This window comes from Streptomyces sp. TRM68416 (genome assembly GCF_014596915.1).
In the GTDB taxonomy this organism is placed as follows: domain Bacteria; phylum Actinomycetota; class Actinomycetes; order Streptomycetales; family Streptomycetaceae; genus Streptomyces.
In genome coordinates, this window is sequence record NZ_JACVWU010000002.1 from 341,540 (window position 1) to 398,253 (window position 56,714).

The 56,714-nt window shown below is 72.2% G+C and carries 49 protein-coding genes, 1 tRNA gene and 1 pseudogene (2 of these 51 running past the window's edge); 23 read left to right on the forward strand and 28 right to left on the reverse strand.

All coding sequences use genetic code 11. The features are described 5' to 3' along the window. Positions 1-842, reverse strand: the 5' portion of a protein-coding gene (locus tag ICC28_RS04745) for a M20/M25/M40 family metallo-hydrolase (RefSeq protein ID WP_188287101.1). The gene continues 484 nt to the left of window position 1, outside the view; only the first 842 of its 1,326 coding nucleotides appear in the window; it begins with the start codon at positions 840-842; the stop codon falls past the left edge of the window. Between the two features lie 201 nt (positions 843-1,043). On the opposite strand from ICC28_RS04745, the gene ICC28_RS04750 reads away from it, so the two are divergent. The 4 genes from ICC28_RS04750 (at position 1,044) to ICC28_RS04765 (ending at position 7,038) form a co-directional block, all read left to right on the forward strand. After that, positions 1,044-1,128 (forward strand) — tRNA-Leu (locus ICC28_RS04750). Between the two features lie 258 nt (positions 1,129-1,386). After that, positions 1,387-5,238: a Pls/PosA family non-ribosomal peptide synthetase gene (locus ICC28_RS04755; RefSeq protein WP_188287102.1), complete on the forward strand. Its 3,852-nt coding sequence runs from the start codon at positions 1,387-1,389 to the stop codon at positions 5,236-5,238. Positions 5,239-5,306: 68 nt separating this feature from the next. Further along, a complete protein-coding gene (locus tag ICC28_RS04760) occupies positions 5,307-6,650 on the forward strand; it encodes a M1 family metallopeptidase (RefSeq protein ID WP_188287103.1) in 1,344 nt (447 codons plus the stop codon). Positions 6,651-6,663: 13 nt separating this feature from the next. After that, positions 6,664-7,038 carry a YchJ family protein gene (locus ICC28_RS04765; RefSeq protein ID WP_188287104.1) on the forward strand — a complete coding sequence of 125 codons (375 nt, stop codon included), beginning with the start codon at positions 6,664-6,666 and terminating at the stop codon, positions 7,036-7,038. A gap of 28 nt (positions 7,039-7,066) precedes the next feature. On the opposite strand, the gene ICC28_RS04770 is transcribed toward ICC28_RS04765, so the two are convergent. Both ICC28_RS04770 and ICC28_RS04775 read right to left on the reverse strand, forming a co-directional pair. After that, positions 7,067-7,807: a class I SAM-dependent DNA methyltransferase gene (locus ICC28_RS04770; RefSeq protein WP_188287105.1), complete on the reverse strand. Its 741-nt coding sequence runs from the start codon at positions 7,805-7,807 to the stop codon at positions 7,067-7,069. 44 nt (positions 7,808-7,851) lie between these two features. Continuing rightward, entirely contained in the window at positions 7,852-8,553 is a 702-nt protein-coding gene (locus ICC28_RS04775; protein ID WP_188287106.1) for a FadR/GntR family transcriptional regulator, read from the reverse strand. A gap of 137 nt (positions 8,554-8,690) precedes the next feature. Here ICC28_RS04775 and ICC28_RS04780 point away from each other — a divergent pair, with 137 nt between their 5' ends. The 4 genes from ICC28_RS04780 (at position 8,691) to ICC28_RS04795 (ending at position 12,919) form a co-directional block, all read left to right on the forward strand. Beyond that, a complete protein-coding gene (locus tag ICC28_RS04780; protein ID WP_188287107.1) occupies positions 8,691-9,215 on the forward strand; it encodes a gluconokinase in 525 nt (174 codons plus the stop codon). 56 nt (positions 9,216-9,271) lie between these two features. Continuing rightward, the gene (locus ICC28_RS04785) at positions 9,272-10,669 is read left to right on the forward strand and encodes a GntP family permease (RefSeq protein ID WP_188287108.1); all 1,398 of its coding nucleotides are present in this window, start codon (positions 9,272-9,274) and stop codon (positions 10,667-10,669) included. Positions 10,670-11,258: 589 nt separating this feature from the next. Beyond that, the gene (locus tag ICC28_RS04790) at positions 11,259-11,996 is read left to right on the forward strand and encodes a hypothetical protein (protein ID WP_188287109.1); all 738 of its coding nucleotides are present in this window, start codon (positions 11,259-11,261) and stop codon (positions 11,994-11,996) included. Then, positions 11,993-12,919, forward strand: a complete 927-nt coding sequence (locus ICC28_RS04795) for a hypothetical protein (RefSeq protein WP_188287110.1) — start codon at positions 11,993-11,995, stop codon at positions 12,917-12,919. The genes ICC28_RS04790 and ICC28_RS04795 overlap by 4 nt, the downstream gene beginning before the upstream one ends. Position 12,920: 1 nt before the next feature. Here ICC28_RS04795 and ICC28_RS04800 read toward each other — a convergent pair whose 3' ends face one another. The 8 genes from ICC28_RS04800 to aztB form a co-directional block, all read right to left on the reverse strand. Continuing rightward, entirely contained in the window at positions 12,921-13,541 is a 621-nt protein-coding gene (locus ICC28_RS04800) for a cytochrome b/b6 domain-containing protein (RefSeq protein WP_188287111.1), read from the reverse strand. Next, the gene (locus ICC28_RS04805; protein WP_188287112.1) at positions 13,525-14,250 is read right to left on the reverse strand and encodes a molybdopterin-dependent oxidoreductase; all 726 of its coding nucleotides are present in this window, start codon (positions 14,248-14,250) and stop codon (positions 13,525-13,527) included. Before ICC28_RS04805 ends, ICC28_RS04800 begins: the two co-directional genes overlap by 17 nt. Before the next feature lie 98 nt (positions 14,251-14,348). After that, complete coding sequence (locus tag ICC28_RS04810; RefSeq protein WP_188287113.1) at positions 14,349-15,899, reverse strand: APC family permease; 1,551 nt, start codon at positions 15,897-15,899, stop codon at positions 14,349-14,351. A gap of 48 nt (positions 15,900-15,947) precedes the next feature. Beyond that, the gene (locus ICC28_RS04815) at positions 15,948-16,898 is read right to left on the reverse strand and encodes a hypothetical protein (protein WP_188287114.1); all 951 of its coding nucleotides are present in this window, start codon (positions 16,896-16,898) and stop codon (positions 15,948-15,950) included. Positions 16,899-17,257: 359 nt separating this feature from the next. After that, a complete protein-coding gene (gene aztD / locus ICC28_RS04820; RefSeq protein WP_188287115.1) occupies positions 17,258-18,460 on the reverse strand; it encodes a zinc metallochaperone AztD in 1,203 nt (400 codons plus the stop codon). 82 nt (positions 18,461-18,542) lie between these two features. After that, a complete protein-coding gene (gene aztC, locus ICC28_RS04825) occupies positions 18,543-19,523 on the reverse strand; it encodes a zinc ABC transporter substrate-binding protein AztC (protein WP_188287116.1) in 981 nt (326 codons plus the stop codon). After that, positions 19,520-20,752, reverse strand: a complete 1,233-nt coding sequence (locus ICC28_RS04830; RefSeq protein ID WP_188287117.1) for a hypothetical protein — start codon at positions 20,750-20,752, stop codon at positions 19,520-19,522. The genes aztC and ICC28_RS04830 overlap by 4 nt, the downstream gene beginning before the upstream one ends. 21 nt (positions 20,753-20,773) lie before the next feature. Beyond that, complete coding sequence (aztB, locus tag ICC28_RS04835) at positions 20,774-21,634, reverse strand: zinc ABC transporter permease AztB (protein ID WP_188287118.1); 861 nt, start codon at positions 21,632-21,634, stop codon at positions 20,774-20,776. A 15-nt stretch (positions 21,635-21,649) separates the two neighbouring features. Between aztB and aztA the strand changes: the two genes are divergently transcribed. The 4 genes from aztA (at position 21,650) to ICC28_RS04855 (ending at position 23,731) form a co-directional block, all read left to right on the forward strand. After that, on the forward strand, positions 21,650-22,393 hold the full coding sequence (gene aztA / locus ICC28_RS04840) for a zinc ABC transporter ATP-binding protein AztA (RefSeq protein WP_188287119.1): 744 nt from the start codon (positions 21,650-21,652) through the stop codon (positions 22,391-22,393). A gap of 78 nt (positions 22,394-22,471) precedes the next feature. Further along, a complete protein-coding gene (locus tag ICC28_RS04845; protein ID WP_188287120.1) occupies positions 22,472-22,987 on the forward strand; it encodes an NUDIX hydrolase in 516 nt (171 codons plus the stop codon). Positions 22,988-23,018: 31 nt separating this feature from the next. Next, on the forward strand, positions 23,019-23,411 hold the full coding sequence (locus tag ICC28_RS04850) for a YidH family protein (protein ID WP_188287121.1): 393 nt from the start codon (positions 23,019-23,021) through the stop codon (positions 23,409-23,411). Continuing rightward, positions 23,408-23,731: a DUF202 domain-containing protein gene (locus ICC28_RS04855; protein WP_188287122.1), complete on the forward strand. Its 324-nt coding sequence runs from the start codon at positions 23,408-23,410 to the stop codon at positions 23,729-23,731. The genes ICC28_RS04850 and ICC28_RS04855 overlap by 4 nt, the downstream gene beginning before the upstream one ends. Positions 23,732-23,860: 129 nt before the next feature. Here the strand turns inward: ICC28_RS04855 and ICC28_RS04860 are convergent, their stop codons facing one another. Continuing rightward, positions 23,861-24,808, reverse strand: a complete 948-nt coding sequence (locus ICC28_RS04860) for an NADP-dependent oxidoreductase (RefSeq protein WP_188287123.1) — start codon at positions 24,806-24,808, stop codon at positions 23,861-23,863. A gap of 112 nt (positions 24,809-24,920) precedes the next feature. On the opposite strand from ICC28_RS04860, the gene ICC28_RS04865 reads away from it, so the two are divergent. The 3 genes from ICC28_RS04865 to ICC28_RS04875 all read left to right on the forward strand — a co-directional run bounded on the left by ICC28_RS04865 (position 24,921) and on the right by ICC28_RS04875 (position 27,646). Further along, the gene (locus ICC28_RS04865; RefSeq protein ID WP_188287124.1) at positions 24,921-25,217 is read left to right on the forward strand and encodes a hypothetical protein; all 297 of its coding nucleotides are present in this window, start codon (positions 24,921-24,923) and stop codon (positions 25,215-25,217) included. 170 nt (positions 25,218-25,387) lie between these two features. Beyond that, positions 25,388-26,425, forward strand: coding sequence for a phosphotransferase family protein (locus ICC28_RS04870; RefSeq protein ID WP_188287125.1), 1,038 nt, complete (start codon positions 25,388-25,390; stop codon positions 26,423-26,425). Between the two features lie 6 nt (positions 26,426-26,431). Further along, the gene (locus tag ICC28_RS04875) at positions 26,432-27,646 is read left to right on the forward strand and encodes an acyl-CoA dehydrogenase family protein (protein ID WP_188287126.1); all 1,215 of its coding nucleotides are present in this window, start codon (positions 26,432-26,434) and stop codon (positions 27,644-27,646) included. A 54-nt stretch (positions 27,647-27,700) separates the two neighbouring features. On the opposite strand, the gene ICC28_RS04880 is transcribed toward ICC28_RS04875, so the two are convergent. Further along, a complete protein-coding gene (locus ICC28_RS04880; RefSeq protein WP_188287127.1) occupies positions 27,701-28,294 on the reverse strand; it encodes a TetR/AcrR family transcriptional regulator in 594 nt (197 codons plus the stop codon). A gap of 270 nt (positions 28,295-28,564) precedes the next feature. Then, a complete protein-coding gene (locus tag ICC28_RS04885) occupies positions 28,565-29,329 on the reverse strand; it encodes an SDR family oxidoreductase (protein WP_188287128.1) in 765 nt (254 codons plus the stop codon). A 191-nt stretch (positions 29,330-29,520) separates the two neighbouring features. Here ICC28_RS04885 and ICC28_RS04890 point away from each other — a divergent pair, with 191 nt between their 5' ends. After that, the gene (locus tag ICC28_RS04890) at positions 29,521-30,759 is read left to right on the forward strand and encodes an exo-beta-N-acetylmuramidase NamZ domain-containing protein (protein WP_188287129.1); all 1,239 of its coding nucleotides are present in this window, start codon (positions 29,521-29,523) and stop codon (positions 30,757-30,759) included. Between the two features lie 81 nt (positions 30,760-30,840). After that, on the forward strand, positions 30,841-32,163 hold the full coding sequence (locus ICC28_RS04895) for a serine-threonine protein kinase (protein ID WP_188287130.1): 1,323 nt from the start codon (positions 30,841-30,843) through the stop codon (positions 32,161-32,163). A gap of 15 nt (positions 32,164-32,178) precedes the next feature. On the opposite strand, the gene ICC28_RS04900 is transcribed toward ICC28_RS04895, so the two are convergent. Then, a complete protein-coding gene (locus ICC28_RS04900) occupies positions 32,179-34,995 on the reverse strand; it encodes a penicillin acylase family protein (RefSeq protein ID WP_188287131.1) in 2,817 nt (938 codons plus the stop codon). A 243-nt stretch (positions 34,996-35,238) separates the two neighbouring features. Here ICC28_RS04900 and ICC28_RS04905 point away from each other — a divergent pair, with 243 nt between their 5' ends. The 3 genes from ICC28_RS04905 (at position 35,239) to ICC28_RS04915 (ending at position 37,827) form a co-directional block, all read left to right on the forward strand. Beyond that, positions 35,239-35,844, forward strand: a complete 606-nt coding sequence (locus ICC28_RS04905; RefSeq protein ID WP_188287132.1) for a hypothetical protein — start codon at positions 35,239-35,241, stop codon at positions 35,842-35,844. 102 nt (positions 35,845-35,946) lie between these two features. Continuing rightward, entirely contained in the window at positions 35,947-36,669 is a 723-nt protein-coding gene (locus ICC28_RS04910; protein WP_188287133.1) for a 3-keto-5-aminohexanoate cleavage protein, read from the forward strand. 90 nt (positions 36,670-36,759) lie between these two features. Then, positions 36,760-37,827 (forward strand): RNA ligase (ATP), encoded by a 1,068-nt coding sequence (locus ICC28_RS04915; RefSeq protein ID WP_188287134.1) that lies wholly within the window; start codon positions 36,760-36,762, stop codon positions 37,825-37,827. Positions 37,828-37,996: 169 nt separating this feature from the next. Here ICC28_RS04915 and soxR read toward each other — a convergent pair whose 3' ends face one another. Beyond that, positions 37,997-38,455 (reverse strand): redox-sensitive transcriptional activator SoxR, encoded by a 459-nt coding sequence (gene soxR, locus ICC28_RS04920; protein ID WP_188287135.1) that lies wholly within the window; start codon positions 38,453-38,455, stop codon positions 37,997-37,999. Between the two features lie 100 nt (positions 38,456-38,555). On the opposite strand from soxR, the gene ICC28_RS04925 reads away from it, so the two are divergent. Then, the gene (locus ICC28_RS04925; RefSeq protein WP_188287136.1) at positions 38,556-39,017 is read left to right on the forward strand and encodes a MaoC family dehydratase; all 462 of its coding nucleotides are present in this window, start codon (positions 38,556-38,558) and stop codon (positions 39,015-39,017) included. Between the two features lie 42 nt (positions 39,018-39,059). Here the strand turns inward: ICC28_RS04925 and ICC28_RS04930 are convergent, their stop codons facing one another. The 3 genes from ICC28_RS04930 to ICC28_RS04940 all read right to left on the reverse strand — a co-directional run bounded on the left by ICC28_RS04930 (position 39,060) and on the right by ICC28_RS04940 (position 41,221). After that, complete coding sequence (locus ICC28_RS04930; RefSeq protein WP_188287137.1) at positions 39,060-39,683, reverse strand: TetR/AcrR family transcriptional regulator; 624 nt, start codon at positions 39,681-39,683, stop codon at positions 39,060-39,062. 73 nt (positions 39,684-39,756) lie between these two features. Beyond that, positions 39,757-40,008 (reverse strand): YiaA/YiaB family inner membrane protein, encoded by a 252-nt coding sequence (locus ICC28_RS04935; protein ID WP_188287138.1) that lies wholly within the window; start codon positions 40,006-40,008, stop codon positions 39,757-39,759. Between the two features lie 61 nt (positions 40,009-40,069). Beyond that, positions 40,070-41,221 (reverse strand): acyl-CoA dehydrogenase family protein, encoded by a 1,152-nt coding sequence (locus ICC28_RS04940; protein WP_188287139.1) that lies wholly within the window; start codon positions 41,219-41,221, stop codon positions 40,070-40,072. A gap of 88 nt (positions 41,222-41,309) precedes the next feature. On the opposite strand from ICC28_RS04940, the gene ICC28_RS04945 reads away from it, so the two are divergent. After that, the gene (locus ICC28_RS04945; protein WP_188287140.1) at positions 41,310-41,978 is read left to right on the forward strand and encodes a TetR/AcrR family transcriptional regulator; all 669 of its coding nucleotides are present in this window, start codon (positions 41,310-41,312) and stop codon (positions 41,976-41,978) included. A gap of 53 nt (positions 41,979-42,031) precedes the next feature. Further along, positions 42,032-42,610, forward strand: a pseudogene (locus ICC28_RS04950) (ArsR/SmtB family transcription factor); the annotation flags it as partial. A gap of 20 nt (positions 42,611-42,630) precedes the next feature. Here ICC28_RS04950 and ICC28_RS04955 read toward each other — a convergent pair. The 9 genes from ICC28_RS04955 to ICC28_RS04995 form a co-directional block, all read right to left on the reverse strand. Next, complete coding sequence (locus tag ICC28_RS04955; RefSeq protein ID WP_188287141.1) at positions 42,631-43,713, reverse strand: Zn-dependent alcohol dehydrogenase; 1,083 nt, start codon at positions 43,711-43,713, stop codon at positions 42,631-42,633. Between the two features lie 39 nt (positions 43,714-43,752). After that, positions 43,753-45,141, reverse strand: a complete 1,389-nt coding sequence (locus ICC28_RS04960) for an aldehyde dehydrogenase family protein (protein WP_188287142.1) — start codon at positions 45,139-45,141, stop codon at positions 43,753-43,755. Between the two features lie 189 nt (positions 45,142-45,330). Then, a complete protein-coding gene (locus ICC28_RS04965; RefSeq protein WP_188287143.1) occupies positions 45,331-46,677 on the reverse strand; it encodes an ABC transporter ATP-binding protein in 1,347 nt (448 codons plus the stop codon). Positions 46,678-46,850: 173 nt separating this feature from the next. Continuing rightward, the gene (locus ICC28_RS04970; RefSeq protein ID WP_188287144.1) at positions 46,851-47,612 is read right to left on the reverse strand and encodes a class F sortase; all 762 of its coding nucleotides are present in this window, start codon (positions 47,610-47,612) and stop codon (positions 46,851-46,853) included. Next, positions 47,602-48,219 (reverse strand): hypothetical protein, encoded by a 618-nt coding sequence (locus ICC28_RS04975; RefSeq protein ID WP_188287145.1) that lies wholly within the window; start codon positions 48,217-48,219, stop codon positions 47,602-47,604. Before ICC28_RS04975 ends, ICC28_RS04970 begins: the two co-directional genes overlap by 11 nt. 101 nt (positions 48,220-48,320) lie before the next feature. Then, positions 48,321-49,562 carry an MFS transporter gene (locus ICC28_RS04980; protein ID WP_188287146.1) on the reverse strand — a complete coding sequence of 414 codons (1,242 nt, stop codon included), beginning with the start codon at positions 49,560-49,562 and terminating at the stop codon, positions 48,321-48,323. A 43-nt stretch (positions 49,563-49,605) separates the two neighbouring features. Next, positions 49,606-51,069, reverse strand: a complete 1,464-nt coding sequence (locus ICC28_RS04985; RefSeq protein ID WP_411158568.1) for a CitMHS family transporter — start codon at positions 51,067-51,069, stop codon at positions 49,606-49,608. A gap of 86 nt (positions 51,070-51,155) precedes the next feature. Next, positions 51,156-53,399 carry a molybdopterin oxidoreductase family protein gene (locus tag ICC28_RS04990; RefSeq protein ID WP_188287148.1) on the reverse strand — a complete coding sequence of 748 codons (2,244 nt, stop codon included), beginning with the start codon at positions 53,397-53,399 and terminating at the stop codon, positions 51,156-51,158. 69 nt (positions 53,400-53,468) lie between these two features. Next, positions 53,469-56,714: the 3' portion of a caspase family protein gene (locus ICC28_RS04995; RefSeq protein ID WP_188287149.1), read on the reverse strand. Its footprint extends 2,127 nt past the window's final position; 3,246 of the gene's 5,373 nt are visible here — the last part of the coding sequence; the start codon falls outside the window, past its right edge — the gene reads right to left on this strand; the stop codon is at positions 53,469-53,471.

Consider the following 56,714-nt stretch of genomic DNA (forward strand, 5'->3'; position numbering starts at 1 on the left):
CCGCCCAGCTTGGCGAGGGTCTCGTCCATGTTCTCCGGGTCGAGCTCGGTGCCGAGGGCGTCGGAGAGTTCGTCGAGGAAGGACCGTACGGTCTTCGTCACCCGCACCGGCCAGGTGTGCCGGCCGAGCCGGCCGACGGCCTCGCACAGCTCGGTGATGGCGTTGTCGGTGTTGGTCATCGAGCCGTGGCCGGCGGTGCCGTCCACGGTGAGCCGCATCCAGTGCATGCCCTTCTGCGCGGTCTCCACCAGGTACAGCCGCAGGTTCTCGTTGACGGTGAAGGAGAACCCGCCGACCTCGCCGATCGCCTCGGTGACGCCCTCGAAAAGGTCCGGGTGCTTGTCGACGAGGTACCGGGCGCCGTACGTGCCGCCCGCCTCCTCGTCGGCAAGGAAGGCGAGGACGATGTCGCGCGGCGGCCTGCGTCCGCTGCGCAGCCGGTCGCGGACGACCGCGAGGGTCATCGCGTCCATGTCCTTCATGTCGACCGCGCCGCGCCCCCACACGCACCCGTCGGCGATCTCACCGGAGAAGGGGTGGTGGGTCCAGTCGGCGGCGTTCGCCGGTACGACGTCGGTGTGGCCGTGGATGAGGAGCGCGGGCCGCGTGGGGTCCTCGCCCGCGATCCGGGCCACCGTGGAGGCCCTGCCCTTGTGCGACTCGATGATCCGCGGTTCGAGCCCCACCTCGGCGAGCTTCTCGGCCACGTACTCGGCGGCCTTGCGCTCCCCCGGCCCCGAGTGGTCCCCGTAGTTGCTGGTGTCGATCTGGATCAGCTCGCGGCAGAGGTCCACGACCTCGTCCTCGCCGGTGACGTTCCTGGCCGTGTCCGTCCCGCTCACGCTGGTTCCTCCCGCTGTCACTGCTGGTGGGTCCCCCTCATCCTCCTCCCCCGGCCGGTCCCGGCCCAAGACCGGGACCGGCCGGTCACGTGCCGTTCACACGGGGACCGGGGGGTGATCGACCACCCTCGAAAGCCTGGTAATGTTTTCCATGTCGCCGCGAGGGAAGCCGCACGGAAACCCCCGCACGACAGACACCTTGTCCGGGTGGCGGAATGGCAGACGCGCTAGCTTGAGGTGCTAGTGCCCTTTATCGGGCGTGGGGGTTCAAGTCCCCCCTCGGACACATCGATCGGCGAGGGCCGTGACCGCGAGGTCACGGCCCTCGCCGTTGTGTGGGCTATGTCTCTCCGGTCCGAGGAGCAGCAGGTCAGCCGCGCCCCAGGAGTCTCCGAACGGCCCTCACGGGTGGCGAGGCCCGGGGGGCGAACCTAGCGTCGTACTAAAATTTCCGGCTTGTTACGGAGCTGGAGCCGGACAACCCCAGGCAGACCTGCGGGCCCGCCAGCACCCCGGGCTTCCGGGATCGAGACGCGAGGACCCGATGGCAGCCACACACGAGAGCAGTGCTCTCGGTCTGCTCGACGAAGAGATCCGCGAGCGGTTCGGCGACACGGCACGTTTCTCCGGAGGTCAGGCGGCCTCTCCGCGCACGCTCGTCGATGTCTTCGACGCCTCCGTGCGCTCGTATCCGGACGAGTTCGCCCTGGACGACGGGACGACCCGGCTGACCTACCGGGCGCTGGCCGCCGAGGTGGAGCGGCTGCGGCGGCGGCTGGACGGCGCGGGGGTGGGGCTCGGCGACCGGGTGGGGGTGCGGGTGCCGTCCGGCACCAACGACCTCTACGTGGCGATCCTGGCCGTGCTCGCGGCCGGTGCCGCCTACGTTCCCGTCGACGCCGAGGACCCCGACGAGCGGGCCGAGCTGGTGTTCGGGGAGGCGGAGGTGCGGGCCGTGGTCGGGGCCGGGCACGAGATCGCCGTATACGGCGACCGCGGTGCTCCCGCCGCCCGCCCCGGTGTCGGGAACGACGCCTGGATCATCTTCACCTCCGGTTCGACGGGAAAGCCGAAGGGTGTCGCCGTCACGCACGGGAGCGCTGCCGCGTTCGTGGACGCCGAGGCCGCGCTGTTCCTCACCGAGGACCCGGTCGGGCCCGGCGACCGGGTCATGGCGGGGCTGTCCGTCGCGTTCGACGCGTCCTGCGAGGAGATGTGGCTGGCCTGGCGGTACGGGGCCTGTCTGGTGCCGGTGCCCCGCTCCCAGGTGCGCAGCGGGGCCGACCTGGGGCCCTGGCTGGTGGAGCAGGAGATCAGCGTCGTGTCGACCGTGCCCACGCTGGCCGCGCTGTGGGAGCCGGAGGCGCTGGCCGACGTACGGCTGCTGATCTTCGGCGGGGAGGCGTGCCCGCCGGAGCTGGCGCAGCGGCTGGTGACCGAGGGGCGGGAGGTGTGGAACACGTACGGGCCCACCGAGGCGACCGTCGTGGCCTGCGCGTCGCTGATGTCGGGCGAGGAGCCGATCCGGATCGGGCTGCCGCTGAACGGCTGGGAGCTGGCGGTCGTCGACGAGGCCGGGGAACCGGTCGCGATGGGTGCCAGCGGGCAGTTGGTGATCGGCGGGGTGGGGCTCGCCCGCTACCTGGACGCGGAGAAGGACGCGGAGAAGTACGCGCCGCTCGCCTCGCTGGGCTGGGAGCGGGCGTACCGCAGCGGTGACCTGGTGCGGGCCGAGCCGGAGGGGCTGGTCTTCCTCGGGCGGGCCGACGAGCAGATCAAGCTCGGCGGGCGGCGGATCGAGCTGGGCGAGGTGGACGCGGCGCTCCAGGCGCTGCCCGGCGTCGCCGGGGCCGCGGCGGCCGTACGGACCGCCCGCAGCGGCAACCAGCTCCTCGTCGGCTATGTCGTCACCCAGGACGGCTGGGACCACGCGGTGGCCGTGGAGAAGCTGCGCGCCGAGCTGCCCGCCGCACTGGTACCGCTGCTCGCGCCGGTCGCGGAGCTGCCGACGCGAACCAGCGGCAAGGTGGACCGCAATGCCCTGCCGTGGCCGCTGGAGAACCTGGAAACCCCCGCCGCCGAGCAGTTGTACGGCACGGAGGCCTGGCTCGCCGAGCAGTGGGCCGAGGTGCTGGGCATCCCGGTCGGCAGCGCGCGGGACGACTTCTTCGCGATCGGCGGGAGCAGCCTGGCCGCCGCGCAGCTGACGACCCGGCTGCGCACCCGCTACCCGAGCGCGGCCGTCCTCGACATCTACCAGCAGCCGACCCTGCGGAAGCTGGCCCGGCGTCTTGAGGAGTCGGCGCAGGACGACGGCGCCCGGCGGACCGTGGCGCCCGTGCCCAGACGGGCGCAGGCGGTCCAGCTCCTCGTTCTCGTGCCGTTGTTCACGCTGCTCGGGCTGCGCTGGATGGTGCCGCTGGCGGCCGTCGGGAACCTCCTGCCCGGGTACGCCTGGCTGCCGACCGCTCCTTGGTGGGCGCTCGCGGCCGGGGCGCTGCTGCTCTTCAGCCCGCCGGGGCGGCTCGCGCTCGCGGCGGGCGGGGCGCGGCTGCTGCTGCGGGGCCTGCGGCCGGGGCGGTACGCCCGGGGCGGCGGCGTGCACCTGCGACTGTGGACGGCGGAGCGGCTGGCCGAGTTCAGCGGGGCGACCTCGCTGACCGGGTCGTGGCTGGAGCGGTACGCGCGGGCGCTGGGCGCCAAGGTCGGTCCGGACGTGGACCTGCACTCGCTGCCGCCGGTGACCGGCATGCTCAAGCTGGGCCGGGGCGCCGCCGTGGAGTCCGAGGTGGATCTGTCGGGGTACTGGCTGGACGGCGACCGGCTGGAGATCGGCGCGGTGAAGGTGGGCGCGCACGCGGTCGTCGGGACGCGCAGCATGCTCTTCCCCGGTGCCCGGGTCGGCAAGCGGGCCGAGGTGGCGCCGGGTTCGGCGGTCACCGGCCAGGTGCCCACCGGTCAGCGCTGGGCGGGCGCGCCCGCGGTGAAGCTGGGCAGGGCCAAGCGGAACTGGCCCAAGGAGCGGCCGCCGCGCGGGGCGTACTGGCGGGGCATGTACGGCGTGAGCGGGCTGGCGCTGAGCGCGCTGCCGGTGCTCGCGGGCGGGGCGGCGCTGCTGGTGGCGTACCCGTTCGTCGACGCGGACGCTCCGCTGCGGGGTGCCGTGCTGGCGGTGGTGCCGGCGACGCTCGCCTTCGGGCTGGCGTACGCGCTGCTGATCCTGGCCGGGGTGCGGCTGCTCAGCCTGGGGCTGCGCGAGGGGACGTATCCCACGCACAGCAGGTCCGGCTGGCAGGCGTGGACCGTGACGCAGTTGATGGACCGCTCGCGGGAGGTGCTGTTCCCGCTGTATGCGGGGCTGGTCACGCCGGTGTGGCTGCGGCTGCTCGGGATGCGGGTCGGGCGGGGCGCGGAGGTGTCGACGGTGCTGGCCCTGCCGAGCCTGACGACGGTCGGCGAGGGCGCGTTCCTGGCCGACGACACGCTGACGGCGCCGTACGAGCTCGGGGGCGGCTGGGTGCGGATCGGCAGGGCGGAGATCGGGCGGCGGGCGTTCCTCGGCAACTCGGGGATGACCGCGCCGGGGCGGTCGGTGCCGGACGGCGGGCTGGTCGGGGTGCTGTCGGCGACGCCTAAGAAGGCCAAGAAGGGCACCTCGTACCTGGGGCTGCCACCGGTGAAGCTGCCGCGCAGTGCGCGGGGCGGCGACCAGAGCCGGACCTACGATCCGCCGGCGCGGCTGCTGTGGGCGCGCGGGACGGTGGAGCTGTGCCGGATCGTCCCGGTGTTCTGTTCGGCGGCGCTGGCGGTGGTGACGGTGGCGGCGCTGTGTGCGCTGGGCGGCTGGGCCTGGCTGCTGGGCGGGGTCGTGCTGGTCGCGGCGGGCGGGCTCGCGGGGCTGGTGTCGGTCGTCGCCAAGTGGGTGCTGGTGGGGCGGCATCGCAGCGGGGAGCATCCGCTGTGGAGCGGCTTCGTGTGGCGCAACGAGCTGGCGGACACGTTCGTCGAGGTGCTGGCGGTGCCATGGCTGGCGGGCGCGGTGCCGGGTACGCCGCTGATGACGGCGTGGCTGCGGGGGCTGGGGGCACGGATCGGCCGGGGTGCGTGGGTGGAGAGCTACTGGCTGCCGGAGACGGATCTGGTGACGCTCGGCGACGCGGCGACGGTGAACCGCGGCTGTGTGCTCCAGACGCACCTCTTCCACGACCGGATCTTGCGGACGGATACTGTGGTCCTCCGTGAGGGCGCGACGCTCGGCCCTGGCGGAATCGTCCTGCCCGGCAGCACGGTCGGGGCCCGCACCACGCTGGGTCCCGCGTCGCTGGTGATGGCGGCGGAGTCCGTCCCCGACGACACGCGCTGGCTGGGCAACCCGATCGAGGCATGGCGTCGCTAGAGCGTGTTCGTACGGCGTCGGGGGACGATGGACGTCGTACGAGCTCGGCGCGAGGAGCAGACGCAGCAGTGGCCGTTCAGCAGTCCGTGGGAGCGGACCCGTATTTTCCCGACAACGGTGATCCCCGTTACCGGGTGCACCGCTACGAGCTGGCGCTGGACTACCGGCCGGGGCCGAACCGGCTGTCGGGGACGGCCCGGATCAACGCCATAGCGGGCCGGGCGCCGCTGGCGGAGTTCCAGTTGAACCTGGCGGACTTCCGGGTCGGGCGGGTGCGGGTGGAGGGGCGGCAGCCGCACTACACGCATCGCGGCGGCCGGCTGCGGATCCGGCCCGCGAAGCCGGTGCGGGCGGGGGCCGCGTTCACCGTGGAGGTGCACTGGTCGGGCAATCCGAAGCCGGTGAACAGTCCGTGGGGCGGGCTCGGCTGGGAGGAGCTGGCGGACGGGGCGCTGGTGGCGAGCCAGCCGGTCGGGGCGCCCTCGTGGTACCCGTGCAACGACCGGCCCGCCGACAAGGCGTCGTACCAGATCTCGGTCACCACGCCGTCGGCGTACGCGGTGGTGGCGGGCGGCCGGCTGCTGACCCGGACGGCGAAGGCCTCGACGACGACCTGGGTGTACGAGCAGGCGGCGCCGACGTCGAGCTATCTGGTGGGGCTGTCGATCGGCAAGTACCAGACGGTGCTGCTGGGCGATCCGGGACCGGGCGGGGTGCCGCAGCACGGGCACATCCCGGCGCAACTGCTGCCGCAGTTCTCCCGGGACTTCGCGCGTCAGCCGCGGATGATGGAGGTGTTCCAGGAGCTGTTCGGGCCGTACCCGTTCGACGGTTACGCGGTGGTGGTGACCGAGGAGGAGCTCGATGTGCCCGTCGAGGCACAGGGGTTGTCGCTGTTCGGCGCCAACCACGTGGACGGGGCGCGGGGTTCGGAGCGGCTGGTGGCGCACGAGCTGGCGCACCAGTGGTTCGGCAACAGTGTGTCGATCGCGAACTGGCGGCACATCTGGCTGAACGAGGGGTTCGCGAAGTACGCCGAGTGGCTGTGGTCGGAGCGCTCGGGCGGGCGCAGCGCGCAGCAACTCGCCGCCTCCGCGCACCGGTTGCTCGCGGGGCTGCCGCAGGACCTGCGGCTGTCCGACCCCGGCCGCAAGCTGATGTTCGACGACCGGCTGTACGAGCGCGGCGGGCTCACCGTGCACGCGGTGCGCTGCGCGATGGGCGACGAGGCGTTCTTCCGCATGCTGCGCGGCTGGGCGGGGCTGCACCGGGGCGGGGCGGTGACCACGCAGACGTTCGCGGCGCATGTCGCCCGCTTCGCGAGCGAGCCGCTGGACGAGCTGTTCGAGGCGTGGGTGCACGGCACCGCGCTGCCCCCGCTGCCGGGGCCCGAGACCCGCGCGGCCGTCTAGCAGAATGGCCGCCATGAGCACGCGTACCTGCCCCTGCGGCCTGCCCACGTCCTACGACGACTGCTGCGGCCGTTCCCACACCGGTGCCGCCGCGGCGCCGACCGCCGAGGCGCTGATGCGGTCCCGCTACAGCGCCTTCGTGCAGGGGGACGCCGGGTATCTGCTGCGGACCTGGCATCCGCGGACCCGGCCCGCGCGGCTCGACCTGGACCCCGGGATGCGCTGGACGGGCCTGGAGATCCTCGCTACGACGGACGGCTCCGCGTTCCACACCACGGGCACGGTGACGTTCCGGGCGTCGTTCCGGGGCGGTTCGCTGCACGAGCGGAGCCGGTTCGAGCGGGTGGACGGGGCGTGGGTGTACGTGGACGGGGAGTTTCTCGACTAGTCGGCGGGGGTTCCGACGGGCTTTCCGACTAGTCCGCGGGCTTCTCCCAGATTGACACGTGGCGGGTGCTCTCGTTGGTGAAGGGGGCTCCTGACCAGTCCTCCCAGCGGGCGTGGAGGCGGAGTCCGGCGAGCCGGGCCATCAGGTCGAGTTCGGCGGGCCACACGTACCGGAACGGGATCGACTCGTGCTCGGCGCGGCCGTCGACGATGGTGACGTAGTTGCTGCTCATGGCCTGGGTGGCGGGCTCGTAGGTGTCGAACGCCCATTGGGTGGGGGTGATGCGGAACGGTACCGCGGTCTGGCCCGGCGGGAGCTTGCGCAGCTCGGGTACGCCCACCTCGACGACGAAGCGGCCGCCGGGCGCCAGATGGGCGGCGGCGTTGCGGAAGCAGTCGACCTGGGCGTCCTGGGTGGTGAGGTTGTTGATGGTGTTGAACACGAGGTAGGCGACGGTGAATCGGCCGTCCACCCGGGTCGTCGCGATGTCGCCGATGGTCACGGCGATGCCGTCTCCGCCGGGTTTCGCCCGCAGTCGGGCGACCATGGCCCGGGACATGTCGATGCCGTGCACGGGGACCCCGCGGGCGGCCAGCGGCAGGGCGATCCGGCCGGTGCCGACGGCGAGTTCGAGGGCGCTGCCGTCGCCGGCGAGGTCGGCCAGGACGTCGACGGTCGCCTTGACGACGTCCGGGTGGAACATCTCGGATTCCGAGGTGTCGTAGGTGGCCGCGATCTTCTCTCCGAAGTAACCGTCTTCGTCCGGCATGCGGGGACCGTACCGTCCGCGGGTGCCTGGGTGCGCGCGATTTTTCAGGGCGCGAGGATGTCCAGCTCCTGGAGGGCGCCGACGGTGATCTCGCGGGTGAGCTGCTCGGCGCCGGCCGCGTCGCGGGCTCGGACGGCCTCGGCGAGGCGGACGTGCAGGGTGACGGCGGCGGGGTCGGGGTCCTCGAACATGACCTCGTGGTGGGTGCGTCCGGCGAGGACTTCGGCGACGACGTCACCGAGCCGGGCGAACATCTCGTTGCCCGAGGCGGTGAGGATCACCCGGTGGAAGGCGACGTCGTGGAACAGGTAGCCCTCCAGTTGGTGGCCGCGGGAGTTGGCCACCATGCCGAGGGCGCACTCGGTGAGTTCCGCGCACTGCTCCGCGGTGGCGTTCCGCGCGGCGAGGCCGGCGGCCACCGGTTCGATCGCCGAGCGCAGCACGGTGAGCGAGCGCAGTTGCTGCGGGCGGTCGGTGCCGGCCAGGCGCCAGCGGATGACCTGGGGGTCGTAGACGTTCCACTCGGACTTGGGGCGGACCGTGACGCCGACGCGGCGGCGGGACTCGACCAGGTACATCGATTCGAGGACGCGGACCGCCTCGCGCATCACCGATCGGGACACATCGAACTGCTGGGCCAGTTCGTCCGTGCGCAGAACGCTGCCAGGCGGGTACTCGCCGGCGGTGATCGCGGGGCCGAGGGTTTCCAGTACACGGCCGTGCAGCCCGCGGCCCGTTGTGCTCATGCACACAGCGTACGGGGAGCGTCACGGGAACAAAAAGTCAGACTTATTTGTCACAGAGTCTTGAATTCGTCGTACCTAATCGGTTTCAGTGGCGTCGACATCATGTGTCGACGAAGACAGCAGACAGCGAGAGCAGCATGCAGCAGCCGCAGAACCCCGTAGTCGTGGTCATGGGCGTCTCGGGCACCGGCAAGACCACCATCGGTTCTCTGCTCGCCGCCCGGCTCGGCGTCCCGTACGCCGAGGGCGACGACTTCCACCCGCCGGCCAACATCGCCAAGATGTCGGCCGGTACACCGCTCACCGACGCGGACCGGTGGCCCTGGCTCGACGCCATCGGCACCTGGGCGCACGGCCGGGCGGGGCTCGGCGGCGTGGTGAGCTGCTCGGCGCTGAAGCGGGCGTACCGGGACCGGCTGCGGGCCGCTGCCCCGGACGTCGTCTTCGTGCACCTCGCGGGCGACCGCGCGCTCATCGAGGACCGGATGTCGCACCGGCAGGGGCACTTCATGCCGGCCGCGCTGCTCGACTCCCAGTTCGCCACGCTCCAGCCGCTCCAGCCGGACGAGGCGGGCGTCACGGTCGACGTCGCCGGCAGCCCCGAGGAGATCACCGAGCGGTCCGTCGCCGCCCTGCGTGCGCTCTCCGAGCCGACCGCGTAGACCGCACAACTCCCCCGCACGCGCTCCCCCACCCCCGTACCTGCAAGGGAAACCCCGTGACCGGACTCAGTGTCGAGATGCTGGCAGCGGACCCCGTCGAGCCCATCACCTCGGCCGGTCATGCCCAGTTGGGCATCGCCGTACTGGCGGGCATCGCCGTCATCGTCCTGCTGATCACCAAGTTCAAGCTCCACGCCTTCCTGTCGCTGACCATCGGGTCCCTCGCCCTGGGCGCGTTCGCCGGGGCCCCGCTCGACAAGGCCATCGTCAGCTTCACCACCGGTCTGGGCGCCACGGTCGCCGGCGTCGGCGTGCTCATCGCCCTCGGCGCGATCCTCGGCAAGATGCTCGCCGACTCCGGCGGCGCCGACGAGATCGTCGACACGATCCTCGTCAGGGCGGGCGGACGCTCCATGCCCTGGGCGATGGTGCTGATCGCCTCCGTGATCGGCCTGCCGCTGTTCTTCGAGGTCGGCGTCGTGCTGCTGATCCCGGTCGTGCTGATGGTCGCCAAGCGGGGCAACTACTCCCTGATGCGCATCGGCATCCCGGCGCTGGCCGGTCTGTCCGTGATGCACGGGCTGGTCCCGCCGCACCCCGGGCCGCTGGTCGCGATCGACGCGGTGGACGCCAACCTCGGTGTCACGCTGGCGCTCGGCGTCCTGGTCGCCATCCCGACGGTGATCATCGCCGGTCCGCTCTTCTCGCGCTACGCCGCACGCTGGGTGGACGTCCCGGCCCCCGACCGGATGATCCCCGCGCGCACCTCGGCGGAACTGGAGAAGCGACCCGGCTTCGGCGCCACCCTCGGCACCATCCTGCTGCCGGTCGTCCTGATGCTGTCCAAGGCGCTCGTTGACATCGTTATCGACGACCCCGAGAACATCACGCAGCGCGTCTTCGACGTCATCGGCTCCCCGCTGATCGCCCTGCTCGCATCCGTTCTGGTGGGCATCTTCACGCTGCTGCGCCCCGCCGGGTTCGGCAAGGAGCGGGTCTCCGGGCTGGTGGAGAAGGGGCTCGCGCCCATCGCCGGCATCCTGCTGATCGTCGGCGCGGGCGGCGGCTTCAAGCAGACGCTGATCGACTCCGGCGTGGGCCGGATGATCCTCGACATCTCCGAGGACTGGTCGATCCCGGCGCTGCTGCTGGCCTGGCTGATCGCGGTGGCGATCCGGCTGGCGACGGGCTCGGCGACGGTGGCGACGGTCTCCGCGGCCGGTCTGGTCGCGCCGCTCGCGGCCGGCATGTCCACCGGCGAGACGGCACTGCTGGTCCTCGCCATCGGCGCCGGCTCGCTCTTCTTCAGCCATGTCAACGACGCCGGTTTCTGGCTCGTGAAGGAGTACTTCGGTCTGGACGTCGGCCAGACCATCAAGACCTGGTCGGTGATGGAGACGATCATCTCGGTGGTCGCCGGTGCCATCGTGCTGCTGTTGTCCCTGGTGATGTAGCGGCCGAACGGCACGGCTGGGCCCGCCCGTTCCTCGGCATCGAGGAGGGGGCGGGCCCAAGTGTCTTCCTCGGCGGACGGCTTGGGCCCATGATGGGGGGACTTCTCGGGGGAAGCCCTTTCGGGAGCGATGACAAGCGATGACATCGGGGGTTGTCATGGCGATCTCACTCGGGGTGCGGATTACGGGGCTGCTCGTCGCGGGGACGCTGGCCGTGGGGACGGCGGCGGCCTGCGGCGGGGGCGGGGAAGGCGACCGGTCGGGCGGGTCCGGAGGTTCCGGGGGTTCCACGAGGGTCAGCGGTGGGCTCACCGGCGGGGAGACCGGAGGGGCCGAGGAGCCGGGCGGGGTCGATATGCCGACCTGGCGGCCGGACGAGGGCGGCGACGGCGGGTCGGGGGCCGGGGCCAACTCCGGGTCAGGGGGCTCGGGCGGGTCGGTAAGCTCCGGTGGGTCCGGCGGCTCGGGCGGCTCGGGCGGCTCGGGCGGCTCCGGAGGAAACGTTTCCGGAGGCTCGAACGGGTCGGGAGGATCGAACGGTTCCGGCGGAAACGTCTCGGGCGGCAACGGGGCGAGCACGAACAAGCCCGTGGACCCGCCGTCCTGGCTGCGTCCCGGGCCGAAATCGCCCAACCTTGAGCGATCGCCCGATCCCGAGAGCGTCTACGACGAACTCGGGGCCTCCCCCGGGAAGTGCTCGGCCACGCTGGGCGTCATCAAGGCGGAGGAGGCGTCGGCCACCGAGGAGGACGACCGATTCCGGTGGCAGGTGCTGCACGGCCTGGCCGAGGCGTGCATGGCGCTCCAGGGCCAGAACGGGAGTTGGGAGGAGGCCGCCAAGTACTTCGCCGCAACGGAAGGCCGGCTCGGCAGTTGCAAGAGCGTCGCCGCCCACGCCGTACTCGGCGAGGCACTGCGGTTCCACGCGCAACACCCTTCCGCCACCGTACGGTTGCGCGGCTCGGGAGGTGACGGGACGGGGGTCTGTGCCTTCCGGATCACCGAGGTGACCGCGGGCGGGCCCGGGGAGCGGATCACCGTCTCGGTCAGCGGCGCCCACTTCAGCACCGAGGACCTGATCTCCGCCACGCTCTGCATCGACGGCAAGCGTTCCAGCGGCGGACTCGAACTCGTCTCTCGGCAGAGCGACGGCTTCTCCTTCACCGCCGAGGTCCCGACGCTGGACGCCTACCCCAAGACGGTCGACGTCGCGTTCGTATACGGCTCCACGACCACCAAGGAGAACGCCCTCACCGTCGAGGATCCCGGCGTGACGGGCTCGCCTCCCGCTGCCGAACTCTGCGACGGCACGTCGTCGTCCTCGTGAGCACCGCACCCCCGGATCCGGAGCCCGAACCCCCTGACCCTCCTGCCCCTCCTCCTGAGCCCCCTGAACCCGCGCCCGCTCCCCCGCCCCGCAACTGGCTCGAAGTCATCGGCACCGCGGGCTCGCTCCTCTCCCTCTTCACGGCCGTGCTCTTCTACTTCGGCTGGGCCAGCACCGACGCCGAGACCCGGGCGCTCGGGCTGCGGGACACCCTGTTCCGGCTGTCCACCGCCGACTACCTGCTGCGGAGCGTGGACGCCCTGTACTTTCCCGTCCTCGCACTGGCCGCCGCCACGATGGTGGCCGCGGTGCTGCACCGCAGGGTCCAGGCCGATCCGGGCCGCGCCGAGCCCGTACTGAAGATCCTGCGGCACGCCTGGCTCCCCGCGCTGCTCCTCGTGCCGCTGTACTACGTCTCCCGGAGCCTGCTCGACCTGCTCATCCCGCTGGCGGCGATCATCGGTGTGCTGCTCAGCGCCTACGCCCGCACCCGGCCCGAACCCGGCGTGACCGAGGTACCCCGGCAGCAGCAGGCCCGGATCTGGGCACCCGCCCTCCTCGTGGCCGTGGTCTCGCTGTTCTGGGCGGTGTACGCGTACGCCGTGATCATCGGCGAGGCACGGGCCGCCGAGACGACCGCCACGGTGACCGACGAGTTCCCGGCGGTCGTCGTGTTCAGCGTGGAGGACCTGCTCATCCGCGGGAACGGCAGCTGTGTGTCGGCCGTCGCCGTCGAGGGCAGCCCGTACCGCTTCCGGTACGCCGGGCTGCGGCTGTTCCATGTCTCGGGCGACCGGCTCTATGTCGTGCCCCGGTACTGGGCGCCGTGGGACGGCCAGTTGTACGTGCTGCACGAAGGGGACGCCGGGCTGCGTGTGGAGTACGTGAGCGGGGCGGGGCGCCGGGCGGCCGAGTGCGGGTGAGTCAGGGGCGCCACAGCGGGTGTTCACTGTCCGCCCACTCCCGGCTCACCGACCCCGTGCGCATGCCCCGGCGGGCCTCCGGATCGGCCAGCGCCATGCCGATGTGGCCGGCCAGGACGATGCCGAGGGTGAGGGCCAGCCAGTCGTGGACGAAAGTCGCGCCGGTGCGCCAGACCAGGGGGGTGAGGTGGGTGAACCACATCATCAGGCCGGTGCCGAGCATGACCAGGGTGGCTCCGGCGATCCAGGCCGCGTAGATCTTCTGGCCCGCGTTGAACTTGGCGGCGGGCCGGGAGCCGGGGCTCCGGTCGCGGCGCAGGGCCGCGCGCAGCCAGCGCCGGTCGTGCGGGCCGAAGCGGTTCAGCCTGCCGAGGTCGGCGCGCAGGGCGCGGGAGGCGAGGCCTGCCAGGAGCGGGACGGGCAGGGCCAGGCCCGACCACTCGTGGACGCGGACCACCAGCGCGCGGCGGCCGACGAGTTCGGCGAGCTGGGGGACGTAGAGGCAGGCCGCGGTGAGGATGCACAGGCCCATCAGGGCGGCTGTCGTGCGGTGGACCCACCGTTCGGCGCGGCTGAAGCGGTGCAGCCGGGTGGCGGGCGGGGCGTCAGCTCGTAGGCTCATCGTCGCGTCCGTTCGAGCGGCCGACCCAGGCGTCGACGTCGTAGCCGCGCTTCTCCCAGTAGCCCGGCTGCACGTCCTCGGTGACGGTGATGCCGGAGAGCCACTTGGCGGACTTGTAGAAGTACATGGGGGCGACGTAGAGGCGGACGGGGCCGCCGTGGCTGTGGCCGAGGTCCTTGTCCTGCATGCGCAGGGCGACCAGGACGTCGGCACGGCGGGCCTGGTCGAGGGTGAGGCTCTCGCTGTAGGTGCCGTCGAAGCAGGTGAAGCGCACCGCCCCGGCCGTGGGCCGCACTCCCGCGGCGTCCAGCAGCCGGGACAGCCGCACTCCCTCGAAGGGGGTGTCGGGCACACGCCAGCCGGTGACGCACTGCACGTCCCTGACCAGGCGGGTCTGCGGCAAGGCGCGCAGGTCGGCCAGGGTGTAGGTGCGGGGGCGGGCGACCAGGCCGTCGACGGTGAGGCGGTAGTTCCCGGCGTTCTTGTGCGGGACCGAGGAGGCGACGGAGTAGTAGCGGAAGCCGCCGCCGTTGGGGAGCAGGCCCGTCAGGCCGGTGGGGTCCTTGTCGGCGGCGGCGCCGAGGAATGCCTCCAGGCCGCGTTGCAGGGTGGGCGCGGCGGCCACGCCGAGGGCGCCCAGGCCGAGGGTGCCGAGGAGCACGCGGCGGCCGACGGGGGTGCCGCGGTCCTCGGGCTGTTCGGAGTTCACCCGTTCATTCGAACACCCGCGGCCCGTGGTGGGCCAGGGTCCGCGGGTGCCCGTCAGGGTTCCGTAAGCAGTTGGCGGCCCCGGCCGCCTTCTCGTCCCTATCGGTCGGTGGTCCCGGCCGCCTTCTCCAGTTGGAACGCCTCGTTGCCCAGGCCGATGCGGGCGTGTGCCTCGGGTTTGCGGGAGCGCAGGACGAGGCCCTGGAGGAGGCCCACGGCGAGGGCGAGGGCGATGATGCCGGGCAGCAGCCAGTTGAGGGCGGAGTCGGGGCCGGAGCCGACGAGGACGTCGAAGTCCTTGACGGTGTAGCCGATGATGACGAGCAGCGCGATCGTGGCGAGCCCGGCGGCGGTGAGCCGCCACATCTGGGCGCCCGCGGCCCCCCGGCGGACGAAGAAGACGACGACGGAGACCGAGGCGGTCGCCATGAGGACGGTGACGCCGAGTGCGCCGACGTTGCCCATCCAGGTGAACAGGTGCAGGACGGGTGCGGTCGGGTCGCCGGTCGGCTTGTCGTCGGCGAGCGCGAAGGCGGAGACGACGGCCAGGGCGACCACCGTCTGGAGCAGGGAGCCGGTGCCGGGGGCGCCGCTGGCACTGCTGGTGCGGCCGAAGGCGGCGGGCAGCAGGCCCTCGCGGCCCATGGCGAAGGCGTAGCGGGCGACAACGTTGTGGAAGCTGAGCATGGCGGCGAACATGCCGGTCACGAAGAGCACGTGCAGGACGTCGGTGAAGGTGTCGCCGACGAGGCCCTCGGTGAGGAAGAAGAGCATGCCGGCGCTCTGTTCCTGTGCGGTGCCCACGACGGCGTCGGGGCCGGTGGCGACGGTGTACGCCCAGCAGGTGACGGTGTAGAAGACCGCGATGCCGCCGATGGCGAGGAACATCACGCGGGGCACCAGGACGTGCGGGCGGCTGGTCTCCTCGGCGTAGACGGGGGCCTGTTCGAAGCCGAGGAAGGCCGCGACGCAGAAGCACAGGGCGGTGCCGATGCCGGCGCCGCTGAGGGTGTCCGGGTTGAAGGCGTGCAGGGACAGGCCCTCGGGGCCGGGGTCGCCGAGGGCGGCCACGTCGAAGATGACGACGAGGACGACCTCGATGAGGAGCAGGACGCCGAGCACGCGCGCGTTGAGGTCGATCTTCAGCCAGCCGAGGGCACCGACCACGAGCGCGGCCAGCAGGGCCGGTATCCACCAGGCGAGGTCGATCTCCAGGTAGGTGGCGAACAGGCCGGAGACCTCGAAGCCGAAGATGCCGTAGATGCCGACCTGGAGGGCGTTGTAGGCGACGAGGGCGACCAGAGCCGCGCCGGCTCCGGCGGTGCCGCCGAGGCCGCGGGAGATGTAGGCGTAGAAGGCGCCGGCGTTGTGCACGTGCCGGCTCATCTCGGCGTAGCCGACGCTGAACAGGGCCAGGACGAGGCCGAGGATCACGAAGAGCAGGGGCTGTCCGACGATGCCCATCACCCCGAAGGTCGTGGGCATGACACCCGCGACGACCATGAGGGGTGCGGTCGCCGCGAGCACCGACAGCAGGAGGCCGGTCGTGCCGAGCCGGTCGGCTCGCAGGGCGCGGTCCTGGCCCTTGAACGTGCTGATGCCGCCGCTGTCGGTGGTGGGACTGCTCGTTCTCGAACTGCCCGTCGTCATCAGGGGGTTGTCCTTTCGGGGGTGGTGGGCGGGAGGGCCCGCGGGGCGTTACGCCGTGCCGAGTGCGCGGTCGCGGGCGGCACGGAAGGCGGAGTACGGCTCGCGGTCGGGGTACGACCAGGGGGCGGGGGTGACGTGCTCTCCGATGCGGTGGAAGAGGGCGGCGGCCTCGGCGCCGCGACCCTCGCAGCTCTTGGCGTGGGCGAGGAAGTTCAGGTCGACCAGGCGGCGCGGGTGACCTTCGTGCTCCCACTCCAGCCACCAGTCGAAGGCGGCCTTCATCACCTGGCGGGCCCGGCGGCCGACCCAGTGGCCGGAGGCGGCCGGGTCGGCGGGCTCGTGTCCGGCGGCGGCCAGGACGCGGTAGCGCTCGGCGTGCGCGATGACGGGCAGGATGGCGAGCGGGGAGTCGGCGGGGGCGCGTTCGGCGGCGGCGGAGGCGAAGTCGTAGACCTCGTGCAGCGGGTCCGGGCCGGAGGCGGCGCTGCGCTCGGCGAGCCGGGCGACCATCAGGTGGTGGGCGTGATGGTGGTCCGCGTGGCGCCGGCGGATCTCGTCGAAGAGGGCAAGGGCCTCGCGCTCGGTGCCGGTGCCTCGGGTCAGCATGAGCAGGCCCAGCCAGGGGGTGGGGTCGGCCGGTACGGCTTCCGCCGCGGCGTGGCAGGCCTCGCGGGCGCGGTCCGGCTTCTCCTTGCCGCGTAAGGAGCGCTGGACCAGGGCGAGGGCAAGCAGGACGCGGGCGTCGGCGGAGTCGGGGTCGGCGAGCAGCCACTCGCGGGCCCAGGGTGCGCTGTGCGGCTCCGCGGCGAGCACGGTCACGCGGTGGCCTCGGCGGTCCCAGTCGTCGGCGGTACGGGCGAGCAGGGAACGGGCGTTCTGCCAGCGCCCTTGCGTCAACGCCGCGCGGGCGGCGGCGAGTTCGGCGTCGTCCAGGGCCGGGTCGAGGTTCTGGGCCGCGCGTTTGCGGCCGCGGCCGAGGGGTGGCGGGGGTGGGGACACCGCGGGAACTTCCTCACGCGCATTCTGTTGGCTCGCGGCTCGTCGGTTTGATTTCGGTTCGCCATCGAGTGATCACTCACAGCCAACCCGCCACCAGCGCTTCACGTCAAGTCCTGCCTAGGTGTTACACGCGTCAACTCCTGTTACGGGTGGGGTACTTGTGAGATGGGGGTGGGTTGATCGTGGGATGCGCGCGTGTGTGAGACCGAGCGGCGTGAGCACCAAGATCACGCGTTGGTTCGGGACGGGCTCGCCGATGCCGTACGCCTCGTCGCGCGGAGGTTCGCGGGTTCGCCGGAGGACAGCGCCTCCCTCGCCACCGCGGCAATGAGGCCGCCGTGGCGAGGGGGGTTGCGAAGTCAGTGTCCGGCGACGACGCCCGACAGCTCATTGGTGCTCTTCGGCAGGGTGGCGGAGGCGATCTTCTTGCCCGTCTCCACGTCGATGGCGTGCAGCGCCTTCTTGCCGGGCTCGGAGACGTACGCGACGTGCCCGCGGACGAACAGGGTGGGCCGGGCCTGCTGCCAGTCCAGCGGCTCCTGCCACTTGCCCACGGCGGGGATCTTCTTCTCGACCTTGCCGGTGTTCGGGTCGATGACGTGGAGGGCGCCGTCGGTGCCGAGGACCAGGCCCTCGCCGTGCGGGCCGCGGCCCAGCGAGCGGAAGGAGTAGCTGGCGCCCAGGTCGACCAGGCGCAGCTTCTTCTTCTCGGTGTCGATGAGGGAGACGCGGGTGGGCCGCTCCAGCTCGGCCTCGGGGTCGGTCTTGTAGTCGCCCAGCAGGATCGGAGAGGTGTCGCTGCCGGCCTGGTTGCCGATGCGGCCGTAGTCGTCGGGGGCGTCGATCTTGGTGAACTCGCCGTCCTTGTAGATCAGGATGCCGTCCTCGCAGCCGATGCCGATGGCCTCGTTCTCGGCGGCCGCCTCGCCGTGGACACCGGGGCAGTCCTCGTTGCGCGCGATCTCCTTGTTGTCCTTGTCCAGCACCAGCGCGCCGGTGCGCTTCTCCTCGGTGCCCAGCGTGCTCACGAGTGTGCCGTCGGCCAGTTCGATGGCGACACCGTGGTGCGGCTCGGCGGAGGTGTAGGTGCGTCCCTCCGGCTTCTTTCCGCTGCTCAGGGCGGTGGGGTCGAAGACGTTGACCTCTCCGGTGCCGTCGGTGAAGAGCACCGTCCTGCCGGCGTGACGTACGACGTGGCCGGGCTTGGCGCCCTTGTACTCGATGTCGGTGAGGGCCTGGCCGGTGGCGTCCAGGACCCGGAATCCGCTGTCGGTGGAGACGACGACGTGGTCCTTGTCGCCCGCGGGGTTGACCCGGTTGAAGCCGGGCAGGTCGATGGTCGTGGCGAGCTTCAGGCTCTTGCCGTCGAGGATGTACAGGCCGCCGTCGAAGGTGGCGACCAGCGGCTCCTTGACCGCCACCGTCGGCGTGGCGCTCGCGGTCCCCTCGGACTTGGTACCGGTGGAGGAGGAGTCCTCCGCGCCGCAGGCGGTCAGGACGGTGGAGACCGCCAGGGCGAGGGCCGTGCCGGTGAGGGCTCTGCCGCGTATCGACTTGCTCATCAGTGTGTTCCTTTCTGCACCGCGTGGTGGCGGCTTGGGGGTACGGCGGGCCGGCGCCCGGTGGGCCGGGAGGCTCGGAGGGTCAGTCGCCGGTCAGGCCGGTGACCATGGCGGTGGTGTTGGCGCGCATCATCCGCAGGTAGGTGTCGGCGCCCTCGCCCTCGGCGGTCAGGGACTCCGAGTAGAGCTCGACGACGCGCACCCCGTCGCCCATCTCCGTTCGCAGTACCTCGGCGAGGCGTTTCGGCTGGGAGGAGTCGGCGAAGACGGTGCGTACGCCCGCCCGTTCCATCGCCTCGGTGAGGGAGCGCAGGTCCGAGGAGCTGGGTGAGGCCAGCGTGGTGCCGCTGGGGATGACCGCGCCGATCACCTCGAAGCCGAAGCGGTCGGCGAGGTAGCCGAAGACATGGTGGTTGGTGACGAGGGCCCGCCGGTCCGCGGGAACACGGCCGAAGGACTTCTCCATCCAGGTGGTGAGTTCCGTGAGTTGCTTCGCGTAGCGGTCGGCGTTGGCGCGTATCGTCTCGGCCTCGACGCCGTCGACGTGCGCGACGACCTGGTCGGCTATCAGGCCGGTGACCTTGCGCACCCGGTCGGGGTCGGTCCAGAAGTGCGGGTCGGGCTGCCCCTTCTCGCCCTCGGGGCCGCCGTCGTCGGCGGTGCGGAAGGTGAGCGGGTCGGCCGCCTCACCGGCCGCGAAGGTGGCGACCCCGGACTCGCGGGCGGCGTCCACGTGGCGCAGGACGTTCTCCTCCAGGCCCAGGCCGTTGTGGACGACCAGGTCGGCCTGTTCCAGCTCGGCCGCCTGCACCGCCGACAGACCGAAGGAGTGCGGGTCGGCGTTGGGCTTCATCAGAACGGTGACGTCGGCCTGGTCGCCGACGATCTCCCGGGTGACGTCGCCGAGGATGTTGGTCGTGACAACGATGCCGGGCCGGTCGTCGCCGGTGGTGGTGCAGGCGGTGGCGGTCGCGGCTGTCACGAGGGCGAGCAGGCCCGCGATCAGGTGGCGCAGGCGCGCGATGCCCACCCGCGCGCGCCGCTTCGCCTCGATGCAGCTCATCGTCCGGTCTCCGCCATGAGGACGGGCCTGACGTCCAGGTCGAAGGAGCGCGCGATGCGCAGGTCGTCGTTGTAGTCGATCTCGAACACCCTCTTGCCCTCTGGGTCGTTGACGTAGGCGCGGCTGCGGTCGACCTCGATGACGGGGGCGTTGCCGTCGGTGCCGGCCCGTTTCCCGTCCGTCAGCAGCGACTTGGTCCGCGCGGTCTGCTTGCCGGTTGCGATGTCGTAGCCGTGCAGCGCGCCGTCGCTCTCCAGAACGAGCAACGGGGAGCCCTCTCCGGCTGTGTTGGCCGCGACGACCGGTCCGGTCTCCACTCGCGTCCAGGTCCGCTCGGTGACGTCGAGGACCCAGACGGCGTCCTCTCCGGCCGCGGCGGTGAGGGTGTCGCTGCCGGGTCGATGGCGGAAGGCGGTGGCCCGCTCCTTCGCCGGGACGTCCTTGCCGTACGGGATCTCCTCGGCGGTGAAGGCACCGTTCCGAGCCCGGACGATCAGGGCGCCGTCGGCGCAGCCGAGGATCACACCGCGCCTGGTGACGGCGTCTCCCCGGGGCTCCGCGCACGTCACGTCCGGTGACGCGACGCGCGCTCCCTTGCGGTCGAGGACGACGAGTCGGGTGGTGCCGCCCTTGTTCTCGAAGGCGAGCAGGTGTTCCTCGTACGGGACGACGGCACCGGCGTGAGTGCCGGGCAGTGTCCGAGGAGATGCGATCTCCCCCTTCTCCAGCTTGCCGCGGTCGTAGAGGAGGGTGCGCCCGTCGTCGGTCACCGCGGTCACGGCGGCGTCGCTGCGCACCTGGGCGCGGCTGCCCGCGGGAAGCTCGCCCACGTCCCGTGTCGCCGCGCTGTAGTAGTGGACGTGGTCCCCGTGGTCCACCATCCAGGCGCCGCTGTCGAGGACATGCGTGCCTCCGGGCGTGTGGAGGTAGCCGAACCTGCCGTCCGTCCCCAGCCGAACGGCGTCCCGCACCTCGGCCGTCCTGTGCACCTTGCCGGTGAGGAGGTCGAGGATCCTGGTGTTGCCGCTGTCGGGGTCGTTCAGGAGGAGCCGGGACTGCTGCTCGGCGGCCTCCCGGGCTCCCTCGACGTAGCCGTGCGGGGTGGCTGACGAGGAACTCGCGGCGGCTCGGGCGGTGCCGCCCTTCTCTCCCGCGCAACCCGTGGCGAGCAGCGCGGTGAGCACCAGCGCGGCCGGCACCCATGGAGTGACGTTCCTGCGGACGGTCATGACGATCGCCTCTGGCTTCTTTCAGTGGGCTTCGAGTACGGAGGCCGGGGCGTGGGCGTGGCGCGTACGGCGGTCACGCAGGCCGGACAGCACGTGGGAGAGGAAGAACAGGCTCACCGCGAGGGCCGACACGGTCGCTCCGGCGGCCGTGCTCAGATGCCAGGACAGCAGCAGGCCGCCGAACGTGGCCGAGGTGCCGAGCAGGGCGGCGAGCGCCATGACCCCGTGCACGGAGCGGGCCCAGGGCAGAGCGGCCGCCGGCGGCGCGATGAGCAGTCCGAGCACCAGCAGCGTTCCGACGATGTGGAACGAGGCGACGATCGCCAGGCCGAGCAGGCCGAGCAGCACCGCGTGGGCCAGGCGCGGCCGCAGCCCCAGGGTGTGGGCCTTGCGCGAGTCGAACGCCAGGGCCAGGAAGGCCCGGTGACCGAGCACCGACACCGCCAGCGCGGCGAGCAACGCCACCGCGAGCACCAGGAGGTCCTGCTGCCTGACGGCGAGGACGTCACCGAAGAGGAAGCCGGTCAGGTCGACCGCGAAGGACTGCGAGCGCGACACGATGATCACGCCGAGCGAGAGCATGCCCACGAACAGCAGCCCGATCCCGGTGTCCTGCGACAGCCTCGGTGCACGGCCCAGCGCGGTGACGCCGGCCGTCATGACGGCGGCGCTGACCACCGCGCCCACCATCAGGTTCCCCCCGAGGAGCGCGGCCACCGCGACACCCGGAAGCAGCCCGTGGGACATGGCGTCACCGAGAAAGGCCATCCCCCTCAGCACCACCCAAGTGCCCGCCAGCGCGCAGATGGCGGATACGAGCATCCCGCCCCACAGGGCCCGCTGCACAAAGGTCGCCTCGAACGGAGCCGTCAGCCATTCCATGACCAGGACACTACAATGAAAATCATGTTCAATACACCGCACCCCCCTCCCGCGCCCCCCGTCGAGCGGACCGCTCGCATCCGTTTCTCGGGTCTGTGCGCCGGCTATCCAGGGCGCCCGGTGCTTCATCAAGTCAGCGCAGAAATAGCTGAGTTGACCACGACGGTGCTGATCGGTCCGAACGGCAGCGGCAAGTCGACCCTGCTCGGGGTGCTCGCGGGTGTGATCAAGCCGACATCCGGCGATCTCCTCCGCACCGGCGACCGGGCGCCCGCCTTCGTGCCGCAGCGCGGAGCGGTCGGCGACACTCTTCCGCTCACCGTGCGACAGACCGTGGAGATGGGGCGCTGGGGCGAGCGCGGGCCGTGGCGCCGGCTGACCGCACGGGACCACGCGACCGTGGACGCGACGCTCGACCGGCTCGGCATCGGCGACCTCGCCTCGCGTCAACTCGGCGAGCTCTCCGGTGGGCAGCGTCAACGCGCTCTCATCGCCCAGGGACTGGCCCAGGAGTCGGACCTCCTGCTTCTCGACGAGCCGACCACCGGCCTGGACCCCGAGGCGAGGGAGCGGATCGGAGCGCTTCTGACGGCGCTCGTCGCCGACGGGGTAACGGTCGTCCAGGCCACGCACGATCTTGAGGTGGCGCGCGCGGCGGACGCCTGCCTCTTGCTCCAGGACGGTCGGCTCGCCGGGCAGGGGCCCCCGGAGCAGGTCCTCACCACGTCGGCGCTGACCCGGGTCTGGCAGGGGCTCTGAGGAACCCGGGGGCACATGTCACGACCCGGCCGTGCCCTGCGGCACCACGGAGCGGCATGGCCTGGTTGGATCGCGTGCATGAGTTCGGCTGACGAGATTCTTGACGTCGTTGACGAGGGTGACCGTGTCCTCGGGCAGGCTCCGCGCGGGCGGGTGTATGCGGAGGGCCTGCGGCATCGGTGTGTGTTCGTCCAGGTCCGGGACGCCGAGGGCCGGCTCTTCGTCCACCGGCGCACCTCGACGAAGCTGGTCTTCCCCTCCCTCTACGACATGTTCGTCGGCGGAGTCGTCGGCGCGGGCGAGGCCTACGACGACGCGGCGCTGCGGGAGGCGGAGGAGGAGCTGGGGGTGTCGGGGCTGCCGGAGCCGGAGTTCCTCTTCAAGTTCCTCTACGAGGACGGCGCCGGGCACGGCTGGTGGTCGGCGGTGTACGAGGTGCGCTGCGAGCTGCCGGTCAGTCCGCAGGTGGCGGAGGTGGCCTGGCACGCGTTCCTGCCGGAGACCGAGGTGGAGCGGCGGCTGCCGGAGTGGGAGTGGGTGCCGGACGGGCTGGCGGCGTACGAGCGACTGAAGGCCCACCGGTCGGGGGCCTGAGCCGGACCTCGGCCCCAGTAGAGTCGGCCGCGTGATCGGATTCGTACGGAACGTCCGCCTGTGGTTCGCGCCCGGAGAGATCCGGGAGGAGGGCGGTACGCCCGACTACCGGTTCTCGCTGGCGAACGAGCGCACCTTCCTGGCCTGGCTGCGCACCGCGCTCGCCCTGGTCGGCGGCGGCTTCGCCGTGGACCAGTTCCTGCCGGACCTGCGCTGGGGCTGGCGGGTGGGTCTCGCGCTCGCGCTGCTGGGTGCGGGCGTGCTGTGTGCCCTGCGTGCGGTCAACCACTGGGTGCGCTGCGAGCAGGCCATGCGGCGCGGTGAGGACCTGCCGGTCTCCCGGTTCCCGGCGCTGCTGAGCGTCGTGGTCGCCGTCGTGGCGCTGGCGATGGTCGTGGTCGTGCTCGTCGGGTGGGAGGGGTGACGCCGGCGGCGCGGCCCGAGCGGGACCCCGGGCTGCAGCCGGAGCGGACCCGGCTCGCCTGGCGCCGTACGACACTGGCGGCGACCGTGGCCGCCGTACTCGCCCTGCGGAGCGCCCTGCAGTCCGGGCTCTCCGCGGCCGGTGTCGTCGTCGGCGCCCTGTGCCTCCTCCTCTGGCTGGGCTTCCTGTCCGTCGCCCAGCGCCGCGTCCTCGCCCTCTCCGCAACGGCACGCCCTCCGGCCCTCACCCCCCGGCACGCCACCGCGGCGATCCTGTGCACGGTGGCACTGGCGGCGTGCGGAGCGGCGCTGGTGCTTTAGCGCTCCGCCGGGTGCCGTGTTGTGTCGTCGTTCGGGTGCGGGCTCGTTGTGGCTGGTCGCGCCCCACGGCGGAGCCGCTTGTCGACACGGCCCCGCGCCTCTTTGGGGCGCTGCGGCCGGCGGCCGGTGCTACGACTCCGTCTCGTCCTCCCAGTCCACCGTCACCACGATCTTCCCGCGGGTGCGGCCCTCCTCGTTCAGGCGGTGGGCGTCCGCCGCGCGCTCCAGGGGGAACGTCTCGGAGACGTGGACGTCGATCACGCCCTGCTCGGCGAGTTCGGTCAGGTGGAGGAGGTCGGCGGGGTCGGGGCGGACGAAGTAGTAGCGGCCGCCGTAGTCGACGACGTCGCCGTCGGCGATGGAGGCCAGGCGGCCCTCGGGGGCCAGGAGGTTGGCCGAGGCCTTCAGTGCCTCGCCGCCGACGGTGTCGAAGACCGCGTGCACGCCCTCGGGGGCCAGCCCGCGCACCCGTTCGGAGAGGCCGTCGCCGTACTCGACCGGCTCGCCGCCGAGGCCGCGGACGTAGTCGTGGTTGCGTTCGCTCGCCGTGCCGATGACCCGGGCGCCGAGGTGGCGGGCGAGTTGGACGGCGACGGAGCCGACCCCGCCGGCCGCGGCGTGCACGAGGACGGTCTCGCCGCGTTTCACCCGGAGCACGCCGACCAGCACCTGGTAGGCGGTCAGCCCCACCAGGGGCAGTCCGGCGGCCTGCTCGAAGGTCAGGTTGCGCGGCTTGCGGGCGAGGGTGCGCACGGGGGCGGCGACGTACTCGGCGAAGGTGCCGCGGGAGAGGAAGTCCTCGCGCACGTATCCGATGACCTCGTCGCCGACGGCGAACTCCGAGACGGAGGCCCCCGGCTGGACCACCACACCGGAGACGTCCCACCCCGGTACCACCGGGAAGACGGTGTCGAGGATGCCGTCGAGGTAGCCCTCGCGGCACTTCCAGTCGACCGGGTTGACGGCCGCCGCCCGTACCTTGACCAGCACGGAGTCGGGTCCGACCTTGGGGTCGCGCACGTCCCCGTAGGCGAGGACGTCGGCGCCGCCGTAGCGTGAGTAACTGATGGCCTTCATGGCTTCGACCCTCCGGGGTACCCGAACGCCACGCAAGCCGAATGACCGGATATGGGCCGTTCGCGTGGCAGCCTGTCCGTCGTCATCATTCGCACCCTCGAAGGTGAGCACCATGACCACCCTCCACCAGGAACACCCTTCCCACACCCACGTCCACGGACCCGGCTGCGGGCACACGGAGGTGCCGCACGGAGACCACGTCGACTACGCGCACAACGGGCATCTGCACCGTGAGCACAGCGGCCACTGGGACGAGTGCGAGCCGGGTGGGCACACCGCCCACGAGGACCATGGACACCAGCACGGGGAGGCCTGTGGGCACGAGAGCGTCCTGCACGGAGACCACGTCGACTACCTGCACGACGGCCACCGGCACGCCGCCCACGACGGCCACTGGGACGACCACTAGAGCCCGCCCCGAGAGGGCCGGAAAGCGCCGCCCGACAGCTCCCCGACGTTCTCCCGCGGGGAGCTGTCGGCCTATCGTGGCTCCGATCACGTTGGGCTCACCCACTGGACGACATACCGACCGGTCGGCATCATTGGTCGGGTCCCGTTCACCTGCCCGTAGGAGCACCGATGAGCCCCGACCACCCGCCCGGACTCGATCTCGACCGGCTGCGCACGCTGCTCGACCGCGAGCGGCCCGGCCTGGTGCAAGGACCGCTGACCGGCCGGCTGATCGAGGGTGGACGGTCGAACCTCACCTACGCGCTCTCCGACGGCACCTCGCGCTGGGTGGTACGGCGGCCTCCGCTCGGCCACGTCCTGGCCACCGCGCACGACATGAAGCGCGAGCACCGGGTGATCAGCGCGCTGCACCCGACGGACGTACCCGTGCCGCGCCCGGTCCTGCTGTGCGAGGACGACGACGTGCTCGGGGCGCCGTTCTACGTCATGGAGTTCGTCGAGGGCACCCCGTACCGCACCGCCGACCAGCTCGCCGCGCTGGGCCCGGAGCGCACCCGTCAGGCGGTGCTCTCGCTGGTGGACACGCTCGTGGACCTGCACGCGGTGGACCCCGCCGAGGTGGGCCTCGCCGACTTCGGCCGCCCCGAGGGCTTCCTCGACCGGCAGCTGCGGCGCTGGGGGAAGCAGCTGGACGCCTCCCGCAACCGTGAGCTGGCCGGCATCGACGAGCTGCACGCCACCCTCGGGCGACGGCTGCCCACCTCGCCCGCCCCGGCGGTCGTGCACGGCGACTACCGGCTGGACAACGTCCTCATCGGTAGCGAGCCACCAAAGGGTGCCGACCGGATCAAGGCCGTACTCGACTGGGAGATGTCGACGCTCGGCGATCCGCTGACCGACCTGGGGCTGCTGGTGATGTACAGCCTGCCGCTGGGCATGGCCGACTCCCCCGTCTCCACCACCGCCGAGGCGCCGGGCCACCCGGACCCGGCCGAGCTGATCGAGCGGTACGCCGTGCGCTCGGGGCGCGACGTCTCCGCGGTCTCCTGGTACACGGCGTTCGCCTGGTTCAAGCTCGCCGTGATCCTGGAGGGCATCCACTACCGCTACACCCTGGGCCAGACGGTCGGGCGCGGCTTCGACCGCATCGGCGATCTGGTCCCGGTCTTCATCGACCACGGTCTGACCACTCTTCAGGAAGGCTGACGGGACATGGACTTCGCGTTCGACGCACGCACCGAGGAGCTGCGCGCCAAGCTGCTCGCCTTCATGGACGAGTACGTCTACCCGGCCGAGGCGGTGGCGGAGGAGCAGCGGGCCGCCCTGGCGTCGCCGTGGGACACGCCGGCCGTGGTGGAGGAGCTCAAGGACCAGGCGCGCAGGCAGGGCCTGTGGAACCTCTTTCTGCCGGACTCCGCGTACGGCGCCGGCCTGACGAACCTCCAGTACGCCCCGCTCGCCGAGATCACCGGCCGTTCCCCGCAGTTGGCGCCGACCGCGCTGAACTGCGCGGCGCCCGACACCGGCAACATGGAGGTGCTGTACCAGTTCGGCGACGAGCGGCAGAAGAAGCAGTGGCTGGAGCCGCTGCTGGCGGGCGAGATCCGCTCGGCGTTCGCGATGACCGAGCCGGACGTGGCCTCGTCCGACGCCACGAACATCACCACGCACATCGAGCGGGACGGCGACGAGTACGTCATCACCGGCCGCAAGTGGTACATCTCCGGGGCGATGAACCCGGACTGCGCGATCTTCATCGTGATGGGCAAGACGGACCCGGACGGTGCGGACATCCGCCGTCAGCAGTCCATGGTGCTGGTGCCCCGGGACACGCCCGGGGTGACGGTGCGGCGCGCCATGCAGGTGTTCGGGTACGAGGACCACTACCACGGCGGCCACGCCGAGGTGATCTTCGACCACGCGCGCGTGCCGGTGTCGAACCTGATCGGCGAGGAGGGCGGCGGTTTCGCCATCGCCCAGGCGCGGCTGGGTCCCGGCCGGATCCACCACTGCATGCGGCTGATCGGCATGGCCGAGCGGGCGATCGAGCTGATGTGCCGGCGGGCCGTCTCGCGTACCGCGTTCGGGAAGGCGCTGGCCCAGCAGGGTGTCGTGCACAACTGGATCGCGGATGCGCGCGTGACGGTGGAGCAGTTGCGGCTGCTGGTGCTGAAGACGGCGTGGCTGATGGACACCGTCGGCAACCGGGGGGCGCACACCGAGATCCAGGCCATCAAGATCGCCACGCCGCGTGCGGTCGTCGACATCATCGACCGGGCGATCCAGTTGCACGGCGCGGGTGGCGTCAGCCAGGACCTCCCGCTGGCCGAGCTGTACGCGGCTGCCCGGACGCTGATGATCGCCGACGGGCCGGACGAGGTGCATCAGCGGTCGCTGGCGCGGCGGGAGCTGAAGAAGTATCTGTGAGGTGATGGGCAAAGGGGCGACCACCCGGGGTGGTCGCCCCTTTGCACGTCGGTCTCAGGGCCGCAGCGCCCGCAGCAGCAGGTCCGCCAGGTGGTCGGCGACCTGCTGGGGGGTGAGGGGGCCGTCGGGGCGGTACCAGGTCGACAGGTGGTGGATCGAGCCGAAGTGGTAGTCGACCACGAGGTCGGCCGGGGTCGCCCGGGAGAAGACGCCCGCCTCCTGGCCCTCCTCGATGAGCGCGCGGAAGCGTTCGTGGTAGCGGCGGCGTTCGGCGCGCACCTGCTTGTTCTTCTCCGGGCTCAGGTGGTGCATGGAGCGGAAGAAGATGGACGCGTCGTCGAGGTTCTCGATCGTGGTGACGACGACGTCGGCCGCCGCGGCCCGCAGCCGCTTCTCGATCGGCTCGTCGGCGCCCGCGAAGGCGTCCAGGCGCTCCTGCTGGACGCGCAGCACGCGCGCGTACACCTCGTGCAGGAGGTCGTCCTTGGAGCCGAAGTAGTGGTAGAGCGCCCCCTTGGTGACGCCGGCCGCCTCGACGATCTCCTGTACCGAGGTGCGGTCGTAGCCCTGCTCGGCGAAGAGCCGGGTGGCGGCGGCCAGCAGCCGCTGTGGGACGGGGGTGCCGTCTCCGTCCGTCGTCCTGGGCACTGTGCCGCCACCTGCCTTCCGAAAGATGTCCACTAACAGTCTTGCGCTCGGGAACAGTGTCCCGCCGGAGGATCTTCCCACTTGCCGTCCCCGGCAGGTCGGGCAGTGTCTCCACCCGACGCGGTTTTTGCCGGCGGTCGGTCTCTCCTCGCCGTGCACGGCGAGCGCGTCGGGGTCAGTGTCGGCCTCGGGACGCAGGCCGACGTACGTCTTCACCGTCTCTGCGCGGTACCCGTCGGGCACCCGGACGACGGCCGCCTCGCGCGTCCCTCACCGCGCCGCCTCCCACTTCTGCTGGATGTGGTTCATGGTGGACAGCCAGCGGTCGGGGTCACCCGCCCTGGCCCGGTAGTACTCGGCGACCTCGGGGTGCGGCAGGATCAGGAAGCGGTCGTCCTCGATGCCCTTGAACAGGGCGTCGGCCACGTCGTCCGGCTCGATCGCGGTCGGCTGGAGCACCAGCTCGCCGGCGCTGCCGCTGGCGGTGAGCATGTCGGTGCGCACGCCCTGCGGGCAGATCGCGTGGACCTTGATGCCGCGGTGCCGGTACGTCAGCGACAGCCACTCGGCGAAGGCGTACGCGCCGTGCTTGGTGACGCTGTAGGGTGCGGCGCCGATCATGGTGAGCAGCCCGGCGGCGGAGACGGTGGAGACGAACCGCCCCTGCCCGCGCTCCACCCACCCCGGGATCAGCTCCTGCGCGGCCCGGACATGGGCCATGACATTGACGTCCCAGGCGAGCGCCCAGACGTCCGCGTCGGCGGCCTCGGTGCCACCGGAGGCGACACCGGCGTTGGCGCAGTACACGTCCACGCTCCCGCCGAGCGCCTCCCGCGCGGCCCCGACGACGGCGGAGGCGTCCCCCGGCACCGCGATCCCGCCGACCTCGGCGGCAACGGCCTCGGCCTTGGCCGCGTCCAGATCGTTGACGACGACCCGGGCCCCGGCGGCGGCGAACTTCCGCGCCAGCGCCGCCCCGATCCCACCGCCGGCCCCGGTGACGACCACTCCGGCATCCTGCAGCGCTTCCACCATCGGGGCTCCTTCGACGTACGGCACACGATTCGACGTCAGACTAACCGGTCGGTATGTTGATGAGAAGGGCAGGGAAGACGTGCTTTGGGGGCGCGAGGCCGCATCGATGTGCGGCTCCGCCGCGTGGGCGCGACAAGCCACAACGCGCCAGCAGCTTACGATCCACACCAACCACCCCCTACCGTTCCGTCATGCGCCTATCCAGACGAACTCTCCTGGCGGCAACCCCGGCCCTGACAGCGGCCACCACCACCTCCGCGGCGGCAGCCGAACAACAAGGCCGCCGCCTGCAAACGGGTTTCGAGCGCCTCCAGGCAACCGGCTACGCCCCGCTCAAGAACCAGCGCATCGGCATCGTCACCAACCCCACCGGCATCACCCGCACCGCCCGCCACATCGTCGACGTCATGCACGAGGACAGCAGGGTGGACCTACGGGCCGTCTTCGGCCCGGAGCACGGCTTCCGCGGCACCGCCCAGGCCGGCGGCTCCGAAGGCCGCTACGACGACCCGGCGACCGGACTCCCGGTCTACGACACGTACCTCAAGAGCGGCCGGCCCCTCGCCGACATCTTCACCGCGTCCGGCGTCGACACGGTCGTCTTCGACATCCAGGACGTGGGCGCCCGCTTCTACACGTACATCTGGACGCTGTACGACTGCATGGAGGCGGCCCGGCTCGCGGGGAAACAGTTCGTCGTGCTCGACCGCCCGAACCCCATGACCGGCCGCTCCGCCGAAGGCCCGGTGCTGCACAAGGAGTTCGCCACGTTCGTCGGCCGGGAGCCGATCGCGCAGGCGCACGGGATGACGGTCGCGGAGCTGGCCCTGCTGTTCAACGGGGAGTTCCTCACCACGCCCGTCCCGCTGGACACCGTGACGATGACGGGCTGGCGGCGCACGCAGTTCTACGACGCCTCGGGGCTGCCGTGGGTGCCGCCGAGCCCGAACATGCCGACCCCCGACACCGCCCTCGTGTACGCGGGGACGTGTCTGTTCGAGGGGACGAACCTCTCGGAGGGCCGGGGCACCACCCGCCCCTTCGAACTCCTCGGCGCGGAGGGCATCGACCGGCGCTGGGCCGCGGCCGCGAACGAACTGGGCCTGCCCGGCGTGCACTTCAGGGAGGCGTACTTCACGCCCACCTTCTCCAAGTTCCAGGGCAGGACCATCGGCGGCGTCCAGCTCCACGTCCACGACCGAGCGGCCTACGACCCCGTACGCACCGGGATCGGCCTCCTGGTGACCGCCAGGGCGACCTTCCCCGGCTTCGCCTGGCGCTCGGACAACTGGATCGACAAGCTCACCGGTTCCACACAGGTCCGCACCGCGATCGACGCGGGCGCGGACACCGACGAGGTGGTGGCCGGCTGGCGGGCCGAACTCGCGGCCTTCCGGCGCATTCGAAAGGAATACCTCCTCTACAGATGACTCGTGCCGTATGGCCAACTCTGCCCCGTGGCGGGACGATGCGACCCCATCGCACCGTCACGGGGGACGAGGAGAGCGGTCATGACACGACCGGCAGTGAGCGTGAGTCCCTACTGGGAGCTGACCTTCGACGCGGACGGCGACCCCGAGGCGCGCGGGCGGGACCGGCTGCTCACCGGAGTCGGCCGGCGGGACGTGCGCGAGCTGCTGGTCTTCGCGCACGGCTGGAACAACGACCGCTCCGGGGCGACGAAGCTCTACGACGGCTTCTTCGCGCCGGTCCGTGAGCTCGCCCCGCGGGCCCGGGTCGGGTACGTGGGCGTGGTGTGGCCGTCGATGCGTTTCTCGGACGAGCCGATCCCCGACTTTCCGCGGGCCGCCGTGGCCCCGCTGCCGGCGCGCCCGGTGCTCGACAAGGACACCCGGCACGCGCTGCTGGAGACGTTCCCCGGGCGGGCCACCGTCGTCGAGCGGATCGCGCGGCTGCTGGAGCAGCAGCCGCGCGAGGAGGCGGAGTTGGAGGAGTTCGGGCGGCTGGTGCGGACCCTGGTGGAACTGGTACCGCCGGGCCCGCAGGCGCTGTTCGCGGCGGACACGCTGTCGGAGGGCGTGCCGCAGGACGGTCCTGCCATGCTCCACGGGCCGACCGCCGAGGCGTGCGAGGAGTTCGCGCGGGCCCTGGCGCGCCTCGAAGCGCCGGACGGGGCCACGGGTCCTTCCTTCGCGCTGCCCAATCCCTGGCACGGGGCGCACGAACTGCTGCGGCAGGCCACGTACTTCGCGATGAAGCGGCGGGCCGGGACGGTGGGCGAGCGCGGGCTCGGGCGGGTGATCGGACAGCTCGCGGCGGGGGCGCCGGGGGTGCGGGTGCATCTGGTCGGGCACAGTTTCGGCGGGCGGCTGGTGTCGTTCGCGCTGCGCGGGCTGCCCCGGGGGGTGCGTACGGTGAAGTCCCTGACGCTGCTCCAAGGGGCCTTCTCGCACTACGCGTTCGCGGCCCGGCTGCCGCACGACACGCGCGCGGGAGGGGTGCTCCAGGGGCAGCACAACCGGGTCGACGGTCCTGTGGTGTGCTGTTACTCCCGCCATGACCAGGCGCTGAGCACCATGTATCCGCTGGCCTCCCGGATGGCGGGCCACGACCGTGAGCTCGCCGGGCTGGATGTCGGCCGGGCGCTGAGCGCCAAGTGGGGGGCGATGGGCCACGACGGGGTGCAGGCGGTGCCCGGCACCCGGTCGCTGACGCTCGCGGAGGCGCTGCGCGGCCCGCTGCCCGCGTCGGGGTGCGTGAACGTGGACGCCGCGGCGGTGGTCCGGCGCGGCGGGCCGCCCGCCGGGGCGCACAGCGACATCGTGCACCGGGAGCTGGCGCAGTTGGTGCTGGCGGCGGGCCGCGTGGGCTGACCCGCCGCCGTTGTGTCACCTGTGTGAGGTGAACTCCACGACCTGCTGGTAGGTCGGCCGGTTCTGCCAGCTGATCGTGGGGTGGGTGATGCCGCCGAGCGCACGCTGGACGATCGCGTCGGCACACCACTGGTTGCCCGCCGCGCACACGTCGTCGCCGGGGTAGACCTGGGCGGCGGTGCGGCCGGCCGCCTCCTTGAGGGTGCTGATCAGGGTGTCGCGGCAGGCGCTCAGGCTGCCGCCGCCGCAGTACGTGCGGGCGAGCGGTCCCTGCACCGACTCACCGAGCACGGCCCGCAGATCCTTGTCGACATAGCTCCACCAGCCGTACTGGAACGCGCTGCCGGCATGGGAGCCGGTGGGGCCGTGGGAGGCCGACGGGGACTCGTCGACCGGCAGGTTGCCCGTGAAGGCGGTGAACAGCTCGCTGCCGAGGCCCGGTTCGAACTCGGCCTTCACCAGCAGCGGCCACCACGCGTCCAGGATGCGGATCGCGTCGGCGTGCGCGTACGTCTTCGAGCCCGCCGACGTCTCGGTGCGCAGGGAGCCCGCCGAGACCCAGGCGGACAGCTTGTCGGCCGCGGCCTTGGCGGCGGAGTCGGTCACCGGTGAGCTGTTGACCACCTTCAGCAGGTCCGGCAGGACGTCCTCGGCGCGCAGGTCGGCCAGGCCCGCCTCGGCCATCGCCTTCACCAGGGAGGCCCGGGTCACCCCGCCCGCCGCGATCAGCTTCTTCACCCGGTCGTCGAGGAGGTTGCCGCGGTGCACCGAGCCGTTGCCCCAGGGTGCGGTGGTGTAGTCGACGGCCTGCTTGTTGTTCCAGGAGATGTAGTAGTCCTGGTCGACGGACTGGGGGTGCTCGGAGGGGGGTGTGTAGTCGGCGGTGTGGGTCGCGGGGTCCCAGTTGCGCCATTCGTGGGCCGGCCGCGCCCAGACCGGGAACTCGGCGTCGACGCCGTTCGCCCGCACCGGGTTGTCGCCGCTGTTGTAGTACGCGGTGTGTTCGGAGTCCACGTAGAACCAGTTGAAGGTGTAGTTGATGTGCTGCACCGCCTCCTGGAACGCGGCGGGGCCCTTGAGGTGGTCGGGGTCGTTCAGCATCTGGAAGCCGATGATCGAGTCGGCCTCGTGCATGAAGGACGAGCGCAGGGTGGTGTAGGCGACCCGCTTGCCGTCGACGGTCGCGCGGTGCGAGACGGGGCCGTACTTGGTGCGCCAGACCCGCATCGTGTACGAGCCGGCCGGCGTGCCGTCGGCGACCGTCGGCTTCCAGGCGTTCTTCTGCTCGACCTTCTCCATGGCCGTGCAGGTACCGCGGTACAGGTAGTGGTAGTCGTCCCGGCAGAGCTCGACGGCGTAGGTGTCGATGATGTCCTGGCCGGATGTCGTGGCGCTCCACGAGTAGTCCTGGCCGCGGCCGAGTTCGACGTACATGCTCAGGCCCGCGAAGGAGGCGCCGCGGGCGCTGATGCCCGGGCCCTGGAGCTCCTGCAGCATCAGGAGCTGCGGGGCGAAGTAGCCGGTCTGCGGGCCGAAGACGGCGACGGGGTGGCCGCTCGCGGTGTGCTCGCCGCTGACCACGAGAGCGTTGGACATGCCGCGCCGGGCCGAGCTCATGGCCGACTTGGCGGCCACGGTCGAGGTGGCGCCGGCGGCTGAGGTCGCCGCGCTGCCGGTGCGGTCGTACACCAGTGGCTCGGTGGTCACCGAGCCGGCGTCGGGCAGGGCCGCGCCCTGCGGGTCGGCGGGCCGGCCGCCGTACGGGAAGCTCTTGTCGTGGAGGGTGACGACGGCCTCGGGGTCGTTGCGCATCCGGAAGGACTCCCAGACCTCGGTGCCCTCGGCGACGCCGTACTTCTCCTGGGCGGCCAGCAGGGAGATCGCGTTGTTCACCTCGCCGCCGCCCCCGGAGCCGAACAGCGCGCCGATGACGGAGGCGAGCGCGACCAGGTCGGTGGGCTTGAAGTGCTCGATGGTGCCGGCGTTGGTGATGGAGTCCTTGTGGCCGGTCAGGACGTACTCGCCGGGGAAGTAGCGGCCGCTGTCGGAGGCGTCGATGTAGGCGTTGATGCCGGCGACGTAGGCGTCGACGTCGGCGAGGGCCTGTCGGCCGCGGGCGCCGGACTTGGCGGCGGCGCTGTCGATCTGGGCCTGGAGGTCGGCCTCGGTGTAGGGGGCGTGGCGCCAGAACTCCTGCTCCAGGCCCTGGTTGGAGGCGGCGCCGCCGGCGAAGGAGGTCAACTGACCGCGGCCGACGTGCCGGAAGACGTCCATCAGCCACAGCCGGTCCTCGGCCGCCGCCCAGCCGGCACCGAACTCCGTGCCGTACCGGGTCGTGCCTGTGATGTGCGGCACACCTGTCTTCTTGTCGCGGACGATCGTCACGTCGCTGCGTCCGGCCGGGCGGACGGTGGAGGCGACCTGGTCGGCGGGGACTCCGAAGGAGGCGTCGTTGAAGAAGTCGGTGAGGGTGGCGTTGGTGAGCGTCTGGTAGCCGGTGGCGAGCTTGGCGTAGGGGCCGAGCTGGTCGGAGGCGTGCGCGGGACGGGAGCCGAAGGCCTGGTGGAGCAGGATCTGGGCCAGGGTGGCGTTGCCGTTCTGGCCGGGCGGGAGGATGTCGGAGCACTGGCTCCCGCAGTGGTCCGTGACGGCCGTCGCCTGCGGGGCCGCGGCCTCCGTGGTCTCCGCGGTCTCCGCGGCGGAGGCCGTCTGGGCAAGCGGGGACAAAAGGCCGGCAATGAGGACGCATACGGATGCGGTCTTCAGGAACCCGGGGATCCTGCCGGGAGTTCTCAGTCTGACGAGTGCGGTGCGTGGGATACGCCGTGGCATGGCAGCTCCTACCGACGTGGGGTGAGCCGGACGTTACCGGCGGTATCCCCGGGATTGAAGATGAACATGCGTCAGGTTTTGTGATCGTGAGGAGGCGCGGACGGACGGCTTATGGGGGTCATCGGAAAACGGATGGAGCCGAATCGCTTGTCGATACGTCTATTCGTCAACGTCGTGCGAAGTCCCGACGACGACGCCGAAGTGACCGAAGTACAGGTGCAGGTGTGACGGAGGTGCAGGGCGATGGCCGGTTTCCGGAGTCTGGCGAGACAGGTGCGGGATCCGCGGTGCGATCTGGCGCTGCGGCGCTACTCACTGCGCAAGTGCCTTGAGCGTTTCGCTCCGTACGGGCACAGGGCGACCTGGGACCACTTGTGCTCCCGGGCGGGGTTCGGTCCGGAGGACCGCTCCCCCGATCCGGCGCGGCTCGTGGCCGCGTTGGACGAGTTGGAAGAGGCGCGTTCGGTGTGGCTGGCCTACGAGGTCGAGTTCGCGCTGCGCCGCAAGAAGGAGAAGCACGACGGACTGCGCAGGCCGGGGAGTGTCGACGACTGGCACCGGCTGACCTGGGGCGGGTTCGGCGTGGCGTGGTGCGACGACCCGCGGGTACACCCCCGTGAGCCGCTGGCCGAGGTACTGCGCCGGCTGATCTCCGCGCTGGAGCGCGATCCGGGTGCCGAATGCCCCGTGTGCGGCGGGGAGCGGCTGGTCTGGAAGTACGACCTGGCGCATGAACCGTCGTCGGGCCCGGTCTGCACGGACTGCGGAATCGTGGTGCCGCGCCCCGTGCTGACGCCGGAGGCCCTGGCGAACGCCAGGAGGGAACGACGGCTGCTCGTCTCGGCCTAGTACGACGGGGGTGCGCCGGGGATGCCGCACCCCCCATGACGGTGAGCCGGTGCTCTGTGAGGGCTCGGGGCCGTTGTCAGTGGCGGCTGTCACCATCGGGGCATGGTGCAGGTCTGTCTCAACGGGGCCCGAGGGGCCGGCGACGGCGTGACGGTGCCGCTCTCGCCGGAGGCGCTGGCCGAGTCAGCGGCCGAGGCCGTCGCGGCCGGGGCCACCGAGGTGCATGTTCATCCCAAGACCCCCTGCGGGCAGGACAGTCTGTCGCCGCGCGCCGTCGCGCCGACGCTGGAGGCGATACGGGCGCGGGTGCCCGTGCCGGTCGGGGTGACCACCGGCGCCTGGGCGGAGCCGGATCCCGCGGCACGGCTGCGCCGGATACGGTCCTGGACGGTGCTGCCGGACCACGCCTCGGTCAACTGGCACGAGCCGGGCGCGGAGGAGGTGGCCGCCGCCCTGATCGACCTGGGCGTCGGGGTGGAGGCGGGGATCTGGTCCGGGACGGACGGGGTTGCCCGGTTCGCCCGCTCGCCGCTCGGGCCGAAGGTGCTGCGGGTGCTGGCGGAGGTGACGGACACCGCCCCGGACACCGCCGAGGACAGTGCGCGGGCACTGCTGTCCGACCTGGGCTCCGCCTTCGGCCGTCCCGTCCTGCTGCACGGCGAGGACGGCGGGACGTGGCCGGTGCTGCGGCTGGCGGGGCGGCTGGGGCTGGCGACGCGGGTGGGCCTGGAGGACACGCTGCTCCTGCCGGACGGGCAACGGGCCCGGTCGAACGCGCAGTTGGTGACGGCGGGGCTGGCCCAGTACGACCGGGCGGGACCGTAGCAGACGGTAAACCGGTCGCTCCACCCCTTTCGTATACGGACAGTTGGAGGCGATGAGACCGAACTGATCAGTCTTGGAACGAGGATTCCCATGTCGACGCTGCGCGTCACCGCCGAAGTGCTGACCGTCCACGAGCATCCCGACGCCGATGCGCTGGAGCTGGCCCAGGTGGGCCTGTACCGGGCCGTTGTGGCCAAGGGTGCGTATCGCACCGGCGAGGTGGCCGTGTACATCCCCGAGCAGTCCGTGCTGCCGTCCGGGCTGATCGAGGAGCTGGGGCTGACCGGGCGACTGGCGGGGAGCAACTCCGACCGGGTCAAGGCGGTACGGCTGCGCGGTGAGCTGTCGCAGGGGATCGTGTGCCGGCCGAAGGCGCTGGCGGACGTGGATCTGGTGCGGGCGGCCGCGGAGGGGACCGACTTCGCGGAGCGGCTGGGTATCACCAAGTGGGTGCCACCGATCCCGCCGACGATGTCGGGCGAGGTGGAGTCCGCGCCGGAGCTGCTGCCGTGGGTCGACATCGAGAACATCCAGCGGTACCCGGGCATCTTCGCCGCGGGCGAGCCGGTGGTACTGACCGAGAAGCTGCACGGGTCGGCGTGCCTGGTGACGTATGTCGCCGGGGAGGAGCGGGTGTACGTGTCCTCCAAGGGGTTCGGCTCGAAGTCGCTGGCCCTGAAGGAGGACCCGCGGAACCTGTACTGGCGGGCGGTGCGGGGGCACGGCGTCGCCGAGGTCGCGGCCCGGCTGGCCGAGCGGCTGGGGGCGCGGCGGGTCGGGATCTTCGGTGAGGTGTACGGGGCCGGGGTGCAGGACCTGACGTACGGGGCCGACGGGCGGCGCGATTCGCTGGGGTACGCCGTGTTCGACGTGTCGGCCGAGATCGACGGTGCGGTGCGGTGGCTGGACGCGGGTGAACTGATCGGCGGGGAGCTGCCGTTGGTGCCTCGACTGTATGCGGGGCCCTACGACAGCGAGCGGGTGCTGTCCGTCGCCACCGGGCGCGAGACCGTCTCCGGGCGGGAGTTGCATCTGCGGGAGGGCGTGGTGATTCGGCCTGCCGTGGAGCGGTACAGCCCGGTGACGGGGGGTCGGGCCATCGCGAAGGCCGTGAGCCCGGCGTACCTGACCCGCAAGGGCGGGACGGAGTTCGAGTAAGGGCGTGCCGCCTCTCTTTGGCAGCGGGTGCCGCTCCAGGCGGCACGCATGCCCGCAGGGTGACGCTACTCAGCCCGTCCGGCGTTTGAGGACGAGGCCGTTCAGGCCGAACGGGGGTCCAGGGGGCGGAGCCCCTGGGGAGGGGACGGGTAGGGGCGGCGGGGGCGAGTCACTTGCGTTCCACCAGGAGGCGGGAGCCGGTGAGGCGGTCGCCGAAGACGTCGTCCGGGTTGGAGAGGACGCAGGTGTCGAGGGAGAGACAGCCGCAGCCGATGCAGTCGGTGAGGTGGTCACGGAGACGGTTCAGCTGCGTGATGCGCTCGTCCAGCTCGGCCCGCCACGCCTGCGACAGCCGCGCCCAGTCCTCATGCGTAGGCGTCCGTTCCTCGGGCAACTCCGCCAGCGCCGAACGAATCGTCGCCAGCGGAATCCCCACCCGCTGCGCGGCCCGGATGAAGGCCACCCTCCGCAGCGTGTCCCTGCTGTAGCGCCGTTGGTTGCCCGCGGTGCGCCGACTGGTGATGAGCCCCTTGGACTCGTAGAAGTGCAGGGCGGACACGGCGGCCCCGCTGCGCGCGGCGACCTGCCCGACCGTGAGTTCGTGGATCTTCTCGGGAATCTGAGGCACCCCTCGGAGCCTACCGACCCCGACCGGCGCCCGTTCCGTTGACAGGAAGCTTCCACCCGAGCATGCTAAGCAGTCGCTTAGACTATGGGAGGCCAGGGACATGGCAGAGCCGAGGAGCTTCACTTCCGTCGACGACCTGAAGGCGGCGGTGGGCGAGCAGCTGGGGTACACCGACTGGCTGGAGATCGACCAGAAGCGGATCGACCTCTTCGCGGAGGCCACCGGCGACCACCAGTGGATCCACGTCGATCCGGAGAAGGCCGCCGCGGGGCCGTTCGGGACGACCATCGCGCACGGCTATCTCACCCTCTCCCTGCTGCCGCTCTTCGGACCGCAGCTGCTCAGGGTCGAGGGCGTGAAGATGGGCGTCAACTACGGCACGAACAAGGTCCGTTTCCCCGCCCCGGTACCGGTCGGCTCCCGGCTGCGCGCCACCGCCACCATCACCGGGGTCGAGGACGTGACCGGCGGCGTCCAGGTGACCGTCGCGTTCACCGTGGAGCGCGAGGGCGGCGACAAGCCGGTGTGCGTCGCGGAGTCCGTGGCCCGCTACTACGTGTAAGGGCACCGGTGCACGCGTAGAGCGCCACCGGCCCGCGGAGCGCTACTTCGCTCCCACCATCCGCAGCACGAGGTCGGCGTACAGCGCGCCGACCTCGTCGGGCGTCCGCGGCCCGTCGACGTTGAACCAGCGGGCCACGTCGATGCAGAGCGAGAGCACGGCGAGCGTGGTGCCCTGGACGTCGGGCACGTCGAACTCGCCCGCCGCCACGCCGTCCTCGATGATCCCGCGCACCTCGGCGTCCACCTGGCGGCGCAGCGCGAGGATCTCGGCGCGGGCGTCGGGGCCGAGCGAGTCCAGTTCGTACTGGACCACCCGGGCGGTGGTACGGCCTCCCGCGTGCCAGCGGACGAAGGAGCTGACGGCGTCGGCGAGCCGCTCGGTCGCGCTGCCCTCGCGGGCGGACGCGGTGCGCAGGATCTCCAGGGCCTTCTCGTGGCCGATCCGGCTGATCCGGTGGAGCAGCTCTTCCTTGGTCTTGTAGTGGATGTAGAGCGCGGCGGGGCTCATTCCGGCCCGGCCCGCGATGTCACGGGTCGTGGTGGCGTGGTAGCCGCGCTCGGCGAAGGCCTCCACCGCGGCGATCAGCAGCCGCCGGGCCGCGTCGGGCGTGACCTCGCCCCACGCCGCCGTCTCGCCGCCGGCCGTCTCCTCCGCCGTACTCATCGCTCGCTCGCCCCTCTCGATGCCAGGGGCACCACCATACAGCCGTCGGTGAGCGGTCGCTTAGCGTGCGGGGTCAGCGCTTCTCGAAGGGGCTGTACGCCCGGGCGGCCGTGTCGGCGTCCTGCCGGTCGCGGATGACCTTGGCGAGCGTGAAGGCGGAGGTGACCAGGTACAGCACGGCGATGGCGAGGAAGGCGCGCACCCAGACGTCGGCGTCGAGCTGGTAGATGCCGATGGCGGTGGCCGCCATGGCGACGGCGAAGGAGGCGACGGCCTGACCGTAGAAGGCGGCCGTGTTCTGCTGCTTGACCGGTGTGTCACTCATGGAGAAGAGCATCGGCGGACGTGGCCCGCGCCACATCCGCGCACCTACTCAGTCCGCGTACTCAGAACGCCGAGACCCCCGTCAGCGCCCGCCCGATGACCAGCTTCTGGATCTGGCTGGTGCCCTCGTAGAGGGTCATCACCCGGGCGTCGCGCAGCAGTTTGCCCGCCGGGTACTCGTCGATGTAGCCGTAGCCGCCGAAGACCTGGAGGGCGTTGTTGGCGGCCCGGACGGCGGCCTCCGAGGCGAAGAGCTTGGCCTTGGAGGACTCGGTGGCGAAGGGCAGCCCGCGGTCGATCAGGTCGGCGACCCGCCAGGTGAGCAGCCGGGCGGCGTCCACGTCCACGGCGATGTCGCTGATCAGCTCCTGCACCAGCTGGTGGTGGGCGATGGTCTTCCCGAACTGCTCCCGCTCCCCCGCGTACTTCACCGCCGCGTCGAGGGCGGCCTGCGCCAGGCCCACGCAGCCCGCGGCCACCGACATCCGCCCCTTGGCGAGGGCCGACATGGCGATCGAGAACCCCTTGCCCTCCTCGCCCAGCATCGCGGAGGCGGGCACGCGCACGTCCTCCAGGACGAGTTCGGCGGTGGCCTGGCCCCGCAGGCCGAGCTTGCCGTGGATCGTGCGGCGGGTGAGTCCGGGGGTGTCGGTGGGGACGAGGAACGCGGAGACGCCCTTGTGGCCGGGGGCGTCCGTGGAGCGGGCGAAGAGCAGGACCACGTCCGCCCAGGTGCCGTTCGTGATGAACATCTTGGTGCCGTTGATGACGTAGTCGTCGCCGTCGCGGACCGCGCGGGTGGCGAGGTTGCCCGCGTCGGAGCCGGTGCCGGGCTCGGTGAGGCCGAAGCAGCCGAGGTACTCCCCGGCGGTGAGGCCCGGCAGCCACTCCCGCTTCTGCTGCTCGCTCCCCCAGGCGGCGATCGTCTTGGCGACCAGGCCGAGGGAGACGGAGACGATGCCACGCACGGAGGAGTCACCGCGGCCCAGTTCCTCGGTCACCAGGCAGTACGCGAGGTGGTCGCCGCCCGAGCCGCCGTACTCCTCGTCGATGGTCAGGCCGAGGAAGCCGACCTCGCCGAGCTTCTTGACGATGCCCCGGTCCACCTCCTCGGCCCGGTCCCAGGCGACGACGTGCGGGGCGATCTCGCGGGTCACGAAGTCCCGGGCCAGCTGCCGTACGGCGGTCTGCTCCTCGCTGAGCTCCAGGTTCATGCCGAGTCACCCCACAGAGACGGATCTTGAAAGCCGTACCTTTAAATTAGCACTGCTAGTTTCTGGATGCAGCCCTACTATGTGCGCCATGGCCCGACCGCGCAAGCCCCTTCTCAGCACCGACCGGATCGTCGAGACCGCTCGCGCGCTCGTGGACACGGAGGGCCTCGCGGCCGTTTCCACGCGGCGGCTCGCGGCAGAACTCGGGGTGAGCGGGCCGTCGTTGTACAACCACTTCCGGACCAAGGACGAGATCCTGGAGGCGGTCGCCGACTCGGTGAGCGCGCAGGTCGACCTGTCGATGTTCGAGGACGGGAGGGACTGGCGGACCGCGCTGCACGACTGGGCGGTGTCGTACCGGGCCGCGCTGCGCGCCCATCCGAACATCGTTCCGGTGCTCGCCCGGGGGCCCGGGCGGCGGCCCGCCGCGCTGCGGCTCGCCGACGCGGTGTACGGGGCGATGGTCGAGGCGGGGTGGCCCGCGGCGCAGGCGACGTCCATCGGGGCGCTGATGCGGTACTTCATCATGGGGTCGGCGCTGGGGTCGTTCGCCGGGGGGTTCGTCGACGACGTCAGCGCGTACGACCCCGCGGACTATCCGCATCTCGGGCAGGCGCATCTTCTGGCCGAGCGGCAGGAGAAGATCGACGAGCGGGCCTTCGAGACGGGGTTGGCGGCGCTGCTGGAGGGGCTGGATCGGCAGTTCGAGGAGCTGCGGGCCGGTGGGGGCTTGCCGCGCAGTTCCCCGCGCCCCTGAAGGGGCGCGATACTTCGGCGTCCGCCGAAACGTACCGGCCTCATGCTGATGCCATGAACGACAGGGACGTACGGGCACCCCACCTCGCCCGGCTCACCGCGCTGCTCGCCGACGAGACCCGGGCCGCCTGTCTGCTGGCGCTGCTCGACGGGCGGGCCTGGACGGCGGGTGAGCTGGCCCGGCAGGTGGGGGTGGCCGCGTCGACGCTCAGCGAACATCTGGGGAAGCTCGTCGCGGGCGGGCTGCTCGCCGAGGAACGGCAGGGGCGGCACCGGTACGTACGGCTGGCCGACGCACGGGCCGCGCAGCTCGTGGAGGACCTGGCCGCGTACGTGGCGCCCATGGCCGTCGTACGACCCCGGAGCCTGCGGCAGGCCGGTGCCGCCTCGGCGATGGCCCGCGGCCGCACCTGCTACGACCACCTCGCCGGACGCCTCGGCATCGCGGTCACCGACGCGCTGACCGGCCTCGGGCTGCTGCGCCAGGACGCCGGGTTCGCGCTCACCGACGCGGGGCTGGCCTGGTTCGACTCCGCGGGCATCCGGCTGGAGCGCACCGGGCGGCGCCCGCTCGCCCGTGCCTGCCTCGACTGGACCGAGCGCCGCCCCCACCTCGGCGGCACCGCGGGCGCCCTCGGAACCCGCGCGACGGCTCAGAACACCACCAGCGCCCGGCCCCCCTTGCCCGCCAGCATGTTCTCGAATGCCGCCGGGATGCCCTCGAGGCCGATCCGCTCGGTCACCAGTAGGCCCAGGTCCAGGCGGCCCTCGCGGACGTGGTCGGCCAGGACGGGCAGGTCCTTCGCCGGGTCGCAGTTGCCGTAGACGCAGCCGGAGAGGGTGCGGCCCCAGTGGAAGATCTCCAGGGCGTTGAAGGTGACCTGCTGGTCCTTGCCGCCGATGCCGACGACCGTCGTACGGCCGCCGCGGCGGGTGGAGTCCCAGGCGGTGCGGATGGTGGCCGCGCGGCCCACGCACTCGATCGCCACGTCGACGCCCTGCTTCCCGGTGAGGCCGCGGATCTCGCGGGCCGTCTCCTCGGAGGCGACCACGTAGTCGGTGGCGCCGGCCGCCCGGGCGAGTTCCTCCTTCGCCGGGGAGACGTCGACCGCGACGATCTTCGACGCGCCCGCGATCCGGGCCGCCTGGAGCGCGGCGAGGCCCACTCCCCCGACGCCGTAGACGGCGACCGTCTCGCCGGGGCGCACCTGCGCGGAGTGGTGGACGGCGCCGTAGCCGGTGAGGACGGCGCAGCCGAGCAGGGCCGCGTCGGTGAGCGGGACGCCTGCGGGGGCGGGCAGGACGCAGGCGGAGGCGACCACCGTCTCCTCCGCGAACGCGGCGACGTTCAGGCCGGGGTGGAGGTCGGCGCCGTCGGAGGCGCGGCGGGCGTACACGTCGGCGACGCCGTTGAGCGCGTTGGCGCACAGCCAGACCTCGTCGAGCGAGCAGGCGTGGCAACTGCCGCAGGAGGGAGCCCAGTTGAGGACGACCTCGGCGCCGGGCGCGACATGGGTGACGCCTTCGCCGACGGCGACGACCGTGCCCGCGCCCTCGTGGCCGAGGACCGCGGGGACGGGGACCCGCATGGTGCCGTTGGACAGGGACAGGTCGGAGTGGCAGACCCCGGCGGCCGCGAGCCGGACGCGGACCTGGCCGGGGCCGGGGTCCGGGAGGTCGATCTCGGTGATCTCCAGGGGAGCACCCACGGCGGGGACGACAGCGGCGCGAACCATGTGCGAAAGGCTCCTCTTGGAACGGCTCGTAGAACGGCTTCAGAACTGGAGGGACTTGGTCTGGAGGTACTCGGTCAGGCCGTGCGTGCCGAGTTCCCGGCCGATGCCGGAGTGCTTGTAACCGCCGAAGGGGGCAAGGGGGTTGAAGCGGCCGCCGTTGATGTCGACCTGCCCGGTCTCCATACGGCGGGCGAAGGCGACCGCCTCCGACTCCTCGCCGGCCCAGACGGCGCCGGCCAGGCCGTAGACCGTGCCGTTGGCGATGCGGAGGGCGTCGTCCTCGTCCTCGTAGCGGATGATCGACAGGACCGGGCCGAAGATCTCCTCCTGGGCGATGGTCATCTCCGGGCGCACGTCGGCGAAGACGGTCGGGCTGACGTACCAGCCCTGCTCGCGCGGGGATTCGAGGCCGCCGGCGATCAGGCGGGCGCCCTCGGCGATGCCCTTGCGGATGTAACTCCGCACCCGCGCCTGCTGCTTGGCGTTGACGACCGGGCCGATGCGGTCGCCGTACTTGGCGGCGGCCGTGGCGGCGAGTTCGACGGCTTCCTCGTACTGCGAGGTGTGCACCAGCATCCGGGTCCACGCGCTGCACGTCTGGCCGGAGTTGGACATGACGTTGGCGACGCCGACGTTGACCGCCTTGGCGAGGTCGGCACTCGGGAGGATGACGTTCGCGGACTTGCCGCCCAGTTCGAGGGCGACCTTCTTGACGGCGCCGGCGGCGGTGGCACCGATCTGCCGGCCGACGGCGGTGGAGCCGGTGAAGGAGACCAGGTCGACGCCCGGGTGCTCGGCGAGGGCCTGCCCGGCGACCGGGCCGAGGCCGGTGACCAGGTTGAAGACGCCCGCCGGGAACTGCGCCTCGTGGACCGCCTCGGCGAAGAGCTGGGCGGTCAGCGGGGTGTCCTCGGCGGGCTTGAGGACGACCGTGCAGCCGGCCGCGAGCGCCGGGGCGGCCTTGGCGACGATCTGGTGCAGGGGGTAGTTCCAGGGGGTGATCGCGCCGACCACGCCGACCGGCTCGTGCAGGACGGTCGAGTTGCCGACCTTCTCCTCGAAGGAGTGGGTGGCCGCGAGCTCGGCGTAGGAGGCGGCGACCGCGAGGGGGACGGCGGCGTGGACCGCCTGCGAGAAGGCGAGGGGCGAGCCGAGTTCGGCGGTGACCGTCTCGGCGATCTCGTCCTTGCGGGCGGCGAGGACGTCCCGCAGCGCGGCGAGGCGCTCCGCGCGGTCGGCGGGCGGGGTGGCGGCCCAGGCCGGGAGTGCGGCGCGGGCGGCTCGGACGGCGGTGTCCACGTCCGCGGCCGTCCCTGCGGGGACCTGGGCGATGATCTGCTCGTCGGCCGGGTTGACGACGTCGATCGTGTCCCGGTCGGGGGCGGGGTGCCATGCGCCGTCGATGTAGAAGCCGTCGTGTGCCTTCATCTGGGTCCTTCCGGACATGATCTGCCTGCGGGTGCGTCGTGGTTGCTCGCGCCCGTGCGGCGGAGCCGCACATATATGCAGCCCCGCGCCCCTTACCGGCGCAGTCGAACCGCCCCCTAAACTAGCGCCGTTAGTTTTACGGCACCAGCCACTCGCCGCATGGCGCAGCTCACCCTGCCCCCGTCGGCGTCATTCCTCCAGGTCCGGCAGCCGGGCCGGGGCCGGGCAGATCCGTTCGCCGTGCTGGTCGAAGACGAAGAGGTGGGCGATGTCGACGAGGAGCGGCACCTGCATGCCGTGCCGGAGGTCGATGTCGGGGGTGGTGCGGACGATGAGGTCGCCGGGCAGGCGGCCCTCGGGCGGGGCGGGCTCGGGCCGCTCGGGTTCCGCGTCCGCGGGATGCTCCAGCACCACCACGGGACCGGCCCGCAGCGCTCCCGCCCGCTCCCGCAGCCGGTCCAGCACGGTGCCGCCCTCGCGGCGGCGGCGCCGGGGGCGGCGGACCGGGCGCGGGGCCTCAAGGTCGGGGACGACGGCGGGGCGGGAGCCGGTGTTGAAGTGGACGAGGACCTCGTGCCCCTGGAACTCCACGTGCTCCACCAGGCCGGTCATCGGCACCTCGCCGGGGCGGGCGGCGGCCGGTTTGGCGAGCCGTACGGCCTCCGAGCGCAGGCCCACGATGACCTCGCGGCCCTGCTGGACGCGGAGCAACTGGTGGTCCTGGGAGAGGGGTTCGGGCAGCCGCAGGTACTGCTTGCCGAGGCTGATGGTCATCGCCCCGTCGAGCGGGGCCCGTACGACGCCGCGCAGCAGGTTGATGCGCGGGGTGCCGATGAAGGCGGCGACGAAGACGTTGCGGGGCAGGGCGTAGACCTCGCGGGGCGTGCCGACCTGCTGGAGGACGCCGCCGCGCAGGACGGCCACCCGGTCGCCGAGTGACATGGCCTCGGCCTGGTCGTGGGTGACGTAGACGGTGGTGACGCCCAGCTCGCGGGTGAGCCTGGTGATTTCGGCGCGCAGGTGGTTGCGGAGCTTGGCGTCGAGGTTGGAGAGCGGCTCGTCCATCAGGAAGGCGGAGGGATGGCGGGCGATGGCCCGGCCCATGGCCACGCGCTGGCGCTCCCCGCCGGAGAGCTGGGCGGGGAAGCGGTCGAGCAGCTCCTCGATGCCCAGCATGCGGGCGGTGGCGTCCACCCGCGGGCCCGGGTCCTGGTCGGGCGCCTCGATGCGCAGCGGGAAGCCGATGTTGCCGCGGCTGGTCATGCTCGGGTAGAGGGCGAAGTTCTGGAAGACCATCGCCATGTCCCGGCCGGACGGCGGCAGCTCGTTGGCGTACTCGCCGTCGAGCAGCAGCTCCCCCTCGTCGATCTCCTCAAGACCGGCGATCATTCTCAGCACCGTCGACTTGCCGCAGCCGGAGGGGCCGAGCAGGACGAGGAACTCACCGGGCTCGATGTCCAGCGTGAGCCGCTCCACCACCCGGTTTCCCTTGGTGTAGCTCTTGCTGACGTCGTGCAGAGAGATGGCGCGTGACATGAGGGGTGCCCCCGGGGGCTCATTCGGGCGCTGGTGCTCCGCGGTCGGAAGCCCCGTGCGGGTCGTACGGGGCCTGTGGGTCACGGAAGTTAACGGAATGTGTGCGGCCGGGGGAAGGGAACGGGCAGGATCGGACGCGGCGGTCCAGCAGGTGAGAAAGCGGACGGCCGGATTCAGCCCCGGGCTGCGGGCCGGGGCGGCTCGCGGGTCTCCACGAGGTGGGCGAAGACGACGACGTTGCCCGAGTAGCCGGTCCTGCGGTCGTAGTCGCCGCCGCAGGTGATCAGCCGCAGTTCGGGGCGGCTGCGGGCGCCGTACACCTCGTCGTTGGGGAACTCGTCCTTCTCGTAGGTCCGGACCGCGTCGACGGCGTAGACGGCGGTACGGCCGTCCGCGCGCGTCATCTCGATCAGGCGGCCGCGTTCCAGTTCGGTGAGGCCGGCGAAGACGGCGGGGCCGGTGTCGGTGTCGAGGTGGCCGACGGCGACGGCGGTGCCCTGCTCGCCGGGGGACGCGCCGCCCTCGTACCAGCCGACCAGGTTCGGGTCGTCGTCCGGGGGTGCGGGCAGCCGCCGGTCGCGGTCGAGGCGGAGGTTCATCACCGGGGCGTCGACGTCGAGGAAGTCGATGGTGAGGCGGGTGGCGCGGGAGCGGGGCAGGGGGCGGGGCGGGGGCTTCGGCGCCGACGTGGGCGAGGCCTTGGGTGCCGGCCGCCGCGGGGCCTGCTGCCGCTCCCCCCGGGCCTCGGTGCTCCGCTCCTCGGCCGGTACCACTGCCGGGGGGCCCGGCCGGGCGGCTTCGGCCGCCCCGCCGGACTCCTCGCCCTGCGCCCACCAGACGCCGCCCGCCACCAGCGAGACGGTCACCACGACCGTTCTCGCCAGGCGGTAGGCGCGCGTCCGGCGCCAGGGCCTGCGTCGATGACTATGCGCCATGCGGGCGGCGACGGCGGAGCCACACCACCCCGGCGACCGCGGTCAGACCCACGGCGGCGGCACCGGCCACCGGGCCGAAGGCGTCGCCGCGGGCGAGTCCGCCACCGCCGGCGGGCGGCCCGCCGTTCGGTCCGGTCGGGGTGGAGGTCGGGGTGGGGGTCGGGGTGGGCTTGGGCGTCGGGCAGTCGACCCTGAACACCTTGAACTTGCCCGCGCCGTGGCCGAGGTCGGTCTTCCAGGTGAGCTTGTACTGGCCGTTGGGCAGGTCGAGCGGGATGGTCTGGGCCATGCCGTCCGGGCCGATCGTGATCGTGTTGTCGGGGACGCCGTTGGTGGGCAGTTCGGCGCCGCCCGGGACCGGCGGCTGGGTCTTGATGCTCCAGGTGACCTTCTCGCCCGGGTCGAAGTTGAACGCGGCGAGGTAGAAGTCGCAGACCTTGGGCTCGTTGCGCGGGTCTTCGAAGGGCGTCCCCACCGCGTGGATCTTGACGTCCCCGTTGTCACCGGGCGGCTGGGCGTAGGCGGCGGGCGCCCCGGCGACAACCGTGCCGGCGAGGGTCAGGGCCGCGAGGGCGGCGGCGCGGCGTGGAAGAGACGTGGTGGGCATGCAAGGTCCTCCGAGTCAGACGATTGTCGTACAAATCGCGCTTCACCTGACTCTCTGTCACACTTCCGCGGCCCGTGGTGAGAGGCCCGCCCTACGACACGTCAGTCATCGCCCTTCCGGCCCAATGCCACCCCCTGCCGACGCGACCGAGCCACCCCGCCGGAATCCTCGGCCGGCCGCGCCGGTGAGCGCAGCGCGACGGCTGAGGAGAGCAGCAGCAGCGCGCCGAGCATCACGAAGGGGGCCGCCGCGCCCGCGACGCCCGCGATCAGGCCGGCCGAGGCGGGTGCGGCGACCTGACCGAGGCGGTTGCCGGTCAGGCGCAGGGCGAGGGCGGTGGAGCGGGCGCCCTCGGGGGCGGCCTGGACGACCGTCGTCATCGACAGCGGCTGGCCCACGCCGAGGCAGAAGCCGAGGACGGCGAGGATCACGGCGAGCGCCCACACCGGCACCGGCAGCGCGATGCCGACGCACAGCACGGCCGCGAGCAGACAGGTGACGGTCAGCAGCGCCGTCCGCCCCAGCAGCCGCACCAGGGGCGTGAGCACCAGGCGGCAGGCGATGGTGGCCGCCGCGCGCAGGCTGAGCAGCGGGCCGATCACGGAGGGGGCGATGCCGCGCTGCTCGCCGACCACCGGAAGGTAGGCGGTGAGGATGTCGGTGGCGGACAGCACGCAGAGGCTGAGGAAGATGCCCCCGGGCACGCCCCGGGCACGCAGGATGCGGTGGACGGGGACGCGCTCGCCTTGCTGCGTACGGGACTTGGCCGCCGTAGCGCGGTGCTCGATGCGCCACAGCGACGTGACCGCGACGGCCGCGCCCGCCGCCGCGACCAGCAGGGCGAGCGCGCTGGTGCCGGCCATGTCCGGGCCGCCGATCAGGGCGCCCGCCGCGATCGGGCCGACGAGTTGGCCGAGCGAGGCGCCGATGGTGAAGTGGCCGAAGTTGCGGTCCTGTTCGTGCGGGGCCGACTGGCGGGCCACCAGCGACTGGGCGCCGATCACGAAGCACAGGTGGCCCAGGCCCATCACCCCGCTCCACAGGGCCATCGTCGCCAGGGAGTCCGCGATGCCGCTGAGCGCGCAGCCGCCGGAGATGAGGACCACTCCGGCGGGCAGCAGGGGCGCGCACCGGCCGTGGTCGGTACGGCGGCCCAGGGGCACCGCGGCGAACAGGGGCAGCAGGGCGTAGACGCCCGCGATCACACCGACCGCCCGCTCGTCCGCGCCCAGCGCGAGGGCCCGGTAGGAGACGGCGGGCCGGGCCATCGACACCGCCCCCTGCGCGAAGCCGAAGGCGATGACGAGGCGGAGCAGCCAGCCGCGGTTCCCACCGGGCCTCACGACGACGTTCTCCTTCACGGACGATGGGGTCGGACGGCAGGGGTCAGACGATGCCGAAGAGCAGGCCCGCCCCGAGGATCACCAGGCAGGTGAGGGCCGCCCACTTGACGACGAACCTGGTGTGGTCGCCGAACTCGACCTTGGCCATGCCGACCAGGACGTAGACGGCCGGGACGAGCGGGCTGGACATGTGCAGCGGCTGCCCGACCAGCGAGGCGCGGGCCATCTCCAGCGGCGAGACGCCGTGCGCGGCGCCGGCCTCGGCGAGGACCGGCAGGACGCCGAAGTAGAAGCCGTCGTTGGACATGAAGTAGGTGAGCGGCAGGCTCAACAGGCCGGTGACCAGGGCCATGTGCGGGCCCATGCCCTCGGGGATGACGTCCACCATCCACTTTGCCATGCTGTCGACCATGCCGGTGCCCTGGAGGACGCCGGTGAAGACGGCGGCGGCGAAGACCATGCCGGAGACGTTGAGGACGTTGTCGGCGTGGGCGGCGAGCCGGGCCTTCTGGTCGGGGATGTGCGGGAAGTTGACGGTGAGGGCGAGCGCGGCGCCGAGCAGGAACAGCACCGGGATCGGCAGCCACTCCATGATCATGGCGGTCAGCAGCGAGACCGTGAGCAGCGCGTTGAACCAGTACAGCTTGGGGCGCAGGGTGGGCCGGTCGGGGTCGAGTCCCTGCAGGCCCTTGTCGTGGTCGTCCTCGTCGGCGTCCGCGTCGGTGCCGGTGCCGCCTGTGACGGCGGGGGTCCTGGCGTCGCCGGAGCCGGAACCGGAACCGGCGCCTGAGCCTTCGGCGCCCACCAGGACCGTCTCCGTCTCCTTCTCCTCCGCCAGCACCTCGTCCAGCGTCAGCACGCCCAGCCGCTTGCGCTCGCGCAGGCCGAGCACGTACGACAGGACGAAGACGAAGAGCAGGCCCACGGCGAGGGCCGGGATCATCGGGACGAAGAGGTCGCTGGCGTCGAGCTTGAGCGCGGTGGCGGCGCGGGCCGTCGGACCGCCCCAGGGCAGGGTGTTCATCACGCCGTTCGCCATGGCGGCGACACCGGTGAGGATGACCAGGCTCATCTTCAGCCGCTTGTACAGCGGGTACATCGCCGAGACGGTGATCATGAAGGTGGTGGAGCCGTCGCCGTCGAGCGAGACGATCGCGGCGAGGAACGCCGTGCCGACGACGATCCGCAGCGGGTCGGCCTTGGCGAACTTCAGGATCCCGCGCACGATCGGGTCGAAGAGACCGACGTCGATCATCACCCCGAAGTAGACGATCGCGAACATCAGCATCGCCGCGGTGGGGGCGAGGCTGGAGACGCCCTCGATGACGTAGTCACCGAGATGGGCACCCTTTCCGACGAACACGCAGAACAGTGCCGGGATCAGCACGAGCGCCGCGATCGGCGACATCTTCTTCATCATGATCAGGACCAGGAAGGTCGCGATCATGACGAAGCCGAGGATGGTCAGCATGAGTGGATACCTAACGTTCGCCCTTGAACATCCCACCAGGGCCGGCGGTGCGACGACGTTAGGTCCGTCCGATCGGCGTTAACAAGACGTTGACGCGCGAGCAATAAGCGCAAAACTGCTGGTCACAGCTTTGCTGAGGTCACAGGGGTGAGCTGTACGGCGAATCCGTTGAGGACGGCGTTCCCCGAGAGGGGGTCGAGCAGACTGCCGTCGAGGAGCTGGTTGACGTTGACCCCGGGGTCCTTCGCGGCGTGGCCGAGTCGGGTGCCGGGCCGGTCGTGACCCCAGCCGTGCGGCAGGCTCACCACACCTGGACGGACGGTGTCGGTGACCTCCGCGGGGGCGGTGACCTCTCCCCCGGGGCCCTTGAGGCGGACGGCCGTCCCGTCCCCGATGCCGAGGCGCTCGGCGTCCTCGGGGTGGATGTGCAGGGTGCAGCGGTTGGTGCCGCCGGTGAGGGCGGGGACGTTGTGCATCCAGCTGTTGTTGGAGCGCAGATGACGGCGGCCGACGAGGACGAGGTCGTCGGGGCGCCGGTGCAGGGCCTGTCCGAGGCGCGGCAGATCGTCGGCGATCGGCCGCGGCAGCAGTTCGACCTTGCCGCTCCTGGTCTTCAGCGGCTGCGGCAGCCGGGACGCGAGCGGCCCGAGGTCGATGCCGTGCGGGTGGGCGAGCAGCTGGGTGAGGCTCAGCCCGTCCGGCCGTACGCCGAAGCCGTCGCCGTAGGGGCCGAGGCGCAGCATCATGTCGAGCCGGCGCTCGGGGCCGCTCTCGCCGGTGAGCTGGGCGGCGAGGTCCTGGGGGTCGCGGCCGTGCACGGGAGAGTGGGCCTCCTTGACGGCCTTGCCGAGGGTCTGGCCGATGACGAGGTCGTCGACGGCTCCCGGATCGGCGCCGTGCATGCCGGTCGCGGCGAGGATCAGCCGGGCGAGGATCTCCGTCTCGGCCATGCGGCCGGGCTCCAGGGGCACGGCGGGCCGGGTGTAGCGGACCTGGTTGCGGACGGCGAGGGTGTTGAAGGCGAAGTCGTGGTGCGGGCTCTGCGAGGGCGGCGGCGGGGGCAGCACGACGTGGGCGTGGCGGGAGGTCTCGTTGAGGTAGGGGTCGACGCTGACCATGAAGTCGAGCGTGCCGAGGGCCTTGTCGAGCCGGTCGCCGTCGGGGGCGGACAGGACGGGGTTGGCGGCGACGACGATCAGCGCGCGGACGGGTGCGCCCTCCTCGCTCACGGTGTCGATCTCCTCGGCGAGCGCGGAGAGCGGCAACTCGCCCTTGGCCTCGGGGTGTTTGCTCACCCGGGAGTGCCAGCGGCCGAGCGCGAAGCCGTGGCTGGGCCCGGCGGGCCGGGGTGTCCGGTCGGTGGCCGCCTGCGGGAAGAGGGCGCCGCCGGGGCGGTCCAGGTTGCCGGTGAGGATGTTGAGGACGTCGACGAGCCAGCTCGCGAGGGTGCCGTGCGGGACGGTGCAGCTGCCGATGCGGGCGTAGACGGCGGCGGTGGGGGCGGCGGCGAGTTCGCGGGCGAGGGTGCGGATCGTGCCGGCGTCGATGTCGCAGGTCTCGGCGACGGCTTCGGGGGTGAACTCCTCCAGGGCGGCCCGGAGTTCGTCGACGCCCTGGAGGTGCGGGGTCAGCTCCCCCGTGTCCACGAGCCCTTCCGCGAACAGGACGTGGGCCATGGCGGCCAGCAGCAGCGCGTCCGTGCCGGGGCGGATCGCGAGGTGGCGGTCGGCGAGCCGGGCGGTGCGGGTGCGGCGCGGGTCGACGACCGTGAGGCTGCCGCCGCGGGCCTTGAGCGCCTTGAGCTTGCCGGGGAAGTCGGGGGCGGTGCACAGACTGCCGTTGGACTCCAGAGGGTTGGCGCCGATCAGGAGGAGGTGGTCGGTGCGGTCCAGGTCGGGCACCGGGATGGCGTTGGCGTCGCCGAAGAGGAGCCCGCTGGAGACGTGCTTGGGCATCTGGTCGACCGTGGAGGCGGTGAAGACGCTGCGAGTACCGAGACCGGCGAGCAGCACCGGCGGGTAGAGGGCACCGGCCATGGTGTGGACGTTGGGGTTGCCGAGCACGACCCCGACGGAGTTCGCGCCGTACCGCTCGGCCACCGGCCGGATCCCGGCGGCGACCGCGTCGAAGGCCTCCTCCCAGGTGGCCTCGCGCAGCTCGCCGTCCTTGCGGACGAGGGGTCCGGTGAGGCGGTCCGGGTCACCGTCGACGGCCCCGAAGGAGGCGCCCTTGGGGCAGATGAACCCCCGGCTGAACACGTCGTCACGGTCACCGCGGGCGCCGGTGACACGGGTGCCCTCGATGGTGAGCGTCAGCCCGCAGGTGGCCTCGCACAGGGGGCAGATTCGCAGGGCGGTGCGGGGCACGGGTCCTCCCGGGGGCAGCGGTGCCTGTCCCGGGTGAGCATACCGACCGGTATGCATCGAGGCGAGGGGTCAGAGCCGGTCGAAGAGGATCGGGCCGTTGCGGGTGCCGACGACCAGTTCGCCGGTGGGGGCGACGGTGAGGGCCGTACAGGGGGAAGGGAGGTCGACGGTGCGGTGGACCTTGCCGTCGTGGGTGCCGAGAACGGTCAGGGTGGTGTGGTCGCCCACGGCGTAGGTGCCGCCGCCGGGGAGCAGGGCGGCGTGCTCGGCGAACACCGGCATCTCGTACTCGTGCGTGACGGGCGGCTCGGGGGCGGGGCGGCGGTCCGGCAGCCAGCGGCGCTCGGGGGTGCGGTGCCGGGGCGGCTCTTCGCCCGGGGTCGTGAAGCGTCTGCGCAGGCCGTTCCACGGGACGACCCTGGCACGGTACGCGCCGATCAGCAGCAGTTCGTCGCCGCCGGGGGCGTCGAGGGTGAACGCGCGAATCAGGCCGTCACCCCTCAGCCAGACGGAGGTCCAGCGGCGGGTCGTGGTGTCCAGGACCCGTACCACCTCGTAGCGGAAGGGCAGCAGAACCAGCAGACGGCCCGCGCACCGCACCAGGTGCGGCTCGGTCCCCTCGACATCCCCGTCCCCCCAGGTCCAGCACGGCTGGTCGGGGAGCGGTCCCCGGGCCACGTCGTGGATGCTGAGCCGGGCCCCCACGTGGACGGAGAGCAGCGACTGCGCACCCGTGCCGTCCGGCAGCACGGCCAGCCGCGCCCCTGCGTGATGGTGGGGCACGGGGGTGACCAGCGGCTTCCCCGCGGCGGCGACCGTGCCGCCGGTGCCGAAGTCCCAGTACTCCAACAGGCCGCGCTCGCTGCGCGAGAACAGCAGCGGCCGGACAGCCCGGCCGGGTGACCGCCAGGCCACGCAGGCCAGTTGCTCCACCCCGCTGTGGTCGACCGGCCGCAGCCGCCGCACCAGCTCGCCCCGCTCTCCGTCCCGGACCTGGAGCGACCCGTCGGCGGCGCCCACGACGACCGCAAGACCGTCGCCCCGGGGCACCGCGGCGATCGCGGACACGGGCCGCACCGCGTCGAGCGCCTCCGCCATGCGGCGCCCCTCGGCCGTGTCCGTCATCGACCAGACCTGGCCGACGCTGTCCCCGCACAGCAGCCCGTCCTCCGTCGCGTGCAGCGAGGCGGCGGACTCCGGCAGCCGACGCTCCCAGCCGTCGGCGTACGAGACCAGCCGGTGATCGGTGCCGAAGCCGACCAGACCCGTCGCGGTGTACGCCAGCCCGCACACCCCGCCCTGGTGCGCGCGGCGCGGCGGACCGAGGGGCCGGCACGTGGGCAGCGACCATTCGCGTACGGTCCCGTCCTGGCCGCCGACGGCGAGCCGGCCCGAGCCGTCGGGGGCGAGCGCGAGGGCGGCGGCCCACACCGGTACCTCGGGGGACGGGCCGTACACGTACATACGGGCCGCGCCGACGTCCCAGCAGACGATCCGGCCCGTGTCGGTGCCGACGACCAGCACGTCCCGGTCGCGGACGCGCCCGGTGGTCAGCGCGGTGACGATGTCGGGGACGGTGAACTCCTGCTCGGCGACGGGCAGTCCGTCGCGCAGGACGAGGATCCTGACGCGGCCGCCGTACTCGCCGGTGGCGACGTAGTCCCGGCCGTCGGCGGTGCGGCCGGTGGTGGCGCAGCCGAGCAGCGGGACCTGCCAGCGGCCCCGGTCCAGCACCCGGCGGCGCCACAGCTCGTTCCGGCGGGCCAGGTCCCAGCAGCGGATCTGGTAGTCCTCGCCGACGCTGACCAGGGCCGGGGCACCGGTCGGGCCGCGGATCTCGCCGAGGGCGAGGACACGGCCGTCGTGGGCGGTGACGTCGACGGAGTCCGCGGCGTGCGGGGTGGGCCAGAACCGTACGATCCCGTCCGAGCCGCCGACGCACACCGTGCCGCCCGCCCGGCACACCGCCGCGGCGGAGTGTCTGAGGACCTGGCCGCCGAGGCGGTCGCCGGTCACCAGGTCGTAGAGCTGGAGTCCGCGTGTGTCGCCCTGGACGGAGACGCAGGCGTGCGGTCCCAGGTCGAAGACGGCCAGCCGGACGTCCGGGCCCGCGTCCACGCGCAGCGGCAGGCCGATGGGGCGTGCGCTGTCCAGGTCGATGCGGTGGAGTTGTCCGTCCGAGGTCACCACGGCCACGATCCACTGGCGGCCGACGCGGCGGACGGCGAGCGAGGCGACGGGGTGGCCGCCGGTCAGAAGGGTGCGGACGGGAGCGCCCGTACTGAGGGAGGAGAGCCGGACCGTGTGGTCCGCGCCCGCGGTGACGAGAAGGCTCCCCTGGGGGTGGCCCGTTGCCAGGTCGATGTGGGTGACGGCGCCTTCGTGGCCGGTGGTCACGCGGTTGCCCGGGTCGACGGGCCACTCGAACCGCCCGACGCTGCCGTCCCCGTAGCCCAGCAGGTACGACATCGCGGGCAGCCCGGCGGGCGCCGCGCACACGGTGACGCGCGTCCCGAGGCCCGCCGGGGTGATGGCGGAGGGAACCAGGGCCGACAGCCAGTCCGCCCGCTCCTCCCACCGCTCGATCTCCCAGCTGTACAGATCCCTGCGCTGTCGGCGGGTGAGCGGCGGGTAGCGTCGGCCGCCCTGCCCGAGCGTGTGGACGAGGACATGTCCGCCGCGGAACCGCAGGACCGCCGCGGCGGGGGTGCGGTCGGCTGCCGCGACCACGACCAGTTGCTCCGGCATGTCCGGCCTTCGGCGTTCCGGCTCGTAGTCGAGGTCCGGGCTGGGCGGCAGCACGTAGGTCTGACGGCCGCGTGTGTTCCAGAGATGGAGCAGACGCACGTACCCGCTCCACAACTCTCTTCGCCGCCTCGCCACTTCGACCTCCGGTTCGGCCCACATCGCGGCGGCCACGCCGGGCAGTTGGGGCGGCGCGGTCAGCGTCGGGCCGGACCACTCGATACGAGTCCGGTCCGGCAGGCCCACGCTCCCGGCCGGCAGGTCGTGCCAGGTCGCTCCCTGCGGCGCCATGAGATCGAGGAACTCCGCACCGCCCGCCTCGGGCACCACGATCCCGTCCCCCACCCCGATCGACATCCCCGGATACGTCCGCACCCCCTCGTGCGGATTCCACGCCGCCCACCGCACCCGCCACGGGAGTTGTCCCTCCCCCGTGTCGCACGAGTCGGCCAGCGTGTGCGCCCTGCGGCACACGGCTGCCAGCCGCAGCCGGGCCCGCGACTCGGGGTCGGGGTCCGCTCCGCCGCGTTCGCGCAGCGTGCGCTCCAGGTCGCGCAGGGCCTGCCCCGC

Bases quoted from the DNA above. Each gene is read 5' to 3' on its own strand.
- ICC28_RS04755 (WP_188287102.1), top strand. From the start codon at position 1,387: ATGGCAGCCACACACGAGAGCAGTGCTCTCGGTCTGCTCGACGAAGAG.
- ICC28_RS04765 (WP_188287104.1), top strand. From the start codon at position 6,664: ATGAGCACGCGTACCTGCCCCTGCGGCCTGCCCACGTCCTACGACGAC.
- ICC28_RS04770 (WP_188287105.1), bottom strand. From the start codon at position 7,807: ATGCCGGACGAAGACGGTTACTTCGGAGAGAAGATCGCGGCCACCTAC.
- ICC28_RS04775 (WP_188287106.1), bottom strand. From the start codon at position 8,553: ATGAGCACAACGGGCCGCGGGCTGCACGGCCGTGTACTGGAAACCCTC.
- ICC28_RS04780 (WP_188287107.1), top strand. From the start codon at position 8,691: ATGCAGCAGCCGCAGAACCCCGTAGTCGTGGTCATGGGCGTCTCGGGC.
- ICC28_RS04800 (WP_188287111.1), bottom strand. From the start codon at position 13,541: ATGAGCCTACGAGCTGACGCCCCGCCCGCCACCCGGCTGCACCGCTTC.
- ICC28_RS04810 (WP_188287113.1), bottom strand. From the start codon at position 15,899: ATGACGACGGGCAGTTCGAGAACGAGCAGTCCCACCACCGACAGCGGC.
- aztD (WP_188287115.1), bottom strand. From the start codon at position 18,460: ATGAGCAAGTCGATACGCGGCAGAGCCCTCACCGGCACGGCCCTCGCC.
- aztC (WP_188287116.1), bottom strand. From the start codon at position 19,523: ATGAGCTGCATCGAGGCGAAGCGGCGCGCGCGGGTGGGCATCGCGCGC.
- ICC28_RS04830 (WP_188287117.1), bottom strand. From the start codon at position 20,752: ATGACCGTCCGCAGGAACGTCACTCCATGGGTGCCGGCCGCGCTGGTG.
- aztB (WP_188287118.1), bottom strand. From the start codon at position 21,634: ATGGAATGGCTGACGGCTCCGTTCGAGGCGACCTTTGTGCAGCGGGCC.
- aztA (WP_188287119.1), top strand. From the start codon at position 21,650: ATGAAAATCATGTTCAATACACCGCACCCCCCTCCCGCGCCCCCCGTC.
- ICC28_RS04845 (WP_188287120.1), top strand. From the start codon at position 22,472: ATGAGTTCGGCTGACGAGATTCTTGACGTCGTTGACGAGGGTGACCGT.
- ICC28_RS04860 (WP_188287123.1), bottom strand. From the start codon at position 24,808: ATGAAGGCCATCAGTTACTCACGCTACGGCGGCGCCGACGTCCTCGCC.
- ICC28_RS04865 (WP_188287124.1), top strand. From the start codon at position 24,921: ATGACCACCCTCCACCAGGAACACCCTTCCCACACCCACGTCCACGGA.
- ICC28_RS04870 (WP_188287125.1), top strand. From the start codon at position 25,388: ATGAGCCCCGACCACCCGCCCGGACTCGATCTCGACCGGCTGCGCACG.
- ICC28_RS04875 (WP_188287126.1), top strand. From the start codon at position 26,432: ATGGACTTCGCGTTCGACGCACGCACCGAGGAGCTGCGCGCCAAGCTG.
- ICC28_RS04885 (WP_188287128.1), bottom strand. From the start codon at position 29,329: ATGGTGGAAGCGCTGCAGGATGCCGGAGTGGTCGTCACCGGGGCCGGC.
- ICC28_RS04890 (WP_188287129.1), top strand. From the start codon at position 29,521: ATGCGCCTATCCAGACGAACTCTCCTGGCGGCAACCCCGGCCCTGACA.
- ICC28_RS04895 (WP_188287130.1), top strand. From the start codon at position 30,841: ATGACACGACCGGCAGTGAGCGTGAGTCCCTACTGGGAGCTGACCTTC.
- ICC28_RS04900 (WP_188287131.1), bottom strand. From the start codon at position 34,995: ATGCCACGGCGTATCCCACGCACCGCACTCGTCAGACTGAGAACTCCC.
- ICC28_RS04905 (WP_188287132.1), top strand. From the start codon at position 35,239: ATGGCCGGTTTCCGGAGTCTGGCGAGACAGGTGCGGGATCCGCGGTGC.
- ICC28_RS04910 (WP_188287133.1), top strand. From the start codon at position 35,947: ATGGTGCAGGTCTGTCTCAACGGGGCCCGAGGGGCCGGCGACGGCGTG.
- ICC28_RS04915 (WP_188287134.1), top strand. From the start codon at position 36,760: ATGTCGACGCTGCGCGTCACCGCCGAAGTGCTGACCGTCCACGAGCAT.
- ICC28_RS04925 (WP_188287136.1), top strand. From the start codon at position 38,556: ATGGCAGAGCCGAGGAGCTTCACTTCCGTCGACGACCTGAAGGCGGCG.
- ICC28_RS04930 (WP_188287137.1), bottom strand. From the start codon at position 39,683: ATGAGTACGGCGGAGGAGACGGCCGGCGGCGAGACGGCGGCGTGGGGC.
- ICC28_RS04935 (WP_188287138.1), bottom strand. From the start codon at position 40,008: ATGAGTGACACACCGGTCAAGCAGCAGAACACGGCCGCCTTCTACGGT.
- ICC28_RS04940 (WP_188287139.1), bottom strand. From the start codon at position 41,221: ATGAACCTGGAGCTCAGCGAGGAGCAGACCGCCGTACGGCAGCTGGCC.
- ICC28_RS04945 (WP_188287140.1), top strand. From the start codon at position 41,310: ATGGCCCGACCGCGCAAGCCCCTTCTCAGCACCGACCGGATCGTCGAG.
- ICC28_RS04955 (WP_188287141.1), bottom strand. From the start codon at position 43,713: ATGGTTCGCGCCGCTGTCGTCCCCGCCGTGGGTGCTCCCCTGGAGATC.
- ICC28_RS04960 (WP_188287142.1), bottom strand. From the start codon at position 45,141: ATGAAGGCACACGACGGCTTCTACATCGACGGCGCATGGCACCCCGCC.
- ICC28_RS04965 (WP_188287143.1), bottom strand. From the start codon at position 46,677: ATGTCACGCGCCATCTCTCTGCACGACGTCAGCAAGAGCTACACCAAG.
- ICC28_RS04970 (WP_188287144.1), bottom strand. From the start codon at position 47,612: ATGGCGCATAGTCATCGACGCAGGCCCTGGCGCCGGACGCGCGCCTAC.
- ICC28_RS04975 (WP_188287145.1), bottom strand. From the start codon at position 48,219: ATGCCCACCACGTCTCTTCCACGCCGCGCCGCCGCCCTCGCGGCCCTG.